At 71.7% G+C, this 55,269-nt stretch carries 54 protein-coding genes (2 of these 54 only partly in view); 22 read left to right on the top strand and 32 right to left on the bottom strand.

What is annotated here, in order from left to right; translation table 11 throughout:
* The 4 genes from ABEA10_RS28510 to ABEA10_RS28495 form a co-directional block, all read left to right on the top strand.
* On the top strand, positions 1-737 hold the 3' portion of the coding sequence (locus ABEA10_RS28510; protein ID WP_345469087.1) for an acetaldehyde dehydrogenase (acetylating). 214 nt of this gene lie to the left of the window's left edge; the window shows 737 of its 951 coding nt (coding positions 215-951); its start codon lies beyond the left edge, outside the window; its stop codon occupies positions 735-737.
* Positions 734-1,753: a 4-hydroxy-2-oxovalerate aldolase gene (gene dmpG / locus ABEA10_RS28505; protein WP_345469086.1), complete on the top strand. Its 1,020-nt coding sequence runs from the start codon at positions 734-736 to the stop codon at positions 1,751-1,753. Before ABEA10_RS28510 ends, dmpG begins: the two co-directional genes overlap by 4 nt.
* Positions 1,754-1,766: 13 nt before the next feature.
* Positions 1,767-3,359, top strand: a complete 1,593-nt coding sequence (locus ABEA10_RS28500) for a FadD3 family acyl-CoA ligase (protein WP_345469084.1) — start codon at positions 1,767-1,769, stop codon at positions 3,357-3,359.
* Positions 3,360-3,438: 79 nt separating this feature from the next.
* Positions 3,439-4,299: an enoyl-CoA hydratase gene (locus ABEA10_RS28495; RefSeq protein ID WP_345469083.1), complete on the top strand. Its 861-nt coding sequence runs from the start codon at positions 3,439-3,441 to the stop codon at positions 4,297-4,299.
* Positions 4,300-4,322: 23 nt separating this feature from the next.
* Here ABEA10_RS28495 and ABEA10_RS28490 read toward each other — a convergent pair whose 3' ends face one another.
* The 4 genes from ABEA10_RS28490 to ABEA10_RS28475 are packed head-to-tail and all read right to left on the bottom strand — an operon-like array spanning position 4,323 to position 8,476.
* Positions 4,323-5,765 (bottom strand): ABC transporter substrate-binding protein, encoded by a 1,443-nt coding sequence (locus ABEA10_RS28490; protein ID WP_345469082.1) that lies wholly within the window; start codon positions 5,763-5,765, stop codon positions 4,323-4,325.
* Positions 5,758-6,612: an ATP-binding cassette domain-containing protein gene (locus tag ABEA10_RS28485; protein WP_345469080.1), complete on the bottom strand. Its 855-nt coding sequence runs from the start codon at positions 6,610-6,612 to the stop codon at positions 5,758-5,760. Before ABEA10_RS28485 ends, ABEA10_RS28490 begins: the two co-directional genes overlap by 8 nt.
* Positions 6,609-7,625: an ABC transporter ATP-binding protein gene (locus ABEA10_RS28480; protein WP_345469079.1), complete on the bottom strand. Its 1,017-nt coding sequence runs from the start codon at positions 7,623-7,625 to the stop codon at positions 6,609-6,611. The genes ABEA10_RS28485 and ABEA10_RS28480 overlap by 4 nt, the downstream gene beginning before the upstream one ends.
* Positions 7,622-8,476, bottom strand: a complete 855-nt coding sequence (locus tag ABEA10_RS28475) for an ABC transporter permease (protein WP_345469078.1) — start codon at positions 8,474-8,476, stop codon at positions 7,622-7,624. Before ABEA10_RS28475 ends, ABEA10_RS28480 begins: the two co-directional genes overlap by 4 nt.
* 92 nt (positions 8,477-8,568) lie before the next feature.
* Between ABEA10_RS28475 and ABEA10_RS28470 the strand changes: the two genes are divergently transcribed.
* Positions 8,569-9,759: an RNA-guided endonuclease InsQ/TnpB family protein gene (locus tag ABEA10_RS28470; protein WP_345469077.1), complete on the top strand. Its 1,191-nt coding sequence runs from the start codon at positions 8,569-8,571 to the stop codon at positions 9,757-9,759.
* 42 nt (positions 9,760-9,801) lie between these two features.
* Here the strand turns inward: ABEA10_RS28470 and ABEA10_RS28465 are convergent, their stop codons facing one another.
* The 3 genes from ABEA10_RS28465 to hsaA (ABEA10_RS28455) form a co-directional block, all read right to left on the bottom strand.
* Complete coding sequence (locus ABEA10_RS28465; RefSeq protein WP_345469075.1) at positions 9,802-10,746, bottom strand: ABC transporter permease; 945 nt, start codon at positions 10,744-10,746, stop codon at positions 9,802-9,804.
* Positions 10,747-10,809: 63 nt separating this feature from the next.
* Positions 10,810-11,544 carry an SDR family NAD(P)-dependent oxidoreductase gene (locus tag ABEA10_RS28460; RefSeq protein ID WP_345469074.1) on the bottom strand — a complete coding sequence of 245 codons (735 nt, stop codon included), beginning with the start codon at positions 11,542-11,544 and terminating at the stop codon, positions 10,810-10,812.
* Positions 11,545-11,561: 17 nt separating this feature from the next.
* A complete protein-coding gene (hsaA, locus tag ABEA10_RS28455) occupies positions 11,562-12,752 on the bottom strand; it encodes a 3-hydroxy-9,10-secoandrosta-1,3,5(10)-triene-9,17-dione monooxygenase oxygenase subunit (protein WP_345469073.1) in 1,191 nt (396 codons plus the stop codon).
* Positions 12,753-12,878: 126 nt separating this feature from the next.
* On the opposite strand from hsaA (ABEA10_RS28455), the gene ABEA10_RS28450 reads away from it, so the two are divergent.
* On the top strand, positions 12,879-14,033 hold the full coding sequence (locus ABEA10_RS28450) for a 3-ketosteroid-9-alpha-monooxygenase, oxygenase component (RefSeq protein WP_345469072.1): 1,155 nt from the start codon (positions 12,879-12,881) through the stop codon (positions 14,031-14,033).
* The gene (locus tag ABEA10_RS28445; protein ID WP_345469071.1) at positions 14,030-14,296 is read left to right on the top strand and encodes a ferredoxin; all 267 of its coding nucleotides are present in this window, start codon (positions 14,030-14,032) and stop codon (positions 14,294-14,296) included. The genes ABEA10_RS28450 and ABEA10_RS28445 overlap by 4 nt, the downstream gene beginning before the upstream one ends.
* A gap of 3 nt (positions 14,297-14,299) precedes the next feature.
* Here the strand turns inward: ABEA10_RS28445 and ABEA10_RS28440 are convergent, their stop codons facing one another.
* Positions 14,300-15,784: an FAD-dependent oxidoreductase gene (locus ABEA10_RS28440; protein WP_345469070.1), complete on the bottom strand. Its 1,485-nt coding sequence runs from the start codon at positions 15,782-15,784 to the stop codon at positions 14,300-14,302.
* Positions 15,785-15,973: 189 nt separating this feature from the next.
* On the opposite strand from ABEA10_RS28440, the gene ABEA10_RS28435 reads away from it, so the two are divergent.
* Positions 15,974-16,537 (top strand): flavin reductase family protein, encoded by a 564-nt coding sequence (locus tag ABEA10_RS28435; protein ID WP_345469069.1) that lies wholly within the window; start codon positions 15,974-15,976, stop codon positions 16,535-16,537.
* Here ABEA10_RS28435 and ABEA10_RS28430 read toward each other — a convergent pair whose 3' ends face one another.
* Together ABEA10_RS28430 and ABEA10_RS28425 are read right to left on the bottom strand one after the other, a co-directional pair.
* Positions 16,538-17,425, bottom strand: a complete 888-nt coding sequence (locus ABEA10_RS28430; protein ID WP_345469068.1) for a TIGR03619 family F420-dependent LLM class oxidoreductase — start codon at positions 17,423-17,425, stop codon at positions 16,538-16,540.
* Complete coding sequence (locus ABEA10_RS28425; RefSeq protein ID WP_345469067.1) at positions 17,425-18,201, bottom strand: SDR family oxidoreductase; 777 nt, start codon at positions 18,199-18,201, stop codon at positions 17,425-17,427. The genes ABEA10_RS28430 and ABEA10_RS28425 overlap by 1 nt, the downstream gene beginning before the upstream one ends.
* Before the next feature lie 138 nt (positions 18,202-18,339).
* On the opposite strand from ABEA10_RS28425, the gene ABEA10_RS28420 reads away from it, so the two are divergent.
* The gene (locus ABEA10_RS28420; protein WP_345469066.1) at positions 18,340-19,407 is read left to right on the top strand and encodes a DUF1214 domain-containing protein; all 1,068 of its coding nucleotides are present in this window, start codon (positions 18,340-18,342) and stop codon (positions 19,405-19,407) included.
* A 6-nt stretch (positions 19,408-19,413) separates the two neighbouring features.
* On the opposite strand, the gene ABEA10_RS28415 is transcribed toward ABEA10_RS28420, so the two are convergent.
* Genes ABEA10_RS28415 through ABEA10_RS28400 form a run of 4 tightly spaced genes read right to left on the bottom strand, consistent with a single transcriptional unit; the run spans position 19,414 to position 24,286 of the window.
* Complete coding sequence (locus tag ABEA10_RS28415; RefSeq protein WP_345469064.1) at positions 19,414-20,325, bottom strand: VOC family protein; 912 nt, start codon at positions 20,323-20,325, stop codon at positions 19,414-19,416.
* 26 nt (positions 20,326-20,351) lie between these two features.
* On the bottom strand, positions 20,352-21,536 hold the full coding sequence (locus ABEA10_RS28410) for an acyl-CoA dehydrogenase family protein (protein ID WP_345469063.1): 1,185 nt from the start codon (positions 21,534-21,536) through the stop codon (positions 20,352-20,354).
* A gap of 9 nt (positions 21,537-21,545) precedes the next feature.
* A complete protein-coding gene (locus ABEA10_RS28405) occupies positions 21,546-22,583 on the bottom strand; it encodes a 2Fe-2S iron-sulfur cluster-binding protein (protein ID WP_345469062.1) in 1,038 nt (345 codons plus the stop codon).
* 14 nt (positions 22,584-22,597) lie between these two features.
* Entirely contained in the window at positions 22,598-24,286 is a 1,689-nt protein-coding gene (locus ABEA10_RS28400) for an FAD-binding protein (RefSeq protein WP_345469061.1), read from the bottom strand.
* Positions 24,287-24,440: 154 nt separating this feature from the next.
* On the opposite strand from ABEA10_RS28400, the gene hsaA (ABEA10_RS28395) reads away from it, so the two are divergent.
* From hsaA (ABEA10_RS28395) to ABEA10_RS28385, 3 genes are all read left to right on the top strand, one after another.
* Positions 24,441-25,613, top strand: coding sequence for a 3-hydroxy-9,10-secoandrosta-1,3,5(10)-triene-9,17-dione monooxygenase oxygenase subunit (gene hsaA, locus ABEA10_RS28395; RefSeq protein WP_345469060.1), 1,173 nt, complete (start codon positions 24,441-24,443; stop codon positions 25,611-25,613).
* Positions 25,614-25,663: 50 nt separating this feature from the next.
* Positions 25,664-26,515: an IclR family transcriptional regulator gene (locus ABEA10_RS28390; protein WP_345469059.1), complete on the top strand. Its 852-nt coding sequence runs from the start codon at positions 25,664-25,666 to the stop codon at positions 26,513-26,515.
* Positions 26,516-26,606: 91 nt separating this feature from the next.
* Positions 26,607-27,788, top strand: a complete 1,182-nt coding sequence (locus ABEA10_RS28385; protein ID WP_345469058.1) for an NADH:flavin oxidoreductase — start codon at positions 26,607-26,609, stop codon at positions 27,786-27,788.
* A gap of 6 nt (positions 27,789-27,794) precedes the next feature.
* Here ABEA10_RS28385 and ABEA10_RS28380 read toward each other — a convergent pair whose 3' ends face one another.
* From ABEA10_RS28380 to ABEA10_RS28365, 4 genes are read right to left on the bottom strand one after another with little or no spacing between them, the layout of a single operon-like run.
* Positions 27,795-28,544 (bottom strand): glucose 1-dehydrogenase, encoded by a 750-nt coding sequence (locus ABEA10_RS28380; protein ID WP_345469057.1) that lies wholly within the window; start codon positions 28,542-28,544, stop codon positions 27,795-27,797.
* A gap of 8 nt (positions 28,545-28,552) precedes the next feature.
* The gene (locus tag ABEA10_RS28375; protein ID WP_345469056.1) at positions 28,553-29,803 is read right to left on the bottom strand and encodes a sulfate adenylyltransferase subunit 1; all 1,251 of its coding nucleotides are present in this window, start codon (positions 29,801-29,803) and stop codon (positions 28,553-28,555) included.
* Positions 29,803-30,717, bottom strand: a complete 915-nt coding sequence (gene cysD, locus ABEA10_RS28370) for a sulfate adenylyltransferase subunit CysD (protein ID WP_345469055.1) — start codon at positions 30,715-30,717, stop codon at positions 29,803-29,805. The genes ABEA10_RS28375 and cysD overlap by 1 nt, the downstream gene beginning before the upstream one ends.
* Before the next feature lie 4 nt (positions 30,718-30,721).
* On the bottom strand, positions 30,722-31,978 hold the full coding sequence (locus tag ABEA10_RS28365; RefSeq protein ID WP_345469054.1) for a sulfotransferase family protein: 1,257 nt from the start codon (positions 31,976-31,978) through the stop codon (positions 30,722-30,724).
* Between the two features lie 314 nt (positions 31,979-32,292).
* On the opposite strand from ABEA10_RS28365, the gene ABEA10_RS28360 reads away from it, so the two are divergent.
* Positions 32,293-33,063 (top strand): SDR family NAD(P)-dependent oxidoreductase, encoded by a 771-nt coding sequence (locus tag ABEA10_RS28360; RefSeq protein WP_345469052.1) that lies wholly within the window; start codon positions 32,293-32,295, stop codon positions 33,061-33,063.
* Between the two features lie 4 nt (positions 33,064-33,067).
* Here ABEA10_RS28360 and ABEA10_RS28355 read toward each other — a convergent pair whose 3' ends face one another.
* Genes ABEA10_RS28355 through ABEA10_RS28325 form a run of 7 tightly spaced genes read right to left on the bottom strand, consistent with a single transcriptional unit; the run spans position 33,068 to position 41,835 of the window.
* Positions 33,068-34,240 carry a sulfotransferase family protein gene (locus ABEA10_RS28355; RefSeq protein ID WP_345469051.1) on the bottom strand — a complete coding sequence of 391 codons (1,173 nt, stop codon included), beginning with the start codon at positions 34,238-34,240 and terminating at the stop codon, positions 33,068-33,070.
* Between the two features lie 30 nt (positions 34,241-34,270).
* Entirely contained in the window at positions 34,271-35,068 is a 798-nt protein-coding gene (locus tag ABEA10_RS28350) for an SDR family oxidoreductase (protein ID WP_345469050.1), read from the bottom strand.
* The gene (locus ABEA10_RS28345; protein WP_345469049.1) at positions 35,065-36,639 is read right to left on the bottom strand and encodes an ABC transporter substrate-binding protein; all 1,575 of its coding nucleotides are present in this window, start codon (positions 36,637-36,639) and stop codon (positions 35,065-35,067) included. Before ABEA10_RS28345 ends, ABEA10_RS28350 begins: the two co-directional genes overlap by 4 nt.
* Complete coding sequence (locus ABEA10_RS28340) at positions 36,636-37,082, bottom strand: nuclear transport factor 2 family protein (protein ID WP_345469048.1); 447 nt, start codon at positions 37,080-37,082, stop codon at positions 36,636-36,638. The genes ABEA10_RS28345 and ABEA10_RS28340 overlap by 4 nt, the downstream gene beginning before the upstream one ends.
* 24 nt (positions 37,083-37,106) lie before the next feature.
* Positions 37,107-37,955, bottom strand: a complete 849-nt coding sequence (locus ABEA10_RS28335) for an SDR family NAD(P)-dependent oxidoreductase (RefSeq protein WP_345469046.1) — start codon at positions 37,953-37,955, stop codon at positions 37,107-37,109.
* Positions 37,952-39,484, bottom strand: a complete 1,533-nt coding sequence (locus ABEA10_RS28330; RefSeq protein WP_345469045.1) for an FAD-binding protein — start codon at positions 39,482-39,484, stop codon at positions 37,952-37,954. Before ABEA10_RS28330 ends, ABEA10_RS28335 begins: the two co-directional genes overlap by 4 nt.
* Positions 39,481-41,835 carry a sulfatase-like hydrolase/transferase gene (locus tag ABEA10_RS28325; RefSeq protein WP_345469044.1) on the bottom strand — a complete coding sequence of 785 codons (2,355 nt, stop codon included), beginning with the start codon at positions 41,833-41,835 and terminating at the stop codon, positions 39,481-39,483. Before ABEA10_RS28325 ends, ABEA10_RS28330 begins: the two co-directional genes overlap by 4 nt.
* Positions 41,836-41,957: 122 nt before the next feature.
* On the opposite strand from ABEA10_RS28325, the gene ABEA10_RS28320 reads away from it, so the two are divergent.
* Positions 41,958-42,377 carry a nuclear transport factor 2 family protein gene (locus ABEA10_RS28320; protein ID WP_345469042.1) on the top strand — a complete coding sequence of 140 codons (420 nt, stop codon included), beginning with the start codon at positions 41,958-41,960 and terminating at the stop codon, positions 42,375-42,377.
* Between the two features lie 4 nt (positions 42,378-42,381).
* Here ABEA10_RS28320 and ABEA10_RS28315 read toward each other — a convergent pair whose 3' ends face one another.
* Both ABEA10_RS28315 and ABEA10_RS28310 read right to left on the bottom strand, forming a co-directional pair.
* A complete protein-coding gene (locus tag ABEA10_RS28315) occupies positions 42,382-43,350 on the bottom strand; it encodes an alpha/beta fold hydrolase (protein ID WP_345469041.1) in 969 nt (322 codons plus the stop codon).
* Complete coding sequence (locus tag ABEA10_RS28310) at positions 43,347-44,222, bottom strand: alpha/beta fold hydrolase (RefSeq protein WP_345469040.1); 876 nt, start codon at positions 44,220-44,222, stop codon at positions 43,347-43,349. The genes ABEA10_RS28315 and ABEA10_RS28310 overlap by 4 nt, the downstream gene beginning before the upstream one ends.
* A 128-nt stretch (positions 44,223-44,350) precedes the next feature.
* Between ABEA10_RS28310 and ABEA10_RS28305 the strand changes: the two genes are divergently transcribed.
* A complete protein-coding gene (locus ABEA10_RS28305) occupies positions 44,351-45,097 on the top strand; it encodes an SDR family NAD(P)-dependent oxidoreductase (protein ID WP_345469039.1) in 747 nt (248 codons plus the stop codon).
* A 4-nt stretch (positions 45,098-45,101) separates the two neighbouring features.
* On the opposite strand, the gene ABEA10_RS28300 is transcribed toward ABEA10_RS28305, so the two are convergent.
* Positions 45,102-45,884, bottom strand: a complete 783-nt coding sequence (locus tag ABEA10_RS28300; RefSeq protein WP_345469038.1) for a 2-keto-4-pentenoate hydratase — start codon at positions 45,882-45,884, stop codon at positions 45,102-45,104.
* A gap of 60 nt (positions 45,885-45,944) precedes the next feature.
* Entirely contained in the window at positions 45,945-46,850 is a 906-nt protein-coding gene (locus ABEA10_RS28295; protein WP_345469037.1) for an SDR family oxidoreductase, read from the bottom strand.
* A gap of 47 nt (positions 46,851-46,897) precedes the next feature.
* Here ABEA10_RS28295 and ABEA10_RS28290 point away from each other — a divergent pair, with 47 nt between their 5' ends.
* The 4 genes from ABEA10_RS28290 to ABEA10_RS28275 are packed head-to-tail and all read left to right on the top strand — an operon-like array spanning position 46,898 to position 50,266.
* Positions 46,898-47,653: an enoyl-CoA hydratase family protein gene (locus tag ABEA10_RS28290; protein ID WP_345469035.1), complete on the top strand. Its 756-nt coding sequence runs from the start codon at positions 46,898-46,900 to the stop codon at positions 47,651-47,653.
* Positions 47,654-47,661: 8 nt separating this feature from the next.
* The gene (locus tag ABEA10_RS28285; RefSeq protein WP_345469101.1) at positions 47,662-48,489 is read left to right on the top strand and encodes a CoA transferase subunit A; all 828 of its coding nucleotides are present in this window, start codon (positions 47,662-47,664) and stop codon (positions 48,487-48,489) included.
* The gene (locus ABEA10_RS28280) at positions 48,486-49,211 is read left to right on the top strand and encodes a CoA-transferase subunit beta (RefSeq protein WP_345469034.1); all 726 of its coding nucleotides are present in this window, start codon (positions 48,486-48,488) and stop codon (positions 49,209-49,211) included. The genes ABEA10_RS28285 and ABEA10_RS28280 overlap by 4 nt, the downstream gene beginning before the upstream one ends.
* A complete protein-coding gene (locus tag ABEA10_RS28275) occupies positions 49,208-50,266 on the top strand; it encodes an NAD(P)H-dependent flavin oxidoreductase (RefSeq protein WP_345469033.1) in 1,059 nt (352 codons plus the stop codon). Before ABEA10_RS28280 ends, ABEA10_RS28275 begins: the two co-directional genes overlap by 4 nt.
* Here the strand turns inward: ABEA10_RS28275 and ABEA10_RS28270 are convergent.
* Genes ABEA10_RS28270 through ABEA10_RS28260 form a run of 3 tightly spaced genes read right to left on the bottom strand, consistent with a single transcriptional unit; the run spans position 50,250 to position 52,833 of the window.
* Positions 50,250-51,389, bottom strand: a complete 1,140-nt coding sequence (locus ABEA10_RS28270) for an acetyl-CoA C-acetyltransferase (protein WP_345469031.1) — start codon at positions 51,387-51,389, stop codon at positions 50,250-50,252. The genes ABEA10_RS28275 and ABEA10_RS28270 overlap by 17 nt on opposite strands.
* Positions 51,390-51,398: 9 nt before the next feature.
* Complete coding sequence (locus ABEA10_RS28265; protein ID WP_345469030.1) at positions 51,399-52,022, bottom strand: TetR/AcrR family transcriptional regulator; 624 nt, start codon at positions 52,020-52,022, stop codon at positions 51,399-51,401.
* 16 nt (positions 52,023-52,038) lie between these two features.
* Positions 52,039-52,833 (bottom strand): SDR family oxidoreductase, encoded by a 795-nt coding sequence (locus ABEA10_RS28260; RefSeq protein WP_345469029.1) that lies wholly within the window; start codon positions 52,831-52,833, stop codon positions 52,039-52,041.
* Between the two features lie 40 nt (positions 52,834-52,873).
* Here ABEA10_RS28260 and ABEA10_RS28255 point away from each other — a divergent pair, with 40 nt between their 5' ends.
* The 3 genes in view from ABEA10_RS28255 to ABEA10_RS28245 are tightly spaced (each overlapping or abutting the next) and all read left to right on the top strand, a layout consistent with a single transcriptional unit that may run on beyond the window.
* Entirely contained in the window at positions 52,874-54,004 is a 1,131-nt protein-coding gene (locus ABEA10_RS28255) for an acyl-CoA dehydrogenase family protein (RefSeq protein WP_345469028.1), read from the top strand.
* Positions 54,001-54,954, top strand: a complete 954-nt coding sequence (locus ABEA10_RS28250; protein ID WP_345469026.1) for an acyl-CoA dehydrogenase family protein — start codon at positions 54,001-54,003, stop codon at positions 54,952-54,954. The genes ABEA10_RS28255 and ABEA10_RS28250 overlap by 4 nt, the downstream gene beginning before the upstream one ends.
* A protein-coding gene (locus tag ABEA10_RS28245; RefSeq protein WP_345469025.1) for an SDR family oxidoreductase crosses the window boundary here: on the top strand, positions 54,954-55,269 show its beginning. The gene runs 422 nt beyond the window's last position; only the first 316 of its 738 coding nucleotides appear in the window; it begins with the start codon at positions 54,954-54,956; the stop codon falls past the right edge of the window. The genes ABEA10_RS28250 and ABEA10_RS28245 overlap by 1 nt, the downstream gene beginning before the upstream one ends.

The raw sequence follows: 55,269 nt of genomic DNA, 5'->3' as shown, positions 1-55,269 counted from the left end.
CGGACATCGAGATCATCTTCGACGCGACCTCCGCCAAGGCCCATGTCGCGAATGCGGCGCGCCTGGCACCGTACGGGAAGCGGCTCGTGGACCTCACCCCCGCCGCCGTCGGCCCGTATGTCGTGCCGCCGGTCAACCTCGACGAGCATCTCCGGCAGGACGTGGCCAACGTCAACATGGTGAGCTGCGGAGGCCAGGCCACCATCCCGATCGTGCATGCGGTGTCCCGCGTCACGTCCGTGCCGTACGCCGAGATCGTCGCCTCGATCGCCTCCAAGTCGGCCGGTCCGGGAACCCGGGCGAACATCGACGAGTTCACCGAGACCACCGCCGCGGGGATCGAGCGGGTCGGCGGTGCCGGCCGCGGCAAGGCGGTGATCGTCCTCAACCCGGCCGAACCGCCGATCATCATGCGCGACACCGTCTTCTGCCTCATCGGCGACGCCGATCATGAGGCGATCAGCACCTCGGTCAAGGAGATGGTCGAACGGGTCAGGGAGTACGTCCCGGGCTACCGGCTCAAGCAGGAGGTCCAGTTCGCCTCGGTCGACGGCGATCCGGTGCACACCCTCCTGCCGGACGGGGCCGGCCCGGCGACCACCAAGGTGACGGTGTTCCTCGAGGTCGAGGGCGCCGCGCACTACCTCCCGGCGTACGCCGGGAACCTCGACATCATGACCTCGGCCGCACTGCGCACCGCCGAGCACATCGCGAACCGCACGGAGGTGGCCCGGTGACCGCGCCGACGCTCTACGTCCAGGACGTCACCCTGCGGGATGGCATGCACGCGATCCGGCACCGGATCAGCCCGGAGAAGGTGGCGCGCATCGCGCGGGCCCTCGATCGGGCCGGTGTCGACGCGATCGAGGTCGCACACGGCGACGGGCTCGCCGGCGGCAGCCTCAACTACGGTCCGGGCAGCAACACCGACTGGGACTGGGTGGAGGCCGTGGCCGCCAACGTGGAACGAGCCGTGATCACGACGCTGCTCCTTCCGGGGATCGGCACCATCGCCGAGCTGCGGCGTGCCTACGCGCTGGGCGTCCGGTCGGTGCGGGTGGCCACGCACTGCACCGAGGCCGACGTCTCCGCGCAGCACATCGCGACAGCGCGCGAGCTGGGCATGGACGTCGCCGGCTTCCTGATGATGAGCCACATGGCCCCGGCCGGCGAGCTCGCCGAGCAGGCGCGGTTGATGGAGTCCTACGGCGCGCACTGCGTCTACGTCACCGACTCGGGTGGCCGGCTGACCATGGACGGCGTGCGCGAGCGGATCCGCGCCTACCGCGCCGTGCTCGACCCCGCGACCCAGATCGGCATCCACGCGCACCAGAACCTCTCCCTGGCCGTGGCCAACTCCGTCGTGGCGGTCGAGGAGGGGGTCACGCGCGTGGACGCGTCGCTCGCCGGCCACGGCGCCGGGGCCGGCAACTGCCCGATCGAGGCGTTCGTCGCCGTGGCCGACCTGCAGGGCTGGCGGCACGGCTGCGACATCTTCGCCCTGCAGGACGCCGCGGACGATCTCGTACGGCCTCTACAGGACCGGACGGTACGCGTCGACCGGGAGACGCTCACACTCGGTTACGCCGGCGTCTACTCCAGCTTCCTCCGGCACGCCGAGGCCGCCGCCGAGCACTACGGCATCGACGTGCGCACGATCCTCCTCGAGGTCGGCAGGCGCGGCCTCGTCGGCGGTCAGGAGGACATGATCGTCGACATCGCGCTCGATCTGGCCGCCGCCGGCACTTCGTGAGACGGGAAGACGAATGGACACGCCTCGCACCGTGCCCGCCGTGCTGCGTGCCGCGGCGACCGCCCATCACGCCCGGCAGGCGCTGGTCGACGACGAGGTGTCCCTGTCGTACGCGGACCTGCACGCCGAGGTACGGACGACCGCACGCGCGCTCGTCGCACTCGGGATCCGGCCCGGCGACCGGGTCGGCATCTGGGCGCCGAACTCCTGGCAGTGGGCGGCCTCGGCGCTCGCCGTCACCTACGCCGGCGCGGTGCTGGTCCCGTTGAACAGCCGGTACACCGGCCATGAGGTGGCCGACGTCCTCCGCCGCACACGGGCCCGGGCGCTGGTGGCCGCCGACGGGTTCCTCGGCCGGAACCAGGTCGACGAGCTGCGGACGGCGGCGGGCGACGGTGACGCGTCCCCGATACCCGGCCTTCCCGATCTGACCTCGCTGATCCGGCTCCCCTACCCGGGTGCCGGCTCCGAAGGCGTCACGTACGCCGACCTGGCCAGGCTCGCCGGCAGCGTCCCGGCCGAAGACGTCGAGGCGGTCGCCGACGCGGTCTCCGCCGACGACATCGCCGACATCCTGTTCACCTCCGGAACCACCGGACGGAGCAAGGGCGCCTGCTCCGCCCACCGGCAGACGGTGAGCGCCGCCCGCGAGTGGGCCCGGCACGGCAAGGTGGGCCCGGACGACCGATACCTGATCGTCAACCCGTTCTTCCACAGTTTCGGCTACAAGGCCGGCATCCTGGCGTGTCTGCTGCACGGGGCGGCGATGCTGCCGCAGCCCGTTTTCGACGTGGCACAGGCGCTACGGAGGATCCGTCACGAGAAGGTCACCGTGCTCGCCGGCGCCCCGACGATCTTCCAGGCGCTGCTCGACGCCCCGGAGCGCGGCGAGCAGGACACCGGCTCGCTCCGGCTCGCCGTGACCGGCGCGACCATCGTGCCGGTCAGCCTGGTCGAGCGGATGCAGGCCGAGCTCGGCTTCGACCTCGTGCTGACGGCGTACGGGCTGACCGAAGCGGTGGTCGCCACCATGTGCCGGCCCGGTGATCCCGCCTCGCTGGTCGCCCGCAGTTCCGGGCGGGCGGTGGACGGCTACGAACTGCGCATCGGCCGGCCCGGTGGCAACGAGCCCCAGCCGGCCGGCGTCGAAGGCGAGGTACTGCTGCGCGGCGAGAACGTGATGCTCGGCTACCTCGACGACCCCGAGGCGACCGCGGAGACGATCGACCAGGACGGCTGGCTGCACACCGGTGACGTCGGCCGAGTCGACGAGCAGGGCTACCTGACCATCACCGACCGCCTCAAGGACATGTTCATCACCGGCGGCTTCAACGTCTATCCCGCCGAGGTCGAGCAGGTGCTGGCGCGCCTCGACGGGGTGGTCGAGTCCGCCGCGATCGGCGTGCCGGACGAGCGGCTCGGCGAGGTGGGCAAGGTGTTCGTCGTACGGCGCGACCCCGACCTCGCCGAGGCGGACGTGCTCGCCCACTGCCGGGAGCGTCTCGCGGGCTTCAAGGTGCCGCGTCACGTGACGTTCGTCGACGCGCTGCCCCGCAACCCGTCCGGCAAGGTCCTCAAACGGGAACTCCGGCAGGCGACGAAATGAGAGGAGCACCCATGACCGAGCGGAGCGAGGGAATCGAAGACACGCCCCGGTGGTCACTCCCTCCGGCGAAGGAGGACTCATGACCGATGAGCAGGTCGTCGGCTACGAGCGCCGCGGTCCCGTCGCGGTGGTGACGATGAACCGGCCGGAGTACGGCAACGCGCAGAACTCGAAGATGACGTACGCCCTGGACGCGGCCTTCACTCGCGCCGTCGACGACGATGAGGTCAAGGTGGTCGTCCTCGCGGGCAGCGGCAGGCACTTCAGCGGCGGCCACGACATCGGCACTCCCGGCCGCGACATCGACCAGACCTTCGATCGCAAGGCGGTGATCCACTGGGATCATGTCGGCAAGCGGGGCGTCGACTCGCGGTTCGCGCGCGAGTCTGAGGTGTACCTCGGCATGTGCCGCCGCTGGCGGGAGATCCCGAAGCCGATGATCGCGATGGTCCAGGGCGCCTGCATCGCGGGCGGGCTCATGCTGGCCTGGTCGTGCGACTTCATCGTCGCCTCCGACGACGCGTTCTTCTCCGATCCGGTGGTGCGCATGGGCATCCCCGGTGTGGAGTACTTCGCGCACCCGTGGGTGATGAACCCCCGTGCCGCCAAGGAGTTCCTCTACACCGGCGACCGGGTCGACGCGCAGCGTGCCCGTGAGCTCGGCATGGTCAACCATGTCGTGCCGCGCCAGGACCTCGAGACCACGGTCATCGGCATCGCGGAGCGGATCAGCGCCATGCCGCGGCTCGGCCTGGCGCTGGCCAAGAAGGCGGTGAACCAGGCCGAGGATCTGATGGGGATGCGCAGCGGGATGGACTCGGTCTTCGGCCTGCACCACGCCGCCCACGCCCACAATGCCGAGGTCGGCCCGGACCCCCTGGCCGGTCTGGACGCCAGGGACATGGCGAAGCCCAACGCGAAGACGCCTGGTCAGGACTGAACCGGGACTGCCACGGAGCTCGGTCACCTGGTCAGGGAGACGTAGCGAAAGTCCTCCGCCCCGTACGGGGCCAGGAAGCCCTGGCCCTCGTCGAGGCCCCGCACCCTGGCGGTGATGATGTATCCGGGAACGCCCTGCCACACCGGGGCGTACAGCGCGTTGGCCGTCGCGTACCGATTCACCGCGGCGGCGCGGGACGCCCGTACCGGCCCGGAGACGCCGGGGTCGTCCGCCCCGGCGAACTTCGCGACCAGTGGCGTGGGCACGCCGCCCGGCATCGTCAGCGGGTTGTCGTACAACCAGGTGAAGTCGGCTCCGGACTCGATCGATGGGAACGTGATGTAGGTGAACATCCCCGGTGCGCCGCTCCTGCCGTAGTAGGTGACCAGCTGGCGCGGCGCCGGGTCGAAGCCGCCCAGCACCTTCGGGAAGGGCTGGACCCGGGGGGACGTCGTCGGCGCGAACGCCTTGACGATCGATGCGCGGTCGATCGCGTAGTTGACCGCCTGGCGGACCCGCTTGTCGTCGAACGGCCGCACGGTCTGGTTCATGAACATGCCGGCGATGGTCATCGTCGTCGGCAGCGCCCGTAGCCTCAGCCGGCGCGCGACGATCTCGCTCCGCAGCTCACTGTCGTCGCCGCTGGACAGGACGATGTCGGCCTGGCCACTCCGTACCGCCGCGTACGCCGCGTCGGTGGATCGACTCGTGATCTCGACCCGGGCGACCTTGCCCGTCCGGCCGTCCCAGATCCCGGCGGAGTCGGTCCGCCGCTTGTAGGTGACCTGCTGGCCGGGCCGGAACGTGTCGATCACCCAGGCTCCCGTACCGACGGGGCGGGTGGCCAGGTCCCGGTTGTTCAGGGCGGTTGGACTGATCATGGCGCCGGGCGCCGGTGCGGCGAGCGCGTTCAGCACCGCGCGTGTCGGCCGCCTCAGGTGCAGCTTGACGACGTAGTCGCTCACCACGTCGACGGTCGCGATCGAGGCGGAGCTCTCCGCGACGGCCGGCGCGGTCTTGTAGCGGTCGATGTTCGCCCTCACGGCATCCGCGTCGAACTTCGTTCCGTCGGAGAAGGTGACCCCTCGCCGCAGGTCGAGCGTCAGCGTCCTGCCGTCCGCGGAGAACCGCCATTTCTCCGCCAGCATCGGCTCGTAGCGGGCGTCCTCGCTCACCTGCAGCAGGCGGTCGTAGACGGGCCACGTGGAGGAGAGCATCGCCGCGGCCCCGGGCGTCAGCGCCGGGTCGAGCGTCTGGGTCACCGGGAAGCCGACCCGCAGGGCCGCGTCCGGATCCGCCGCACCACCCGTACCGGTCGAGGCGGCACCGCCTCCGCAGGCGGCCAGGAGCGCGGCCACCAGGCCGAGCGCACATCCCATCGCGGCCCTCGTGCCGAGCCGCCCGGCCACCCTTGTCCTCCGGCCACAGGCCATCTGCGCCTCCCGGTTCACGATGTCGTCAGCCAACGCCTGAGATCGGGTCGAGGCCCGGTGACCGCGGTGTCCCGCCGAACCTGCGGCTGCGCGGGCTCCGGCCGGGAATCGCCGCGAGCAGCTCACGCGTGTACTCGTGCTCGGGGTGGTCGAACACGCGCGCCGCCTCGCCCTTCTCCACCAGACTTCCGCGGCGCATCACCGCGACCTCGTCGGCGATCAGCCGCACGAGCCGAAGGTCGTGGGAGATGAAGAGGTACGAGATGCCGCGCTCCTCCCGCAGGTCGTTGAGCAGGTTGATCACCTGTGCCCGGGTGGAGACGTCCAGCGCGGCCACCGGCTCGTCGCAGACGATGAAGGACGGATCGGTGATCAGCGCGCGTGCGATCGCCACCCGTTGCAGCTGCCCACCCGACATCTCGTGCGGGAAGCGCTCCATGTGGGTCTCGCGGAGGCCGACGCGACGAAGCGTGTCCGACACCTTCTCGCGCCGCCGCGCCCGAGTGTGGCCGCCGCTCACCAGCAGCGGCTCCGCCACCGAATCCTTGATCAGCATGCGCGGGTCGAGTGAGATGTACGGGTCTTGGAAGATCATGGTCGCCGCCGCCCTCATACGGCGCAGTTCCCGGCGGGACAGCGCGGCGATGTCGGTGCCGAGAAGACTGATCGAACCGGCGTCCGGCTCGATCAGCCGCAGTATCAGCCGGCCGAGCGTGGACTTGCCGGCGCCGCTCTCCCCGACCAGGCCGAGGGTCCGGCCGGCCTCGATGTCGAGGTCGACGGCGTCCACCGCGGTGAGCGCGGGCCCGTGGCGCCTGAACGGGCCGCCCGCGCGGCCGTAGACCTTCGTCAGTCCGCGGACGGAGAGCGCGGCGGTCATCCGGGCACCCCCGGCAGGTCGAGACCGTCGGCGCGGGCACACCGGATGAGGTGGGCGGGCGAGATCTGCCGCAGCGGGATCGGCCGGCCGCACACGGATTCGACGGCGTACGCGCACCGGTCCTCGAACCGGCACGTCGACGGGAAGAGATGGGGCGGCGGCACCCGCCCCGGGATGAAGCCGAGGGGCTCGCCGCGTACCGGCTCGAGCATCGACCGCAGCAGCGCGCTGGTGTAGGGATTTCCCGGGTGGTGGAACAGCGTGTCGGCGTCCGCCTCCTCGACCACCTGGCCGGCGTACATCACCGCGACGCGGTCGCACATCTCGGCGACCACGCCGAGATCGTGGGTGATGAGCAGTACGCCGAACCCGCGTTCGACCTGGAGCCGGCGGATCAGTTCGAGGACCTGCCGTTGCACGGTCACGTCGAGTGCCGTCGTCGGCTCGTCGGCGATCAGCATCATCGGGTCGCACGCCAGCGCCATCGCGAGCATCACCCGCTGGCACATGCCTCCGCTGAACTCGTGCGGGTACTGCCTGACCCGCCGTACCGCCTCCGGGATCTCGACGAGCTCGAAGAGCTCGACCGTGCGCCGCATCGACCGTCTCCGTGACCAGCCTCGGTGCCGGCGCACCGACTCGGCCACCTGGTCGCCGACGGTGAAGGCCGGGTTGAGGCAGCGCCGGGGCTCCTGGAAGATCATCGCCACCCGGACACCGCGGACGTCGCCGAGCTCGCGCTCCCGCATGGCGGTGATGTCACGGCCCATCACCTCGACACTCCCCCGTCTCACCCGGGCGTTCGGCGGAAGCAGGCGGAGCAGGGAGAGCGCGGTGATGGTCTTGCCCGATCCGGACTCCCCGACGAGCCCGACGATCTCGTTCCGGCGGACGGTCAGGTCGACGCCGTCGACGACGGTCACCCAGCCGTGCTCCGTCTCGACCTGCACCGTCAGGTCCCGGGCCAGCATCACCGCCTCGCCGGAGAACGTGCGGCCCGTCGCCCCTGTCACGCGCGGTCCCTGGGCCGTCGCCCGAGCGCGTCGCGCAGGCCGTCGCCGAGCAGGGAGAGCGCGAGGATCGTGACGGCGACCATGACCGTCGGCGGATAGACGAGGTACCCGCTCGTCGTGATGTTGGATGAGGCGTCTTGCAACATGGACCCCCAGGTCGCCTGCGGTGCTCGCGCGCCGAGCCCGAGGAACGACAGGCTCGCCTCCGCCACGACGACCACCGATGCCGCGAACGATGCCTGCACCAGCAGCGGCGGCGCGACCGCCGGCAGAATGTGCCGCCAGAGGATCCGCCAGTTCGAGCAGCCCGCGGCGCGGGCGCTCTCGACGTACAGCTCACTGCCCGCGCTCTGCGTGGCCGCCCGGACCACCCGGTAGAGGCCCGGGACGATGAGGACGGCGATCGCGAGCATCGCGTTGCGCAGCCCCGGCCCCAGGATCGCGACGACCACCACGGCGAGGATGAGCGGCGGAAGCGTCATCAGCGCGTCGATCACCCGGCCGAGCAGCAGGTCGCTGACACCGCCGAAGTACCCGGCGGCGAGGCCCAGCGGGACCCCGATCGCCGCGGCGATCCCGACGGCCTCCAGCGAGGCCAGCAGGTCGACCCTGGTCGCCACGACGAGTCGGCTCAGCACGTCCCGGCCGAGTTCGTCGGTGCCGAGCCAGTGCTCCGCCGATGGTCCGGTGAGCCGCACGCGGAGGGTCACCCGGTTCGGGTCCTGAGGCGCGATCAGGCCGGCGAAGATCGCCACCAGGACGAGGATGAGCAGCACGGCCAGCGATGTCATGGCGGCTCGGTTCCGGCACAGCCGCCGAAGGACCCTGCTCCGCCGCAAGGAAAGTTTCATCGGCTGTGCGGCGTGGTGACCCCGGCCCTCAGGCCGGGGAGGAAACGCCGCTCCCTCCTCAGAATGTCGGTGGTGGTGGTTAGCGTGCGGGCATGCGATTTCGGCTTCAGCCCACGCCTGCTCAGGAGGCGGCGATGCTGGAGCACTGTGCACATGCCCGATATGTGTGGAATCTCGCGGTGGAACAGCACCTGCACTGGCGGCCGGGGTGGGCGAGTGCGCCGGGTTATGCCGAACAGTCCCGGCAGCTGACCGAGGCCAGAAGCGAGTTCGCATGGCTGGCAGCGGGGTCTCAGACGGTGCAGCAGCAGGCATTGCGAGATTTCGCCCAGGCCATGGCGCGTTTCTTCGCCGGCACGCATCGGCGTCCGACGTGGCGTAAGGCGGGGGTGCACGAGGGGTTCCGGATCGTCGGCCGCCGTGGCGGCCACTGGGACATACGCCGCCTGTCCCGCAAGGTGGGCCAGGTGAGGATCCCGAAGGTCGGGTGGGTGCGGTTCCGCTGGTCCCGCGACATCCCCACCGAGGCCAAGTCGTTCCGGGTCAACCGGGATCGGGCGGGCCGCTGGCATGTCTGCTTCGCGGTGATCCCGCCGGTGATCGAGGGGCCGGGTACGGGTGCGGTCGTCGGTGTGGACCGTGGTGTGGCCGTCTCGGCCGCCCTGTCCACCGGTGAACTGTTGACGGTGCCCGGCCCGCGCAAGGCCGAGGCCAAGCGCCTGCGACGTCTGCAACGCCGGCTGGCGCGCGCCGCACGTGGGTCGAACCGGCGCAAACGCATCAAGACGGCGATCGCCCGGTTGAAAGCCCGCCAGACCGACCGGCGCAAGGACTGGGCCGATAAGACCTCCACCGATCTGGCCCGCCGCTTCGACCTGATCCGCGTCGAAGATTTGAAGATCAAGAACATGGTCCGTTCCGCACGCGGCACCATCGCCACACCAGGGGTGAACGTGCGGGCCAAAGCGGGACTCAACCGTTCCATCCACGCGGCCGGATGGGGCAACCTGGCCAGCCGCCTGGAGCACAAAGCCGCCGGCCGGATAGAAAAGATCCGTCCCGCCTACACATCCCAGACCTGTCATGCCTGCGGGCATCGCGCAGCAGAGAACCGTGAGAGCCAAGCGGTCTTTCGCTGTCGCGCCTGCGGGCACACCGACCACGCGGATGTCAACGCGGCCAAGAACATCGCGGCAGGGCATGCCGTGACAGCGCGGGGAGCCCTCCAGCCATCGGGCGGGGCTATGAACCGCGAACCTCAACCTGTTCCCTCCTCTGTGTAGGGGACCGGGTTGGAATCCCCCGCCTTCAGGCGGGGGAGGACGTCAACTGGTCCTCAGTCTCGGGTTGAAGTAGCCGTAGGAGGCGTCGACGATGAGGTTCACCACCGTGACGACGACCGCCACAAGGAGCACGAGCCCCTGCAGCGTGACCAGATCGCCGTTGAGGACCGAGTCCACGCTCAACGAGCCGATCCCGGGAATGGCGAAGATCTTCTCCACGACGACCGCGCCACCGAACATCTGGATGACCACGAGGCCGAGGACGGTGACCACCGGCACCGCCGCGTTCTTGGCGGCGTGCTTGCCGACCACGACACGGCGTCGCAGTCCCTTGGCCCGGGCCGTCCGCACGTAGTCCTCTTCGAGCGCGTCGATCAGCGCGCCGCGCACCTGCCGGGTCAGCAGCGCGGCGGGGATGACGGCGAGGGACAGCGCCGGCAGGGTCATGAACCGCAGCCACGGCCCGACCCCGTCGGCGAGACCGGCGTACCCGGTGGCGGGGAAGATCGGATGGCTGACCGCCAGCAGGAGTACGAGCAGGACGGCGGCGACGAAGGGTGGGATCGCCATGAGGAGATCGGCGATCGCGTTGGTGATCCAGTCCACGACGCGCCCCCTGCTGAGAGCGGCGATCGTGCCCAGCCCGACTCCGATCACCACGGTGAACACCAGCGCGAGCAGGACCAGGGACGCCGTGACCGGTAGCCGGAACATCAGGTCGGAGGAGACCGCCTGATGGGTGATCGGTGAGACACCCAGGTCCCCGTGCAGGGCGTGCCGGGCCCACTCCAGGTAGCGTGCCGCGAAGGAACGATCCAGACCCAGCTCATGGTGCAGCTCCGCGAGCCGCTGCGGAGTCGGGTCGTCGCCGGCGAGCGCCGCCGCCGGGTCGGCCGGTGACAGCTCCACCAGCACGAAGACGAAAAGCGTCACCAGGACGACCGTCGGCACCGCCAGCAGGAGGCGCTTACCGATGAACCGGATCATAAGAGCTCACCATCGTCGCGGTCCGATGTGTTCCGTCGCTCGCCCACCGGGTCGGTCCGTGGCTCAGGCGGTCTGGCCGCCGTCGACCACGAAGTCCTGACCCGTGCAGTAGCTGCTCGCGTCGCTGGCCAGGAAGGCGACCATGGCCGAGACCTCGGAGGGCGCACCGACGCGGGGGATCGGCTGGCGGGCGACGGCGCCCCGGCCGGCCCGCGCCTCGTCGCTGATCATCTGGGTGTCGATCGCGCCCGGGCACACGCAGTTGACCCGGATCCCGTGGGCGCTCAGTTCCCGGGCCGCGGCCTTGCTCGCGCCGCGCAGCGCCCACTTGGAGGCGCAGTAGGCGATCGCGCCCGGGTAGCCACCGAGTGCGGCCGTCGAGGCGACGTTGATGATCGAGCCGCCCCGGTCGCGCATCAGCGGGACCACCCGCTGCATGCCCAGGACGGGACCGACCAGGTTGACCTCCAGCGCGCCGTCGATCTCCTCACGCCGTAGTCCGGCGAGCCCGCCGAGCCGGTACACCCCGGCGTTGTTGACCAGCACGTCGACCCGCCCGAACGCGGCCTTCGTCCTCGCGAGCGCGTCGTCCCACGCCGCCTCGCTGCGCACGTCCAGGGCGACGCCGAGCGTCTCTCCGCCGATCTCCTCGGCGACCTTTCCGACCGCGTCCTCATCGAGGTCGGTCAGCACCACCCGGGCGCCCAGCCGGGACAGGACCCGGGCGTGCTCGGCACCCTGTCCGCCCGCGGCCCCGGTGACGAACGCCACTCTGCCGTCCAGCTCGATCAACGGCACGGATCACTCCTTCCTCGCTAGAAGAGGTTGTCCTCGACCGGCAGGCCGAACTCGCCACGGCCGTACATGGCCAGGGCCCGCTCGACGTCGTTGGCGACGTGGACGCCTCCGGCGTGGGCGTCACGCCAGGCCCGCTCGATGGGGTTGCCACGCTTCAGGGAGTTGCCGCCCGCGGTGGTGAACAGGAGGTCGATGGCGTGAAGGGCCCGCTCGGTGCCGCGGACCTGGTCGCGACGGGTGCGCAACCGCAGCTCCAGCGGGATCTCGCGGGCCTCGACGGCGCACTCGTAGATCTCCGATACGTTCCGGTCCATCTGCAGGATCGCCGCGTCGATCTCCGACGCCGCTCGCGCGACGGCGACATGGGCGAACGGGTCGTCGGAGAAGCGGACGCCGCCGGGGCTCGTCCGGACCCGGTCACGCATCGCGGACAGATAGGCCCCGTAGCAGCCGGACGCCGCGCCGACCACGGGTGCCGTGACGGCCGAGGTGAAGATCGTGGCGAACGGCATCCGGTACAGCGGGCCGGTGTTGACCCGCTGGCCGGGGCCCCTCACACGCGCCTGCTCGTCGTTGCGGAGCGTGCGGTGCTCCGGGACGAACGCCCGGCCGACCACGATGTCGTCGCTGGCCGTGCCCCGCAGCCCGATGACGTCCCACACCTCCTCGATCGCGTAGTCCGTCGCGGGCACGAGCACCGTGAGGAAGTCCTCCGTACCGGCGACCAGGCCGCCCAGCAGGGCCCACGACGCGTGGCGGCATCCGGACGAGAAGCTCCAGTGACCGGTCAGCTCGTACCCTCCCTCGACCGGCGTCAGCCGGCCGGCCGGCGCGTAGGAGGACGACACCAGCGTGTCGGGGTCGTTCGCCCACACCTCCTTCTGCGCCCTCTCGTCGAAGAGCCCCAGCTGCCAGGGATGGACACCGAGCACCGACGCGACCCACCCGGTGGAGCCGCAGACCCCGGAGATCGCCCGGACGACCTCGTAGAAGCGCACGGGATGGCTCTCCGCTCCGCCGAAGCGTGCCGGCTGGAGCATGCGCAGGACGCCCGCCCCGGTGAGCTCCTCCACGGTCTCCGCGGAGACGGCGCCGTCGGTGTCCGCCGCGGTCGCCCGCGCGGCGATGCCGGGCAACAGCGCGCGCACTCGCTCCAGCACCTGGTTCGCCATGATCTCCGCTCCGTACCGCCGGGTGAGGTGTCGCACCCGATCCTGCGTCCGGACCGGATCGCGGGGCCGGTGTGGTCCCGGCCAGTGGGACCGGGACCGCCCGGCGGCCGTCCCGCCCGTAGCGTGCGAACGCCACGGGAACGCGCGCCGAAGGACGGGACCATGACGATGACCACCGGAAGCGAAGTCCGCGCGATCGAGGCGGCCGCCGCGCCGAAACGCTTCGCCCGCGGCTGGCACTGCCTGGGCCTGGCCGACCGGTTCCGCGACGGGAAACCGCATCCGGTCAGAGCGTTCGGCCAGAAGCTGGTGGTCTTCCAGAGCGGCGACGGGAGGCTGAACGTCCTCGACGCCTACTGCCGGCACATGGGCGGTGACCTGTCCCAGGGCACCGTCAAGGGCGACGAGATCGCCTGTCCCTTCCACGACTGGCGCTGGGGCGGCGACGGGCGGTGCAAACAGATCCCCTACGCCCGCCGGGTGCCGCTGCGGGCCCGCACCGCGGCCTGGCCCACGCTCGACCAGGACGGCATGCTGTTCGTCTGGAACGACCCCGAGGGCAACCCGCCGCGCGAACAGGAGACGCCGCCGAGGATCGAGGGCGCCCTCGACGACGGATGGACCGACTGGATCTGGTACGAGACCACCGTCGAGTCGAACGTGCGCGAGGTGATCGACAACGTCGCGGACATGGCGCACTTCTTCTATGTGCACTTCAACTTCCCGACGTACTTCAAGAACATCTTCGAGGGCCACGTCGCCGCCCAGCACATGAACGGGAAGGCACGGGAGGACACCCGTCCGCACGTCGAGGGCACGCCGCGGTATCTCGGCAACACGTCGGTGGCGGCCTACTACGGACCCTCGTTCATGACCGACGAGCTGACGTACAAGTACGAGGACATGGACATCCGGACGACGCTGATCAACTGCCACTATCCGATCGACGAGAGCTCGTTCGTCCTGCAATACGGCATCATCGTGCGCAAACAGGCCGGCCTGGACGAAGAGGCCGCCATGGAGGTGGCGACCACCCAGGCCGAATACGTCAAGCGCGGCTTCGAGCAGGACGTCGAGATCTGGAAGAACAAGGCCCGGATCGACAACCCGCTGCTGTGCGAGGAGGACGGCCCGGTCTACCAGCTGCGGCGGTGGTACGAGCAGTTCTACGTCGACGTCGCGGACATCCGGCCCGAGATGGTGGAGCGCTTCGAGTACGAGCTCGACACCACCAAGCCGAACGAGATCTGGCAGAAGCAGGTCGAGGAGAACCTCGCCGCCCAGGCGGCCGCCGCGGACCGGGCGCCCGTCGCATGATCCGCTCGGACAACCGGCTCGCCGACCTGCCGATGACCCCGGTGGAGTGCCTGCGCTGTCATGCCACGGTGCGGGTCCGCAAGTCCAGTTGGCAGCAGACCAGCATCCAGTGGGACGAGGCCGGGGCCCGGGCCTGCCTGGAACGGCGCACCGCCCTGGGCCGGGGTGAGCTCCGCGCGGCCGACTTCCCGACCTGCGCCGGACTGCGCGAGTCGATCGACCGGGCGGTCGTGTCGGGACGGATGCCGGTGGCCGAGGGCTGAGGCTCAGCCGTCGCGCCGCCCGGCCGCCGCGGCACGACCGGCGCGGCGGCCGAAGAACGTGCCGTCACCCAGTGAGGTGCCGCTGATGTAGCCCTCGCCGTGCATCCCCGAACTCGCCCGGCCGGCGGCGTACAGGCCGTCGATCACGTTTCCCGAGACGTCGAGGACGGCACCGTCCGTCGTGGTGCGCAGCCCGCCGAGGGTGAACCCGGAGACGCCGGTCGATGATCCGCCGCCCTCGCCTCCGGGCTCGAAGCCCCTGCGCGGGTCGATCGCGGCGAACGGCGGCCGAAGCGGACGCAGCCAGCGCGCGTTCTTGTGGAAGTAGGGGTCCTCGCCCCGCTCGGCGTGCTCGTTGTACGTCGCGACGGTGCTCTCGAGTGCGCCGGGCGGCAGGCCGAGATCCTTCTCCAGGCCGGAGAGCGTCTCGTCCACGAAGGCGGGCCGCACGTTCCACAGGTCACGCTGGGGAATGTCCTCGTACCCCTCCTCGTCGATGATCACCCAGTGCGGCGCCGGCTGATGCCGTACGGCGGCGACGCTCGCCAGGCCGGGGTAGACGTCCTCGTTGATGAAGCGCTGGCCACGGGAGTTCACCAGCATTCCCCGGCAGATCATCGCGGGCAGGATCGAGGCCGCGATCTGCGTGACGGACATCCCCCGCGTGGCCGCCCCGATCGCCATGCCCATCGCGATGCCGCTGCCGTCGTCCAGCCCGGCGCTCACCTTGCCGTGGCCCAGCAGCATCGGCGCGTGGTCGGCCAGCATCCCCTCGTCGTCGACGAACCCGCCCGTGGTGAGCACCACCGCACGCCGCGCCCGGTACGTGACCCGCTCGCCGTACTTGCGCGCGACCAGGCCGACCACCGCTCCGCCGTCCAGGACCAAGCCGGTGGCGCGGGTGTCCGCGTGCTGCCGCGTGCCCGCCTCCGTGGCCGCGGCGACCAGCTTCTCCATGAGCATCCAGCCGCCGTAGGACTCGGTGGCCGGGCGGTGCCCGCGCGGGACGGCGTCGGCGACCACGTCGTAGGGATAGGCGTTCTCACCGAGCCACATCAGGCCGTCCTGGGTCGGCGGCATCCAGCTCTGCCCCTCGTACAGGCTCGGGTTGAAGGTCAGCCCGCGCTCGCGGAACCACTCGAAGTGCTCCACGCTGCCGTCGCAGTACAGCCGGAGCTTCTCCTCGTCGGCGTGCGGGCCCAGCGCCACCCGGAGGAACGCGAACATGTTGTCCGCGCTGTCGTCGTACCCGCACGCCCGCTGGACCGCCGTACCGCCGCCGAGGTAGAGCTCGCCGCCGGACATCGCCGAGGAGCCGCCCGGCCCGCCGGCGCGCTCCAGGACCAGCACCTCCGCACCGGCCGTCGCGGCCTCGTACGCCGCGGCGGCGCCCGCGCAGCCGAAGCCGGCCACGAGCACGTCCGCCTCGTGGTCGAAGGCGCCGATGTCGCCGGCGTGTACCGGGGTGAAGGAGCGCGCGGTGTCCATGGCCGGACGGTAGCGCGCCCACTCCCCCGGTGCCGGGCGATCCCGCCCAGCGAGATCGCCCCGCGGGGCTCGGCGCCCGCCGGCGGCCCGCGCTCGCGCGCGGGTTTCGCTGGACGGGACGCGACCGGCCGTACGGGCCGGACGCGCCTAACGTCGGGGTACGGATACAGCCGACGACCGAGGTGCGGGATGGGTGTGACGACGTCACCGATGACGGAGACCGGCCGTACGGGGCCGTCGCTCCAGGAGATGCGTCGCGCCATGGGCAGCTTCGCCAGCGGCGTCACGGTGGTCACCGGCCTGGACGAAGGCGAGCCCGTCGGCTTCGCCTGTCAGGCGTTCGCGAGCGTGTCGCTGGAACCGCCGCTCGTCCTGTTCTGCGCCGACCACCGCGGCCGTACCTGGCCCCGGATCCGCGCGGCGGGCCGGTTCAACGTCAGCGTCCTGGCGGAGGACCAGGGCGACGTCTGTGCCCGGTTCGGATCGGCCGCGGGCCGCAAGTTCGACGGGCTCGCGTGGCGTGAGTCCCCCTGGGGCACACCGGTCCTCGACGGCGTGCTGTCGCACGTCCACTGCGCGGTGGAGACGGTGTACGTTGCGGGCGACCACGATGTCGTGATCGGCAGGGTCCTCGCCGTCGACCTGCCCGCCGACAGGCCGCGACCGATGATCTTCTTCCGCGGCGAGTTCGGCATCGGCGAGCCGACCGCCCCGGCACCCGGCCTGTGGGGCTGGGGCGACCACTGGGGCTGATCAGCAGCGGCCGATGACCTCCTCGCCGAAGCGGCGCACGGACGCCAGCCGCCCCTGCGCGGTGGGCTCCGCGTCGTACATCCGCCACGGCACCACGCGGCACGTGGTGGCGCCCGCCTTCTCCAGCTCGCGGTAGCCGTCGAGGTCGTGTACGTCGGTCGGCGAGATGTCGATCTCGAACGGCCGGTCGGACGTGCCGTACTCCGCGCGCAGGCCGCCGAGGCGAGCGATCGTGGCGACCAGTTGCTCCGTGGTCGTGTTGACCGAGATCCAGCCGTCGCCGACCCGTGCGGCGCGCCGCAGCCCCGCCGCGCTGTGCCCACCGACGTACACGGGCACCGGCCGATCCGGAGCAGGACTGATCATCAGGCGGTCGAAGTCGTAGTGCTCACCGTGGTACTCCACCCACTCGGGGCCCCGGCCGGCGCACACCGCCTTGATGATCTCGATGGCCTCGTCGGTGCGCCGGCCGCGGGTGCGCATCTCGGTCCGGGTGAAGGTGAACTCCTCGGGGATCCAGGACAGCCCCACGCCGAGACCGAACCGGTTGCCCGCCATCACCGCCAGCGTCGCGACCTGCTTGGCGGTCAGCAGCGGGTCCCGCAGCGGCAGCTTGACCACGTTGGTCGTGAACCGCAGACGTTCGGTGACCGCCGCCATCGCGGCGATCGCGATGAACGGGTCCGGCATCGGAACGTCGCCCGTCCACATCCTCCGGCCGTCCGGGGTGTAGGGGTAGTCCGCCGACACGTGTTCGGGATAGAACACCGAGTCGGGCATGCCGACGCTGTCGAAACCCGCCTCCTCGGCCGCCCGCGCGAGGTCCAGGAGTTCCCCGGCGTCGATCATCGCGCCGGACAGCGCCCACTTCATCCGGTCTCCGGGCATCAGAAGATCTCCTCTCCACGCAGGGTGGCGTCCGCGCCGCCGTCGACGAAGACCACCTGTCCGGTCAGGTGCGTGTTCTCCGGGCCGAGCAGCCAGATCAGCGCGTGCGCGATCGCCTCCGGAGGCGCGTGCCCGTGCAGTGGCATCGGGACGGCCCGGTCCATCAGCTCCCGGCCCTCGGCGGTGGCGAGAAGGGGTTCGATCATGGGGGTGACCACGACACCGGGGGCGACGGCGTTGAGCGGGATGCCCGCGCCGGCCCACTCGGGTGTGACACAGGTACGGCGGACCCACCGGGCCAGGGCCAGCTTCGAGGACGCGTAGAGCCACTGACCGTGCCCGTCGGCGACGGTCTTCCGGGCGAGCTCGAGGGCGCGTTCCTCGTCCCGGCCGGCACAGGCCGCGACCACGCCGGCGTCGTGCGGCTGCGTCGCCGAGATCGAGGAGACCACCGCGGCGCGTGGCGCGGCGGCGCGCGCCAGGCCCGGCCGCAGCGCGTCGAGGAATTCGACCACGCCGAAGTAGTTGACCCGGATGGAGGCCTCGGTCGGCGCGGCGGTCCCCGCGCAGGCCGCTACGGCGTCCACCACGCCTCCGGCGGCGCGCAGCGCGGCGGTGGCCGCCGCCTGCCGGCCCTCAGGCGTGGACAGGTCGGCCACCACCTCGGCGTCGTGCAGGTCGACGCCGATGACCTCGTCGCCTCGCCGGCGGAGCAGGCCGGCCGTCGCCGCGCCGATGCCCGATGCCGCTCCCGTCACGACCACCCGACGACCCATGCCGCCAACGCTAGGAATCCGCCGGCCCCGCGCGGGCGCCGATCCCGCTGAACGGGATGTCCTGGCCAGCGGGACCACGCCGTTCTCCGGCGCCCCGCCGCCCGTACGATCCGGGCGACGACGAGCGGGAGGCTTCGGATGGACGCGAACCGGGTGTGGGACGAGTTCTGCGACGACCTGCGGGAGGCCGGGCACGCCTTGATGGCGGAGTCGGCGCCGCGGACGCCGCTGGACCAGGCCGAAGGCGTCCGGTACCTCATCCGCCTGCTCCGCTACGCCTCGATCAACGCGATCGAGTACGCCGATCCGCGGTGGCCGCAGTTCACCAACGCCCTCGACCCGCACCTCAAGTGCAAGATCGGCGCGGACAACCCCGACAACATCTACATGCGGGCCAACATCTCCGGCCGGTACCGCTACCGGATCAGCGGAACCCGCGGCACGGTGCCGCTGCTGACCTTCGGCTCGAAGGCCAACCGCTACCACGTCGACGGCACGATGGTCTCCACCGGCGAGCTGCACGGCGACGACCTGACGGTCGACGCCGACGGCCGGTTCAGCTTCATCGCGAGCGTCGACCGGCCCGAGTCCGGAGACTGGCTGCCCCTCACCGAGGAGACCACGAACATCACCGGTCGGCAGTCCTTTCAGGACCGCGCGTCCGAGATCCCCGCCGAGGTCGGCATCGAGCTGATCGGCCCGGTGCCGGAGCCCGAGCCGCTCGACCCCGACCGGTTCCGCGACCAGCTGCGGACGACGACCCGGTTCGTCCGGGGCACCGCGACGACGTTCGCCGGCTGGACCCGGCGGTTCATGAGCCGGCCCAACGAGCTCCCGGACTGGGGGCAGGAGGGGTTCCAGGCGGCCGGCGGCGACCCAGCCATCTTCTACCTGCACGGCTACTGGAGGCTCGCCGAGGACGAGGCGTGGGTCATCGAGACCGAGGTGCCCGACTGCGAGTACTGGAACTTCGTGCTGCAGAACCGGTGGATGGAATCCCTGGACCACGACCGGATGAACACCTACGTCAACAACCACACCGGGCGGCTGAACGACGACGGCACGCTCACCATCGTGGTCTCGGCGACGGATCCCGGCTATGGAAACTGGATCTCCACCGGCTTCCACTCCGAGGGCACGGCCCTGCTGCGCTGGGTGGGCGCCAAGAGTCACCCGCTGCCCGCGACCAGGGTCGTCCGGCTCTGACGGCGATCACTCCGCGGGCGGGGTGAAGGCGGCGAGGGGCTCCGAGCCGGACCAGTCGTGGCCCCAGTAGGAGTCGGCGCTGATCTCCTCCGCCGTGTAGGAGGTCTCGTCCACCAGCATGCCGTCGGTGCCGTACTCGATGTCCCACCCACCGGGAGCACGCACGTAGAACGAGATCATCTTGTCGTTCGTGTGCCGCCCGAGCGTCGAGGAGAGGGCGAACCCGGCCTTGCCGATCCGGTCCAGGGCGCGGCCCACGGCGTCGAGTGAGTCCACCTCCACCATCATGTGGATCAGGCCGGGCGCACCGCCGTGCGGCGCCGGGCAGATCGCCAGGCTGTGGTGACGCCGGTTGATCCCCATGAACCGGATCCGTGCCGGTCCGGCGGGGCCCAGCCTCATGGCGCCGCGCGGACGGAAGCCCAGGACCTCGGTGTAGAAGGTCACCGTCTCCTCCATCGCCGTGGTCGGCAGCACGACGTGCCCCAGACCCTGCGCGCCGGTGACGAACCGCTGGCCCAGCGAGGTGACCAGCGGAGAGTGGTCGAGCAACGGGCCGAAGAAGACCTCGACGGGCACGCCCGCGGGGTCGGTGAAGGTGATCGCCTGCTCGACCCGCCGGTCCTCGCACTCGCCGGCGGACAGCGGTTTCACCGCCACACCGGCCGCCTCGACGGCGGCGCCGACGGCGGCGAGGGCGAACTGGTCGCGTACCTCCCAGCCCACCGACAGCACGTGGTCGGCCTCGCCGGGCAGCACGATCACCCGCGCGAACCGCTCGTCCATCCGCAGATACAGGCCACCGGGCACCGGTCCGGCGCCCTCGCCGAAGCCCAGCGCGTCGACGGCCAGCTCACGCCACCGCGCGACATCGCTCGTCTGCACCCTGAGGTAGCCGAGTCCACGAAGTTCTGTCATCGCGTCGTCCCTTCCGTGGGAAGTGTTCAGATCATCGAGCGCATCGGGCCCATCGGCGGCTCCACGCCGAGGTTCGTCAGCGCCGAGGCGTGGAAGACCGCCCCGGGGACGTGGATCGCGTGCACCAGGCCCATGTGCGCGTCCCGCCAGAACCGCTGGATCGGGCTGCTCATCCGCATCCCGTTCCCGCCGGAGCGGCCGACGATCTCATCGACCGCGCGCACCGCCCGCCACGCCGCCTGGACCTGGACCCGCCGGCCCGCCGCGCGCTCTTCGAACGTCGACCGCCGCCCGGCCTCCGCCTGGTCGTAGAACCGGCAGATGTTGTCGATCAGTGCCGTACGTGAGGCCGAGATCTCGGCGCTCGCCTCGCTGACGGCGTAGAGAACGTGCGGGTCGTCCTTGATCTTCGTGCCGGTGATCTGGGTCCGGTTCCTCTGGTACGCGAGGTGGTGCGCCAGCGCGCCCTCGGCGGTGCCGATCACGGCCGCGGTGATGCCGAGCGGGAACGCCTGGGAGAACGGCACGTGGTAGAGGGTGTTGGTCAGCCCGGCCTCGCGTGCCGCCGATCCGTCGGAGACCTTGGCGAACGGCAGCACCCGGTAGTCCGGGACGAACGCGTCCGTGACGACGATGTCCTTGCTGCCCGTCCCCTTGAGGCCGACCACGTCCCACGAGTCGTCGACGATCTCGTAGGAAGACCGGGGCAGGATCACGTGGAACTGCGTGGGCGGCATGATCGCCTTGCCCTCCGCGTCGCCGAGCATGCCGCCGAGGAAGATCCAGCGGCAGTGGTCCGTCCCGGAGGAGAACTGCCAGCGGCCGTTGAAGACGTACCCGCCGTCGACCGGACGCAGCACGCCCATGGGTGCGTACGGCGACGCGATCCACGTGTCCGGGTCCTCGCCCCACACCTCGTCCTGCACGCGCCCGTCGGCCATCGCCATCTCCCACGGGTGCACCCCGACGACCCCGGCCACCCAGCCGGTGGAACCGTCCAGGGCGGCGATCTTCATGACCGTCTCGGCGAACTCCCGCGGATGCGCCTCGAACCCGCCGTACGTCTTCGGCTGCAGCAGCCGGATGACCCCGGCCTCCCGCATGACCTTGACCGCACGGTCGTCCAGCCGGCCGAGCTCCTCGTTCGCCGGTCCCAGCGCCGCGATCCGCTCGGCCGACTCCATCACCGTGTCGAGTACGTGGTTGCTCATGTCCGTCCTCTACTGGTCATAGGTCACCCGGACCCGCTCGCTGCGAGGGACCGCCTGGCACGCCAGCACGATGCCGTCGGCGATGTCCTCCTTTTCCAGCACCTCGTTGTGCTCCAGCTCGACCTCCCCGTCGAGCAGGACGCAGGCGCAGGCGCTGCACCTGCCCTCGCGGCAGGAGTACGGCGCGTCGAGGCCGGCGGCGAGGAAGACGTCGAGCATCCTGTTCGCCGTCGGCCAGGCCAGAGTCGTGGTCTCGCCGTCCAGCTCCACCTCGACGGTGCCGGCCGCCTCCGCCTCGGTGTCGAGCACGACGGCCGGTTCCGTGAACGGGTCCTCGGCCAGCGACGAGAACCTCTCGTAGTGCGTCCGGCCGGCCGGCACCCCGACCGCGGCGACGCCCTCGCCGACCGCGTCCATGAACGGCGCCGGGCCGCAGACGAACACGTCCCGCGCGGCGTACGGACGGGCCAGTTCGGCGAGCGTCTCCACCCGCGGGATGCCCTGCACCGACTCCAGCAGGTGGACGACGTGCAGGCGGCCGGCGTACTGCTTCTCCAGGGCCACGAGCTCGTCGCGGAAGATCACCGACCGCTCGTCGCGGTTGGCGTACACGAGCGCCACCCTCCCCCGGCCCGCGTGCAGCGCGGACTTCAGGATCGACATCAGCGGGGTGATCCCGCTGCCGCCGGCGAACAGCAGGAAGTCGGCGTCCAGCGTGCGCGGCGTGAACGTGCCCGCCGGCCGCAGCGTCTCGATCTCGTCGCCTTCGCGCAGGTTGTCGCAGATCCAGTTGGAGCCGTAGCCGTCGGCGGTGCGCTTGACCGTGACCTTGAGCCGCTCGCCGAGCAGCGGGGAGCTCGACAGCGAGTAGCAGCGGGCCGCGCCGCCCTCCCGCTCCGTGGGGACGTTGAACGTGAGGTACTGGCCGGGACGGTGGTCGAAGCGGCCCGCGTCGGCCTCATCCGGTTCGAGCACGATCGAGTGGGCGTCCGCGGTCTCGCGGATCACCTCGACGACCCGGAGGCGGTAGGAGCGCTGTCGGTTCATGCCTCCCGCGCCGCCTACCCGATCCGCTCGGCGGAACCGGCGGGGGCCGCCGCCCTCTCGGCGGCGTGCCGGGCCGCGACGTAGCCGAACACGATGGACGGGCCGATCGTGCCGCCCGGACCCGGATAGTCGTGGCCCATGACCGAGGCCGAGGTGTTGCCGGTCGCGTACAGGCCCTCGATCACGGAGCCGTCGGCACGCAGGACACGGGACCGCTCGTCGCAGGCCAGCCCGCCCTTGGTGCCCAGATCTCCGGCCTCGACCCGGATCGCGTGGAACGGAGCCTTCTCGATCACGTCCAGGGTGGGGTTCGGCAGCGTCGGGTCGCCGTAGTACCGGTCGTAGGCGCTGTCGCCACGGCCGAAGTCGGCGTCCTTACCGGCGCGGGCGAACCCGTTGAAGCGCTCGACGGTCGCCGCCAGCGCGTCGGCGGGGACGCCGATCCGGCCGGCGAGCTCGGCGAGCGTGCCGGCGCGGTGCGCGGTGCCCGCGTCGTAGAAGGCCCGCGGGATCTCCGCGCCGGGCAGGACCTGGGCGAACGGGTAGCGCGCGCGTGCCTTGGCGTCCATCACGAACCAGAGCGGGACATGCCCGCCCGCGAGCTGGTCGTGCACGAAGTTCACGTACGGCGCCGACTCGTTGGTGAACCGCCGCCCGGTCCGCCCCGAAACGATCAGCGACGGCGGGATCGAACGCTCCGACACCAGCGGGATCACGGCGCCCGTGGGATGCCGCACCGACGGCATCCACCAGGCGTCGTCCATGAGGTCGACCGCCGCGCCGATCCGTCGGCCGGCCTCGATCCCGTCCCCGAGGTTCTCCGGCACGCCGCCGCTGTGGTCCGGCCGGCCGCCCTCGGGCAGGTACCGCCGGCGCATCCCGGCGTTGTGCTCGAAGCCGCCGGTCGCCAGGAGCACCCCGCGCCGCGCGCGGATCCGCACCGTGCGGCCCTCGTGCTCGGCCACGACACCGCCGACCGCACCGTTCTCCCCGGTGACCAGCTCGGTCATCGGCGTCTCCAGCCACAGTGGGACGCCGGCGTCCCGCAGCGCGAGACGCAGCCGGGCGACGAGCGCGCGCCCGGTCGTCGCCATGTGCCGGCGCCGGACGAGGTTCGAGGAGACCCGCCACGCCGCGACCAGCGAGGCGCGGCGTCCCCGCCAGGTCCGCTTGGCCATCGCGAGGTCGTGGTAATCCTTGGCCGTCACCCACAGGCCCAGCGGGCCCTTCATGCCGTTCGGCCGCAGGAACGCCTCGTCCTCACCCAGCCTGCGGGTGTCGAACGGCCGGGCCTCGATCGAACGGCCCAAGGCGCGCCCTCCCTCGACCTCGGGGTGGTAGTCGGCGTAGCCCTTCACCCAGAAGAACCGCATCCAGCGGCTCTTCTCCAGGAACTCCATCGCCGCCGGGCCGTGGTCGACGAAGGCGTCGATCCGCGCGTCCGGGACCCGGCCCGCGGTGATCAGGCGCAGGTAGGTACGGGCCGCGTCCCGGTCGCCGCCCTGTCCGCTGCGCCTCAGGGTCGGGTTGTCGGGCACCCAGATGCCGCCGCCGGAGATCCCCGTCGTCCCGCCGAAGTGCCGGCTCTTCTCGATGACCAGAGTGTCGAGGCCCGCGTCCGCCGCCACCAGGGCGGCGGTCATGCCGCCACCGCCGCTGCCCACGACGAGGAAGTCGACCTCACGGTCCCAGTGCGCGCTCATGATGGCTGGAACGTAACCATCTCCCGTCCCGCGAGAAGGCGGACATCCCGATGAGCGAGACCTCGGCGCATCGACGTGTCCGCAGGCCCGGATTACGCTGAAGATCCCTCTCCACGGACAGGGACGGAGTTCACCTCCCCGGAGGGAGCGCAGAGTGGCCAAGGACGTTCTCGAGTCCGTTCGTGAGCTGCTGCCGACCATCCGGGAGCGCGCGTCTCGCACCGAGTCCGAACGCCGGGTGCCGGAGGAGACGGTCGCCGCGCTCATCGAGGCCGGCCTGTTCGGCATGTTGCGCCCCACGCGGTACGGCGGAGGCGAGAGCGACCCGGTCGACTACTTCACGGCCATACGGTGGCTCGCCTCCGCGTGCCCGTCGACGGGCTGGGTCGCGTCGCTTCTCGGTATCACGCCCTGGCACGTGGCGCTGCTCGAACCGCGGACGGGCGAGGACGTCTGGGGAGCCGACCGGGACGTGCTGGTGTCCTCCTCCTACGCACCGACGGGTCGTCTGGTCCCGGTCGAGGGCGGCTACCGGCTGAACGGCGCGTGGCGCTCCGCGCCGGGCGCGGAGCACTGCGAGTGGATCGTGCTCGGGACCCTCATGATCGGGCCGAGCGGCGACCCCGTCGACTACACGGCGGTCGTGGTGCCGCGTTCGGACTACGTGCTCAAGGACGGCTGGAACGTCGTCGGCCTCCGCGGCACCGGCAGCCGGGACGTGCTGGTCAGGGACGCCTTCGTGCCGCCGCACCGGATCTACGGGGCCGAGGGCAGGCGGCGGATCGCCAAGGAGCAGCGCGCTCCCGGCGCCCCGGTGCTCTACCGCGTCCCGTTCGCCTCCATCCACAGCACGGCCATCACCGCGCCGCTGCTGGGCGCGGCCGAGGGCGCCTACGCGTACCACCTGGCCCGGATGCGCCGGCGGAGCAAACTCAGTCACGGCGGGCGGAAGTGGGCCGGTGAGGAGTTCGGGCCGGTGGCGGTGGCACGGGGAGCCAGTGAGATCGACGCGTCCATCCTCCAACTGGAGCGTGACCTGCGTGAGCAGATGGAACACGCCGTCCGTAACGAGCCGATCCCCATCGAGCTCCGGCTGCGCGCGCGCCGTGACCAGGTCCGGAGCGCCGAACGGGCGGTCGACGCCGTCGACCTGCTGTTCAAGGCCGCCGGTGGGCACGGCGCACAGGCCGGGAACCCGATCGAACGCGCCTGGCGGGACGTGCACACCGGCGCGGCGCACGTCGTCAACGACGCCGAGCAGGGGATGTCGCTGTACGGCCGGTGGGCTTACGGTCTCGGCGTGGACGACAGCTTGATCCTGGTCTGAGAGCGATCACACTCCCCGTCAGGTCCGGCCGACTGGAGGTGCACCCGAAAATGACCAGCGACACTTCGGGAAGGGCCACGGCCCCGCCGTCGATGATCGAGCGGATGACGCTGATCATGGAGGCGTTCGACGACCGTTCCGTCAGTCTGCGCCTGGACGAGATCGCCGCGCACACCGGGCTGCCGCGGTCGACCTCGCACCGGATCCTGGAGCAGCTCGTGCGGCTGGGCTGGCTGAGACACACGGAGGGCGGCTACGCGCTGGGGCGGCGCGCGTTGCAGCTCGGCGGCCTGGTCAGCGACCACGCGGAGATCCGGGCCGTCGCGGTGCCTCTCTTGGAGCAGTTGCACGCCCGTACCGGGAAGGTCGCCCAGCTGGGCATCCTGGACTTCGCGGACGTGGTCTACCTCGACAAGATCGGCGGGATCGGCGCGGCGGCGCTGCCCTCCCGCGTGGGCGGACGTTCCCCCGCGCACGCCGTCGGCCTCGGCAAGGCGATGCTCGCCTGGCTGCCGCCAGAGGAGGCCGACACTCTCCTCGAAGGAGGCATGAAGGCGCGCACGCACAACACCATCACCGACCTGCTGGTGATGCACCAGGAGCTGCGCCGCATCCGGAGCCGGCACGGACTGGCCTTCGAGCGCGACGAGTACGTCGCGGGCATATCGAGCGTCGCCGCGGCGGTCCGTGGGCCCGAGGGCGTGGTCGCGGGGATCTCGCTGTCCGGCGAGACCGGCGGCGATCCGCTGGAGCGCTACGCCCCGTTGGTGCTCGACGTCGCCAAGCGCATCTCCCGGCGGCTGTTCCCGGAGACGTCGCCTGACGACATGCCCTCGACGGTGTGGTCGGACGGGATGATGGAGCGGATCCTCGGCCTGCTCGACGACGACACCCTCATGTGAGGGGTGTCCTGCTGATCGGGACGTCTTCCGCGCCGGCGGTGCCGCGCGCCTAGGGTCGTTCCGGTCCGCGACCCGTCGATGGGAGACGACCGTGCCGCAGTCGGGCAGTCCAGGAATCCTCTCCCCGGCCGCGCTGGGGCCGGTGTCCCTGCGCAACCGGATCATCAAGTCGGCGACCTTCGAAGGGCGGGCGCCGCGCGGCCTGGTCACCGACGACCTCATCGGCTTCCACCGCCGGTTCGCCGCCGGCGGGGTCGGGATGACCACGCTGGCGTTCTGCGCGGTCACGGCGGACGGCCGGCAGTTCGCGCCCATGATCCAGATGGGGCGCGAGGCCGTGCCCGGGCTCCGGCGGCTGACGGAGGCCGTGCACGCCGAGGGCGCGGCCGCCTCCGTGCAGATCGGCCACGCCGGCGTGGTCGCCAACGCGAAGTCGACCGGGCTACCGGCGCTCGGGCCGGTCAAGCGGTTCGACCCGCAGAACCTGCGCTCCTGCAGGATGGCGACGAAGGCCGACCTGAGGCGCGTCGTGGCGGCCTTCGGTGACGCGACCGACGTCGCCGTCGACTCCGGCTTCGACGCGGTCGAGGTCCATCTCGGTCACGACTATCTACCCAGCTCGTTCCTCAGTCCGCACCTCAACCGGCGTGACGATGAGTACGGCGGCTCGCTGGAGAACCGCGCGCGCTTCGCCCGCGAGATCACGCGTACGGTGCGCGAGCGCGCGAAGGACCGGATCGCCGTCATCGCCAAGCTCACCATGGACGACGGCGTGCGCGGTGGCTTCTGGATCGACGAGGCGGTCCAGGTCGCCCGGTGGCTGGAGGCCGACGGTCACCTCGACGCCCTCGAACTGACCATGGGCAGCTCGCCGGGCAACACCATGTACATGTTCCGGGGCGAGCCTCCGATCAGGGAGTTCGCCGCCGCGATGCCCCAGCCGCGCAGGCTGATGGTGCGGCTCGGCGGCCGGCTGAAGCTCAGGTCGTACGAGTACCGGCCGCTGTACATGCTGGACGCCGCGCGTCAGATCCGGGCGGCGGTCGGCCTGCCGCTGATCCTCCTCGGCGGCATCACCGAGAAGGCGCACATGGACACGGCGATGGATGAGGGGTTCCAGTTCGTGGCCATGGGCCGCGCCCTGCTGCGCGAGCCCGACCTGGTGAACAGGATCCAGACGGACCCGTCCCACCGGTCCCTGTGCATCCACTGCAACAAGTGCGTGCCGACCATCTTCGCGGGCGGCACGCACTGCGTACTCGCGACGGACTGAAGACGCTCAGAACCCGGCCCCGGCCGTCATCCCGCCGTCCACCACGAACTCCGCGCCGGTGCAGTAGCTCGATTCGTCACTCGCCAGGAACAGCACCATGTTGCTGATCTCCTGCGGACTGGCGTACCGCGGGATGGGCAGACCGGACATCACCCCGCCGGCCCGGTCCTCCAGGTCGTCGGCGTTCCGGCCGACCATGGGCGTCGCGACTCCTCCGGGGTGCACGGAGTTCACGCGGATCCTCCTGGGCGCCAGTTCGAGGGCGGCGGACCTGGTGAGGCCGCGTACGCCGGCCTTGCTGGCGCTGTAACCGGTCAGCCCGGCGGCGCCGACCAGGCCGTTGACCGAGGAGATGTTGACGATCGAGCCGCCCTCGCTCATCACCGGTCCGGCGTGTTTGATCCCGAGCCACTGGGAGACGAGGTTGACCTCCAGGAACTTGCGGAAGTCGGCCACGGTCATGTCGGCGACCGGTCCGAACCCGAGGACGCCCGCGTTGTTGACCAGGATGTCGAGCCCGCCGAACGTGGCCGTCGCGCGCTCGACGATCGAGGACCAGCCCTCCTCCGCGGTGACGTCGTGGGCGACGAACCGGCAGTCGTCGCCGAGCTCCTTCTCCAGCGACCGGCCCTCGTCCCGCCGAACGTCGCCGAAGACCACCTTCGCGCCCTCGCCCAGGAACGTGCGCACGTGCGAGGCGCCCATGCCCCGCGCCCCACCGGTGACCAGGGCGACCTTCCCGTCGAGCCTGCCCATGGCGCCTCCTACTCCGCGTCGTTGATCATGCCGGCGCCGACGGTGACCCCCGTGACCTCGTCGATGAGGATGAAGGAGCCGGTGGCGCGGTTCCTTGAGTACGGATCGCACAGCAGCGGGACGGTGACGCGCAGCCGGACGCGGCCGATCTCGTTGAGGCCGAGCTCGGAGGTGTCCTGGTCACGGTGCAGAGTGTTGACGTCGAGGCGGTACCGGATGTCCTTGACCAGCGCCCGCCCGGTCCGGGTCGTGTGCTTGATCACGAGCCGCCGGTCAAGGCGCAGCGGCTCGGCGGTCATCCAGCAGACCATCGCGTCGATGTCCTGGCTCGGCCGGGGCGCGTTGCCGACGCGGGCGATCATGTCGCCCCGCGAGACGTCCACGTCGTCCTCGAGGCGCACGGTGACCGACATCGGGGGGAACGCCTCCGGGATCTCGTGGTCGAACAGGTCGATGGAGGCGATCCTCGACGTCATGCCGCTGGGCAGCACCACCACCTCGTCGCCCGGCCGCAGTACGCCTCCGGCGACCTGGCCGGCGTACCCGCGGTAGTCGTGGAAGTCGTCGGACTTGGGGCGGATGACGTACTGCACCGGGAGCCTCGCCGCGACCAGGTCACGGTCGGAGGCGACGTGGACGTGTTCGAGGTGATGCATCAGCGAGGGGCCCTCGTACCAGGGCATGTGCTCGCTCCGGGACACGACGTTGTCGCCGTGCAGCGCGGAGATCGGGATGACCTGCAGGTCCGGGATGTTCAGCCTGGTGGCGAACGCGGTGAACGCGTCGTTGATCCGCTCGAACACGTCCGGGTCATGGCCGACCAGATCCATCTTGTTCACCGCGAGCACCAGGTGCGGCACCCGGAGCAGGGAGACCAGCACCGCGTGACGCCGCGACTGCTCGGTCAGCCCCTGACGTGCGTCGACCAGGATCAGCCCCAGGTCGGCGGTCGATGCGCCGGTGACCATGTTCCGGGTGTACTGCACGTGCCCGGGAGTGTCCGCGATGATGAACTTGCGCTTGGGGGTCGCGAAGTACCGATAGGCCACGTCGATGGTGATCCCCTGCTCCCGCTCCGAGCGGAGCCCGTCGGTGAGCAGGGCCAGGTCGGTGTAGTCGTAGCCCTTCGAGGCGCTCGTCGTCTCGATCGCCTCGTACTGGTCCTCGAAGATCGCCTTCGAGTCCAGGAGCAGCCGCCCGATCAGCGTCGACTTCCCGTCGTCGACGGACCCGGCGGTCGCCAGGCGCAGCAGATCCATCAGAAGTAGCCCTCTTTCTTCCGGTCCTCCATGGCGGCCTCGCTGAACCGGTCGTCCGCTCGGGTCGCGCCACGCTCGGTCACCCGGACCACGGAGAGCTCCTCGATGATCTTTTGCACCGTGTCCGCGTCCGACTCCACGCACCCGGTCAGGGTCATGTCCCCCACCGTGCGGAACCGCACCCGGCGGGTCCGCGGCTCCTCCCCCGGACGGGGCCGGACCGCGCCGGACACCGACAGCAGCATCCCGTCCCGCTCGATCACCTCACGGCGATGGGCGTAGTAGATCGACGGGACCTCGATCCGCTCCTGCCGGATGTAGTGCCAGATGTCCAGCTCGGTCCAGTTGCTCAGCGGGAAGATCCGCATGTGCTCGCCCCCGCGGATCCGGCCGTTGTACAGGTTCCACAGCTCCGGGCGCTGCATCTTCGGGTCCCACTGGCCGAACTCGTCTCGGTGGGAGTAGATCCGCTCCTTGGCGCGGGCCCGGTCCTCGTCACGCCGGCCGCCGCCGAACGCCGCGGTGAAGCCGTTCTCCTCGATCGCGGCCAGCAGCGTGCCGATCTGCAGCCGGTTGCGGGTCGTCCGGCCGTCGTCGACGACGACGCCGTTCCTGATCGCCTCCTCCACACTGGCCACCACCAGCCGGACCCCCAGACGGCTGACCCAGTTGTCGCGCGCCTCCAGCACCTCGGGAAAGTCCAGGCCGGTGTCCACCTGCAGGACCGGGAACGGCAGCTTCGCCGGGAAGAACGCCTTCTCGGCCAGGCGCAGCATGACGATCGAGTCCTTGCCCCCGGAGAACATCAGGACCGGCCGCTCGAACTCCGCCGCGACCTCGCGGAAGATGTGGATCGACTCCGCCTCCAGATGGTCGAGCTGGCTCAGGCGGTACTCGGCCTGGACGGTTCCCATCGCGTCACATCACCTCGGGCTTGACGGGATACACGTCGAGGTAGAACTGGAACTTCTCGCGCACCTGCTCGGGAGTCACGCCGAAGTCCGCACGGATGTCGTACGCGATGCTGCCGTGCTTGTCGCGCGGGTGGGCGTCCACGTAGGCCTGGATCTGGGCGCGCGCCTCGTCGGTGAACTCGATCCCGGCGCGTTCGTAGACCCCGGCGACCGTGCCCATCGGGTCGGCCATGTACGCGTCGAAGAAGACGTCGACCCGCCGGTCGGCCGGTACCAGGTGCGCGTCGCGGATCCCGGCACGCCAGAAGCGCTGTGCCAGCTCGCTCCAGTACTCGAAGACGGCGTCCACGTCCGGCTCGCGGAACCCCATCCGTCCCATGAAGGCCAGCATCGTGGCGAACGACTGAACGACGCCCACGGGGTCACGGTGGGTGACCACCACGGTGGCGTCGGGGAACACCGACATCAGCGGCCCGAGGTTCTCCAGGTGCTGCGGGCACTTGAGCACCCACTGCCGCGGGCCGCGGTACCAGGTGAGCACCTTCAGCGCGGTCCTGAGCCACTCGTAGTGCGGGGTCTGGTCGTGCGCCAGGTAGTAGTCGCGCCACTTCGGCGCCATCTGCATGAGGGACTCGAGGTAGTAGCTGGAGAAGTCCAGCTGCATCAACGCCATGTCCTCGTCGATGTGGTCCGGGTTCATCGGGTGCCAGGCGGCGAGGAAGGGGTTGGTGGCCCGGTGGATCTCCCAGGCCTGCTCACAGCGTTTGAAGCGCGGATCGACCCCGTCGATGCCGGGACCTTCGCCGGGGACCGGGACCGGCTCGTCGGTCTCCCACAGCGGCATGGAGCGGAACCGCGTGTCCGACGCGAGCATGTTCACCAGGTTGGTCGTGCCGGTCCGCGGAAGGCCGGTGACGACGACCGGGCGCCGGATCTCGATGTCGTGGATCTCCGGATGCCTCGTCAGCACGTCCCACATCCGCAGCCGGCCACTGGCGTACTTCACGCACAGGGTGAACAGCAGCATCCGGCTGTACTCGGTGCGGTTCGGGTCGCCGTCGATCTCCTCGATCCAGACCGCCAGGCGCTCCTTGAAGTCCTCCGGGCCGAAGTCGTCCAGCCCGGTCGCGTCGGCCGCGGCGGCGAGCACGGCCTCGACGGTGAGCTTCACCGGATTCTGCTCCGCGAACGTCAGGAAACCCTGCTGTGCCTCGGTCAGCACCGGGTCGCGGAGGTCCTTGATTCGTAGCGTCTCTCCCATGGCAGTGCCTCTCCGGCCAGCGCACCTCGATGGGGGCGGGATGGCGCTCGAGTAGCCCGGGTTTCCCGTTCCGGGTACCGGCCACGCCGCCCTCCGCGCGTCGGTTCGAAGGCGTCTGACCTGATCGCCGCACGATAATTCGGCCCGGACGGATCGCGGCCCCGCGATCTCAGTGGCCGGGATGGCGCCCGGGACCCGGATACGACACCAGGCGCGTCGTGGTCCCGCTGATCGGGACGGACCGCCCGGTCACCGTACGCGCCCCGTAGCGTCGGCTCTCCACACAGCGGGGGCCCGCACGGACGGAGTGCGTCATGAACCGGTTCGAGGGCAAGAACGTTCTGATCACCGGCGCGTCCGCGGGCATCGGTCAGGCGACCGCCGTGCGGTTCGTCGCCGAGGGGGCCACCGTGTTCGGCCTGGCGCGTAACGTGGAGGGCCTGAAGGAGACCTCGACCCTGGTCGAGGACCCCGGACGGTTCGCCTTCCACCTCGTCGACCTGGCCGACGACGACGCGATCATCGAGGGGGTGCACGCCGCGGCCGAGCGCCTGGACGGGCGGATCGACGTCGTGTGCAACATCGCCGGTGTCACCCTGAAGACCCCGATCGACGACCTCGACATGGATCGGGTGCGCGCCATCACCCAGATCAACTTCTTCGGCCCGATGCGCCTCATCTCCGCGGCCCTGCCGCACGTGCCCACCGGCGGCGGCAGCTCGGTGATCAACGTCTCCTCGGTCTCCGCCACCCAGGCGGTGCCGTCCATGGGCGCGTACGCGGGCTCCAAGGCGGCGCTCGTCTCGCTCTCCCTCACCCTCGCCATCGAGCTCGCGCCCCGGCGGATCCGGGTCGTCGCGATCTCGCCGTCCGGGGTGAAGACGCAGATGATGTGGCAGATCTGGGAGCAGGTGAAGGACTACCCGGGCGACTGGTACTCCCGTCTCCTCCATCCGTGGGGCCAGGAGCACTCCGGTGACGCCGCGGACATGGCCGGGTTCATCGCCTTCGCCGCCTCCGACGAGGCCTCGTACTGGAACGGCTCGGAGATCCGCCTCGACGGCGGCGCCCGCGCGTCCTTCTAGGGCCCTAGCGGGCGGTCATGCGGCTCAGGTCGTCGAGGTACGCCGCGAAGTGCGCGGTGATCTGCTGGTCGGTGAGGCCGAAGTCGGACATGCGGTAGCGGTGCGCGGGCCGGCGTTCGCCGGCCCGGCTCGCGGCGTGGGCCGCTTCGACGGCCGTCCGCGCCCGGCCGGTCAGCTCCAGTCCGAACCGGTCGTAGATCGACTCGACGGTGGCCACGGGGTCGCGGACGAAGTCGTCGTAGCGGACGTCGGCGAACCGCCGCGGATCGTGGCGTCTCCTTGCGGCCATGAAGGTCTCCGCGCCGCGCGCCCACAGGGCCAGGCAGTCCTCGCCCACCACCCGGCCGTGGAAGACCGTCGAGTGTCCGGCGCTCGCCTGCTGGTTCAGGCTGCTGACCGACGCGAGGATCGCGTGCGGCTCCCGATGGGTCTGGACGATGAGTGCGTCGGGATAGGCCGTCATCAGCGCGTCGAGGGCGAACAGGTGCCCGGGGTTCTTGAGCACCCAGCGACGTTCGCGATCGGGCAGGCCGATGAGCTGCAGGATGCGGCGATGGCGTTCGTACACCGGGGTCATGTCCTGTCCGGCCAGCCACCGCGAGTATGTCGGCAGGTGCGCCGTGTTCTCGAAGGTGACCGACCGCATCGACTGCCGCTCGATCCGCCAGCACTCCTCCACCATGTCCGGGGCCATGAAGTGCGCGCCCCTGAGCCCCGGGTTGCCCGCGTAGCGGGCGTCGATCCATGCTCGTATCCGCTGGTAGCCCGGGTTCGACGGCCAGCGGTCGCGGGGTGGCCGTGGCTGCGGAGTCTCGGTGAGCCAGTGTTCGAGTCCCTGGTGGGCCGGGTCCGCGCACAGCAGCCGGTGCAGCGCGGTCGTTCCCGTACGCGGCAGGCCGGTCACGAAGATCGGCCGCTCCGGCCGTACGTGCCGGTGCTCGGGGTGTTCCCGCCAGGACGCCTCCGTGTACAGGCGGGCCTGGAGCACGGTGAGGAACATGGCGCGGATCCACTCCCGGCCCTGCTCCGTCAGCGCCGCCTCGGTCGCGTAGCCGTCGAGCAGGACGGCCATGCCGTCCAGGTAGTCGTCCGCCCCGAAGTCGGACAGGCCCGTGACCGCGCTCGCCACCTCGTGGAGTTCCTCGATCGTCCCGACGGAGGTGCGTGTCCCGGTCATCCCCTCTCCTTCCGGTCGTCGGCTCGGCTCTCAGTGATGCGTCTCGCCGCAGTTGACGTCCAGGCACTGACCGGTGATGGCGCTTGCCATGTCGGAGGCCAGGAACACCGCGGCGTCGGCGATCTCGTCGGGTTCGGGCAGCCGGCGCAGGTCGACGGCGGCGACCGCCTCCTCGTACACCTGCCGCGCGCTCACCCCGCGGCTCTCCGCGATCCGCCGGAAGTAGGCCTGCACCCGGTCCGCCCAGATGTAGCCCGGTGCGATCGAGTTCACCCGTACGCCCTTCGGCCCGAGTTCCACCGAGAGGCTGCGGGCGGCGGCGAGCAGGCTCGCCTTGGTCATCCGGTACGCGCCGAACCGCGGGAGACGGTTGCGGATCACCATCGAGTTGACCATGACCACCGCTCCGCGTGACGCGATGAGCGCCGGTGCCAGCCGCTGCACGAGCCGCACCCCCGCGAGGACGTTGACGTCGTACCACCTGGGCATCGCGTCCAGGTCCGCGTCGAGCAGCTCCTCCTGCGGCGGGTGCACGAACGCGCTGCTGAGCAGCACGTCCACGTGTCCGTACGCGTCGAGCGCGCGGTCGGCCAGAGCGGCCGACGACGCCACGTCGGTGATGTCGGCGGGAACCGCCAGCGCCCTGCGGCCCAGTTTCTCCACCTCGTCGGCGACGGCGCGGAGCGTCGACTCGGTCCGCGCGGCCAGCACCACGTCCGCGCCCGCGAGGGCGGAACGCACCGCCAGCGAGCGGCCGAGGCCCGGGCCCACGCCCGAGACGAGCACGACCCGGCCGTCGAGCAGGTGGGTCCCGCCCGGCGCCGTCACCTGGTCATCCCGACGTTCCGGAAGTCCGCGATGCCGCCGTTGACCGAGGCCAGCGCGTCCAGACCCTTCACCTTGGCGTCGGCGAGGTAACCGCCGACGCCCTGCCACAGCGGCGCGTAGAGCGCGTCCGCGGTGGCGTGGTCGACGGCCGCGCCGATCCGGGCGGACCGCTGCGCGTCGGTCAGGCCCGGGTCGTCGGTGCCGCGGATCAGCCTGGCCATCTGCGGGTCGGGTCCCGCCGGGACCCACGTCGGGTTGACGAACAACCGCCGCAGCCAGGAATAGGCGTCGATCGAGGGCATGCTCATGTACATGAGCTCGCCCGGGTCCTTCGACCGCGCCCACTGGGTGACCAGGCTGAGCACGTCGACCGTACGCAACTTGATCCTGATCCCCACCCGGGCGAGGTCCGCCTGCACCGCCTCGGCGGCCTGCGGGATCGCCTCCGCCTGCGCGACCAGGAACTCGCCGCCGTCGAAGCCGTTCGGGAAGCCCGCCTCGGCCAGCAGCGTCTTCGCCTTGGCCGGGTCGTACGGATAGTCGGCCTCACGTGCCCGGTCGAACCCGGGCAGGCCGACGGGCCACGGCTGGACGCGCGGCGCCGACGAGGGCATGAACGCCTTGACGATCGCGTTCCGGTCGATCGCGTAGTTGATCGCCTGGCGCACCTTGATGTCGTCGTACGGCTTGACCGTGCGGTTCAGGTTCAGGCCCACCATGTTCAGCGCGGTGTCCAGCGCCCGTGCCTGGAGTCGCCCGGAGTCCAGGAGGGACTGGATCGGCTTCTTGTCACCGGGCCAGGTGACGATGTCGGCCTGCCCGCTCTTGACGGCGTTGTTCGCCGCGTCGCGGCTGGGATAGGTGGTGATCTCGATCGTGGCCGGGCCGCCGGTCCGCGTGTCCCAGATGCCGCCCTTGTCGGTACGCCGTTCGTAGACGACCCGCTGTCCGGGCCGGAACGAGTCGATCACGTAGGCGCCGGTGCCGACCGGGTGTGTCGCCAGGTCCTTCGCGGTCAACGCCTTCGGCGAGATCATCACCCCGCCCAGCGTGCTCGACAGCGCCGAGAGCACCGTGGTGCTCGGGGCCTTCAGGCGCAGGTTCACCACGTCGTTCCCGCTCACGTCGACGCGGGCGACGTCGGCGAGGTTCTGCTGCACGACCGTCTTGGCGGCCGCCATGGAGGCGTCCAGGTTCGCCTTGACCGCGGCCGCGTCGAACCGCGTACCGTCGCTGAACGTCACCCCGTGGCGCAGCGTGAGCGTCAGCGTCCTCCCGCCGGCGGAGAACGCCCACTTGGTGGCGAGCATCGGCTCGTACCGCGCCTGCGGGCCGACCTGGATCAGCCGGTCGTAGACCGGCCAGGTCCCGATCAGCAGCTGGGACGGCTCCGGCGCCTGCCGCGGGTCGAGCGACTGCGGCACCGGCATCCCGATCCGCAGGTCCGCGTTCCGGTCGACCGCGCCGTTCCCGGTGCCGCCGGTCGCGCCGCCACAGCCGGCCAGCACCAGCCCGGCCAGTACGGCGCACAGCGGCCGGGCCGCTCCCGTCCACCCCGTGTCCGGTCTCATCGCACGGTGAACGTCGGCAGGTCGTCGAGCGAGACCTCCGACTCATAAAGCCGCCGGTAGGTGGTCCGCGCGATCCGCCAGACGCCGTCGCCGTCACGCCGGTACCGGTCGCGGTAGATCGACGCGCCCTCGATCATCACCCGGTCCTTCGTGCGGATGACGCGGTCCATGAGCGCCCAGACGCCGGTCGCGGTGTCGCCGTCGATCTCGATCTCGGGCTGGTGCAGGTGATGGACCGTGATCATGTTCTCGTCCATCATCCGGCTCAGCACGCGGACCAGGTCGGCCGCGCTGGAGAACGACAGCCGCTCGCCGTACACGGCGGTGACGTCGGGTTCGAGTGTGGCGGCGAGCAGGTCCCAGTCCTTGGTGTCCACCGCGCGCATGTAGCGGTACTTCAGCTCCTCGATCGCCCGGCACTCGATCAGATCCGTGACGTCCATCGGGTTCCCTTCTCCGTGTCCGAGTCAGTCGACGATCGCGTCGTTGTAGGTCATCGGGCCGCCGAGGAGCGGCCGGTGCGACGCCGGGGCCCGGCCGTCGACGTCGGTGACGCCGAGCGCCTTCCCCAGTTCGGCGCCGACCACGGTCTGGCCGCTCCAGCTCATCCGGTCCGGATGGCGGGCCAGCGCGGCGATGACCCGCCCGGTGAACTCGGGCGACTCGGTGGACAGCGCCCCGTAACGCTCGGGCGCCGCCGCGAGCGCCCGTTCGGTCCGCTCGGTGCGGAGCAGGCCCATCCAGACCGAGACGACCGCCACGCCGAACGGCCGCAGGTCGACGGCCATGTCGTGCGCCATCTTGTCCACACCCGCCTTCACCGCCCCGTACGCCGGGCCGTGCATGTAGCAGCCGCCGCCGAAGGAGGAGGTGAACGCGATGAGCCCGCCGGCGTCCGGGTCGCGGGTCAGCAGCGGCGCGGCGTGGTGACTCGCGGCGTACGACGAGCGCAGGCCGACGTCGAACATGGCCTGAAGGCCGAGCGGCCTCTCCCAGAACGGCCCCTTGGCCGCCAGCCGGTCCGGGATCGTGCAGGCGTTGTTGACCAGCACGTCCAGCCGCCCGTGCGTCGCGCCGACCCGGTCGAACAGCGCGGCGACCTGGGCGTCGTCGGCGTGGTCGCAGACCACGGGGACGCCGGTGCCGCCCCGCCGGTCGATCTCCTCGGCGGTGGCGAACACCGTGCCGGGAAGCGGCGCGTCCCCCTCACGCCGGGTGCGCCCGGTCACGTACACGGTGGCGCCCGTCTCGCCGAGGGCGAGCGCGATCCCCTTACCCGCGCCGCGACTCGCGCCGGTCACCACCGCGATTCTCATCGGCCCGCCATGTCCAGCGCCGCGAGGTGGGCGAAGACCATGCACGCCCCGATCGGGTTGCCGCCGCCCGGGTACGCGGTGCCGCTGACCGCCGCCATGGAGTTGCCCGCGGCGTACAGGCCCTTGATCACCCGGCCGGAGGTGTCCAGTACCCGCGCGGTCGCGTCGGTGCGCAGGCCGCCCTTGGTGCCGAGGTCGGACAGGCCGAACGCCGCCGCGTGGAACGGGCCGGTCTCGATCGGCACGAGCGGTCCGCCGTCTCCGGCGAACGCCCGGTCGTACGGCTCGTCGCCGCGCCGGAAGTCCTCGTCCTCGCCGGCCTCGGCGAACGCGTTGAACCTCTTCACCGTCTCGGCCAGCGCGCCGGCCGGGACGCCGATCCTGCCCGCGAGCTCCTCCAGCGTGTTCGCGCTGAGCCACAGTCCCGCGTCCTCGTACGCCCGGGTATCGCCCAGCGGGACGCTGGTCGAGCGGACCGGCGGGCGCGGCCCGTCGCGGTCGTCGTAGATCATCCAGTACGGCAGGGTCAGCCGACCCGCCGCCATCCGCTCGATGATCACCCGGCCGATCCGGTCATAGGGCCAGGACTCGTTGACGAACCGCTCGCCATCGTCGTCGACGAAGATCCCGCCGGTGAACCACAGGGAGAAGGTCGAGGTGCCGTCCGGGTGCGTGATGCCCGGCGACCACCAGGCCTCCGTCATCAGGTCGGTGGCGGCACCCGCATCGATCCCGGCCTGGATCGCCCGGCCGAGGTTGCCCTCCGGGCCCATCGCGTCCCTGGCATCGCCGGGGACGCCGTACCTCGCCCGCATCTCCGCGTTGCGCTCGAAGCCGCCGGAGGCGACGAGGACGCCCCGGCGCGCACGGATCCGGTACCGCCCGTCCGGCCCGGTGACGACCGCTCCCGTCACCGTGTCGCCGTCGCGGACGAACTCGTCGCAGACCGTCTCCCGCCGCAGGTCGGCGGAGCGCTCGGTCAGGGCGAGCAGCAGCCGGCCGATGAGCGCCTGCCCGCCGCGTACGACGTCGGGGAGCGGATGCCCGGCGCGGTCGGTGCCCAGCGGTGGCCGGAGCGCGTCGCGCAGAGCACCGAGCCGCGCGGGTTCGAGCGGCTCGGGCATGATGTGCCGCCCGGTCGGACTCGCCTTCGGCGCGGAGCCGAAGTAGTCGGGCCAGGGGTAGACCATGAAGGCGAAGGCGTCGTCGCTCTCGAGGTAGTCGACCAGCGGGGCCCCGGTGTCCACGAACGCGTCCTGCAGCTCACGCGGCGTCCGGTCGCCCACGACGGCGTGGAAGTAGGTCTTCGCGTCCTCGATCGTGTCGGTCGCGCCGGCCCGCCGCAGCACGGCGTTGCACGGGAACCACAGCCCTCCGCCGGAGTAGGCGGTCGTGCCGCCGAACCGGTCGGTCGCCTCGACCACGATCACGTGCAGGCCCTCGCGGGCCGCGGTGTACGCGCCGGTCAGCGCGCCTCCCCCGGAGCCGACCACGAGGACGTCGCACTCCTCGTCCCAGACGCCTGTCATTCGAACGCCATACCGATCTCCCGCAGTTTCGCCAGTGTCTCCGGCCCGGTCCCCGGCGCGGGGTCGCCCGGGGTCCAGGTCACCGAGTGGAGCGTGCCGGTGTAAGGAAAGGTGCCCTCGGCGTCGAAGCGGGCCCACGAGACCGGTGACCCGCGGTCGACGCCGACGTCGATGCCCTGGAACATGGCCATGCCCATCGGCATCGGCAGCGCGTCCGCCTTGCCGCGCACCTGACCCCTGACCAGCACGCGCACGTCGACGTGGGTCCCGCCCTCGAGGGCGGTGACGTCCAGCACGATCCGCTGGCGGCCGGCCGTGACGGCACCGAGCGCGAGCTCGGTCATCTCGGCCGAGTGGTTGTGGACGTAGGTCAGCTCGTCGCCGTCGACGGACATCGAGTAGCCGCCGCTCTTGCCGCCGTGCGCGAACAGAACACCTCGGTCGCCGGGCGCGAAGTCGAGGTCGACCGTGACGCGGAACGAGCGCCGGTAGACCAGCATGAGCGACCGGTAGCGCTCCAGCGTGGGCGTTCCCGGCACGAGCCGTACCGGCCGGGCGAAGGCCTTCTCCCGCTCCGGGCGCCGCGCCCGCTGGAGCCCGGAGCCCTCGTTCAGCGGGAAGACCTGGTTCTCCCACGCGGCCCGCTCCCACCGGGCGGCGAGACCGGCGACGAGCTCCGGATACCGCGCGGCCAGGTCGCGGGTCTCCGTTGGGTCGGCGCGCAGGTCGTACAGCTCCCACTCGTGGTCGCCGAACGGCGTGAGCGGAACGTGCCGGGTGACGATCTCCCAGCCGTCCCGGTAGTAGCCGCGGTGGCCCTGCATCTCGTAGTACTGCTCGCGGTGCGTCTCCGGGGCGTCGGGGTCCTCCAGCGAGCGCGCGAAGCCGTGCCCGGCCAGGGGCTTGAGGCCGACGCCGTGCCGGTGTCCGGCCGCGGTCGCGCCGGTCAGCTCCAGGATCGTCGGGAAGACGTCGGTGACGTGGACGTACTGACGGCGGATGCCCCCGGCGACCCCCGAGAGCCGCCGCGGCCACGAGACGATCGCGGGCACGGTGTGGCCGCCCGCATGGGTGTTGATCTTGTACAGCCGGAACGGCGTGTTGGAGGCCGTGGCCCATCCACGCGGGTAGTGCGGCAGCGAGCGGGGGCCGCCGATCAGGTCGATGGCCTGCCGGTCCCGCTCGAACGCGCCGTCGAGGTCGCCCGCGCCGTGGTAGTGGCGCAGCACGTCGAAGTACTGGGTGCTGCCCTGTGCCTCGCCCTCGCGGGAGGCGCCGTTGTCGGAGGTGAACAGCAGCACGGTGTCGTCCCACTCGCCGAGCTCCTCCAGCGCGGATCGCAGCCGGCCGAGTGAGGCGTCCACGGTCTGCACCACCGCGGCGTAGACCTCCATGTAGCGGGCGAAGACCTGTTTCTGGTCCTCGCTCAGCTCCTCCCACGGGCGGACGTCGTCCCCGGTCTCACTGTTGCGGGGGGCGAGCCGGGTCCCGTCCGCGACGACGCCGAGTTCGCGCTGGCGCCGGAACCGCTCCGCGCGGATCCGGTCCCAGCCGGCTTCGTACGCGCCGCGGTGCCGTTCGATCTCCTCCGCCCGCGCGTTGAGCGGCGCGTGCACGGCGCCGTGGGCGAAGTAGAGGAAGACGGGCCGGGACGGGTCCGACGCCTTGGCCGAGCGCAGCATCGCGATCGCCTCGTCGGTGATGTCGTCGGTGAAGTAGTAGTCCTCGGGGTACTCCTCCGGCGTGACGCGGGTGTTGTCACGGTAGAGCGCGTGCGGGTGGAACATGTCCGTCAGCCCGTCGAGGATCCCGTAGAACCGGTCGAAGCCGCGCTGCAGCGGCCAGGACCTCCGCGAGCCCGTGTCTGTGGCGTCGGCGTCCTTGCACAGGTGCCACTTGCCGACCATCAGGGTGGCGTAGCCGTTGTCCCTGAGCACCTCGGCGATCGTGCTGACGTCGTCGGCGAGCTCCATCGCGTGCCCCGGGAAGCCGGGATCGGCGTGGGCGACGTAGCCGACACCGGCCGCGTGCGAGTTGCGCCCGGTGAGCAGCGCGGCCCGCGTCGGCGAGCACATCGGAGTGACGTGGAAGTCGGTGTAGCGCACCCCTTCGTCGGCGAGCCGGTCGATGTGCGGGGTGGCGATCTCCGAACCGAAGCAGCCGACGTCGGAGTACCCCAGGTCGTCGACCAGGACCACGACCACGTTGGGCGCGTTCTCCCCGGCCTGCGGCCGGGGCGGCCACCAGGGCTCCGACCCCGCCATGGTGCGCCCGATCCGCCCCTGAAAGCCCGCGTACGCCCGCGCCGCCTCGGGCAGATCGTCGGGAAGACCGTGAGCATCGACCGCCATGGCCACATGCTCACCGCGCCCCGCGTGAGCGTGTGCCGGGGTCCCACTCATCAGGACCGCGACGACCGCGCGGTGGTCCCGCGCTCCATCCTTGGGTCTCCGCACCACGCGAGGAGGCCCCCGTGCCGGACCTACGACGGCTGTCGGACCGGATGGAGATCGCCGACCTGATCACCTCCTACACTCGGGCGGTCGACACCGGCGAGTGGGATCGGCTCGACGCGGTCTTCACCGCGGACGCGTGGATCGACTACACGGCCTCGGGCGGGATACGGGGCGGGTTCCCCGAGGTCAAGGCGTGGCTCGCCGAGGTGCTCCCGAGGTTCGTCCGCCGGCAGCACCTGATCGGGCAACTCGAGGTCGTGCTCGACGGCGACGCCGCGACGGTGACCGCGTACTTCGCCAACCCGATGGTCAGTGTGGGCGAGGACGGCGCCGAGCGGCCGTTCGCGTGCGGCGGCCTCTACCACCACCGGCTCGTACGGACCGGCGCGGGCTGGCGGTCCCGGCGGCTCGTCCAGGAGATCGTGTGGACCCGGTGACCGTTCAGGTCAGCGTGGCCAGGTACTCCAGCAGCACCGCGTTGACCTCCCGCGGGCGTTCCATCTGCATCAGGTGGCCCGCGCCCTCCAGGATGCGGACGCCGCGTACGTCCTCGTAGTGCTCGTGGAACCGCTTCAGCGGCTCGTCGCCGTGCCACACGGCCAGGTCGATGTCGTTCTCGCTGCCGATGAAGAAGTACGGGACCGCGATCCGCCGCCGGACGTACGCCTTGCGCTGCTCCCATCGCAGGTCGCCCACGCGGTACCAGTTGAGACCGCCCGTGAAGCCGCCGGCGCTGTAGTTCTCCACGTACAGCTCCAGCTCCGCCTCGCTGAGCCACGGCCACGGAAGGGGCGGCGGCTCGGGCAGCGCGTCGATGTACGTCGTCCCCGGCGGATGCCGCCAGGAGACGAGGTAGTCCGCGTCGCCGGACAGCGCGTGGAAGACCTTCCGCAGGAAGTCGCGGGGCGCCGCGTCGAGGTCGCGGTCGGCCACGCCCGGCTCGCTGAAGTAGTGGATGTGGTTGAAGTGTTCCCGCCCGGACTCGGCCGCGAGAGTGAGCGGAGGCTTGTCGGTCCGGTTGATGAACGGGTTCTGCAGACCGATCAGCGCCGCGACCCGTTCGGGATGCAGGTGGGCGAGGTCGTAGGCCGAGAACATTCCGAAGTCCAGGCCGCTGAAGATCGCCCGCTCCGCGCCGAGGTGGTCGAGCAGCCCGAGGAGGTCCCCGGTGATCGCATCCACGTCGTACTCCCGGTGGTCTCGCGGCGCGGATGTGCGTCCCATCCCGCGCATGTCCGGAGCGACCACCCGGAACCCTGCCTCGGCGATGGGCCCGATCTGGTGCCGCCAGCTGAACCACAGGTGCGGGAACCCGTGCAGCAGCACGACCAACGGCCCGCTGCCCTGCTCGACGTAGTGCACGTCGAGCCCGTTGATCGACGCGAACCGGTGGGTCCAGCCCGCCGTCACCTCTCCCCCAGTCCCGCGCCGTCCTTGCGGGTGAGGAAGGCGAGGACGACGCTCTCCCAGGCGTCCTTCTGCTCGATCATCGCCCAGTGCCCGCAGTCGGGGAAGACGTGCAGTTCGGCGCCGGGGATGGTGCGCATCGGCACGATCGCCATGTCGAGCGGGCTGACCCGGTCGTCCCGGCCCCAGGTGAGCAGGGTCCTCGCCCTGATCTTGTGCAGCATCGCCCAGTACGGCGCGGTGTCGGCCGCCGCGGCGGCGCGGGCCGCGAGCGCTCCGCGGCCGTACATCCGGCGTGCGCTCGCGAGCGTCGCGGGGTCGGTCGCCTGCGCCCAGCGCTCCTCGACCAGCGCCTCGGTGATCAACGCGGGGTCGTGGACCATGGAGTACAGCCACCGCACGAGGTTGTCGCGGGTGGGGTCCTCGGTGAACTCGGCCAGCAGCCGGATGCCCTCGCTCGGGCCGGGCGCGAACAGGTTCCGCCCCAGGCCGCCGATGGTCACCAGCCGGCGAATCCGGTCGGGCCGCGCGATGGCGACCTGGGCGGCGACGATGCCGCCCATGGAGTTGCCGATGACGTCGACCTGGTCGAGACCGAGCCCGTCGAGGAAACGCCCGACGGCCTCCGGCGCGGCGGCCATCGGGTGCTCGTCGGTCGGGTCGCTGACCCCGAAGCCGGGGAACTCCAGGACCAGGCAGCGGAACCACTCGGCGAACACCGGCAGGTTCCCGCGGAAGTTGCGCCAGCCCGTCACCCCCGGGCCCGAGCCGTGCAGCATCAGCAGCGGCGTTCCCTCGCCGGCCTCGTGGTAGCGCAGCACGCCGCGGTCGGTCCGCAGCTCGCGCAACGTGGAGTCGTACGTCAGTTCCGCCATCGTCGACCTCAGCTCATCACGGGCGTGTCGCCGGCAAGCCAACCAGCGCGGACGGCGACCCGCCGTGCCCGTCCCGATCAGCGGGACCCCGGCCACCGCGTGCCCGGCCGGACGCTTGGATCGGGTGGGTGGATCGTCCCGACTTCGCCGGGCGGCGCGGCGCCGCCGTCGTCCTCGGCGCGAACGGCGCGCTGGGCGCGGCGATCGCCCGGACGCTGGGCGACCGGGGCAGCGCCGTCGCCCTGACCTTCCGCCGCCGCCCGCCCGCGCCCGGTGAGAGGCAACGCGCGTACCGGTTGGACCTGACGGACGCGGAGGAGTGCGCGAAGGTCGTCGACGCGGTCGCCGCCGACTTCGGCGGGCTGCACACGCTCGTGTACGCCGCCGGCCCGCACGTGCCGATGGTCCACCTCAGTCGGGTGACCCCCGAGCGGTTCCGCGGGCAGATCCTCGACGACGCCGTCGCGTTCTTCAACGCGGTGCGTCCCGCGCTCCCCCACCTGCGCGCCGGCGGGGGCTCCGTGGTGGCGGTGACCACCTCGGCGACGAGCCGGTTCCCCGTACGGGACGGCCTCTCGGCGGCGCCGAAGGCCGCGGTCGAGGCGCTCGTGCGCGGCCTCGCCGCCGAGGAGGGACGGTTCGGTGTACGGGCCAACTGCGTCGGCCCGGGCATGCTGACCGACGGGATGGCCGAACGGCTCATCGCGTCCGGCGACCTGGACGACCGCGCCCTCGACGCCGCCCGCGCGCGCATCCCGCTGGCGCGGTTCGGGTCGGCGGAAGACGTCGCCGAGGCGGTCTGCTTCCTCGCCTCGGACCGCGCCGGATTCATCACCGGCCAGAAACTCGACGTCGACGGCGGCTACGGCGTCTGAGGCGTCACTTGAAGCTCAGCGAGACCGAGCCCAGCGCGGTGAACTCGGCGGTGAAGCTCTGACCGCGCGTCACATCGACGGCCCGGGTGCACGAGCCGGGCAGAATCACGTGTCCGGCGTGCAGGCGGACGCCGAACGAGGCGACCTTGCGGGCCAGCCACGCGACGGCGATGAGCGGGTCGCCGAGCACCGCGTCGGACCGGCCGCTGACGACGGCCTCGCCATCGCGGTACAGCGTCGCGTCGATCGCGGTCAGGTCCAGGCCGGCCGGCGGGACGCCCGCCCCGATCACGAACCCGGCCGAGGACGCGTTGTCGGCGATCGTGTCGGCCAGCCCGATGCGCCAGTCGGCGATCCGGCTGTCGATCAGCTCGATCGCTGGGACGACGCGCTCGGTCGCGGCGAGCACGTCGGCCTCGGTGCAGTCCTCGCCGGGCAGGTCGGCGCCGAGCACGAACCCGGTCTCGACCTCCACCCGCGGGCGGCAGTAGCGGTCCGCCGCCACCGGCACGTCCGGGCGCAGCTCCATGTCGGCGAGCAGATGGCCGTAGTCGGGCTCGTCCACGCCCATCATCTGCTGCATGACCTTGGACGACAGCCCGACCTTGTGGCCGCGCACGGTGCCACCGGCCGCCAGCCGGCGGCGGATGTTGATCAGCTGGATCTCGTACGCGTCCACGACGTCGATGTCCGCGCCGCCCTCGGTGAGCGGAGGGATCGGCGCCCGCTCCCGCTCCGCGGCTCGCAGCCGGTCGGCGATCTCCGTGCGCTGTTCGTCGGTCAGCATGCCCGGACGCTATCGGCGCGGGCCGGACATGGCCCGGCCGCATCCCACTGGCCGGGAACGTCAGGTGCCGTAGACCGGCTCGGGCGCCGCCGCCTTCGCCAGGAGGCCGGTCACCACAGGGCCCAGCTCGGCCGGATCCCAGCGGGCGCCCTTGTCGGCGGACGGGCCGTGCCGGAAGCCCTCCATCACACCGATCCGGCCGCCCGCGACGTCGAACACGCGGCCCGTGACGTCACGGGACTCGGCCGAACCCAGCCAGGTCACCAGCGGTGAGACGTTCTCCGGCGCCATGGCGTCGAACGCGCCCGCCTCAGGTGCGGCCATGGCCGCGGCGAAGAGCTCCTCGGTCATCCGCGTCCGCGCCGCCGGCGCGATCGCGTTGACGGTCACGCCGTAGCGGGCGAGCTCCGCGGCGGCGACCAGCGTGAGGCCGACGATGCCCGCCTTGGCCGCCGAGTAGTTGGCCTGTCCGACATTGCCCATCAGGCCCGCGGCGGAGGAGGTGTTGATGACCCGGGCGTCCACCGGCCGCCCGGCCTTGGACTCCGCCCGCCAGTGCGCCGCGGCGTTCCTCAGCGGCAGGAAGTGGCCCTTGAGATGGACCCGCATGACCGCGTCCCACTCGTCCTCGCCGAGGTTGACGAGCATCCGGTCGCGCAGGAACCCGGCGTTGTTGACCAGGACGTCGAGCCGGCCGAACGCCTCGATCGCCGTGGCGACCAGCGCGACGGCGCCGTCGGCGGTGGCGACGTCGTGGCCGCTGGCCACCGCCCGCCCGCCGAGCGCCTGGATCTCGGCCACCACGTCGTGCGCCGGGCCCTCGTCCCCGGCACCACCGCCGTCCCGCGCGATCCCCAGGTCGTTGACGATGAGGGACGCTCCCTGCCGGGCGAACTCCAGGGCGTGCGCCCGCCCGAGCCCGCGTCCGGCACCGGTCACGATGACGACTCGTCCCGCGCAGATCATCGGCGACCCTCCTTGTTCTAACAAACGTTTGATGGAAAGGTAGCACCATGGGAGTCGCCACCACAGTCCGTCCCGACGGAGTCGCCGAGGTCGTCATCGACGCGCCGCCGGTGAACGCCCTCACCGTCCAGGGCTGGTACGACCTGGCCGACGCGATCACCACCGCGGGCCGGGACCGGCAGGTGCGCGCCGTGGTGCTGCGCGCCGCGGGCCGGGGCTTCAACGCCGGCGTGGACATCAAGGAGTTGCAGCGGACCGAGGGCTTCGACGCGCTGCTGGGGGCCAACCGGGGCTGCTTCGCCGCGTTCGCCGCCGTCTACGAGTGCGAGGTGCCGGTCGTCGCCGCGGTCCACGGCTTCTGCCTGGGCGGCGGCATCGGCCTCGCGGGCAACGCCGACATCATCGTGGCCAGTGAAGATGCCACCTTCGGGCTGCCCGAGGTGGACCAGGGAGCGCTGGGCGCCGCGACGCACCTCGCCCGTCTCGTCCCGCAGCACCTGATGCGCGCCATGGTCTACACGTGCCGGACCGCGACGGCCGCACAGCTCCACGCGTACGGCTCGGTGCTGGAGGTCGTGCCGCGCGAGGAGCTACGGGACGCCGCGCTGCGCGTCGCCGGGCGGATCGCCGGCAAGGATCCGCTGGTCATCCGGCGGGCCAAGGAGTCCCTCAACGGCATCGACCCGGTGGACGTCAAGCGCAGCTACCGGTTCGAGCAGGGTTTCACGTTCGAGCTCAGCCTCGCGGGCGCCGGCGACCGGCACCGCGACGCGTTCGTCTCCGGACGGGAGGGTCACGCGTGAGCAAGCTCATGACGGTCGAGGAGATGGCCACCTCGCTGGAGAGCGGGATGACGGTCGGCATCGGCGGCTGGGGGTCGCGGCGCAAGCCGATGGCGCTGGTGCGGGCGATCTGCCGGTCTCCGCTGACCGACCTGACGGTCGTCGCGTGCGGCGGGCCGGACGTCGGCCTGCTCTGCGCGTACGGCAAGGTCCGCCGGGTGATCGCACCGTTCGTGACGCTGGACTCGATCGCGCTCGAACCGCACTTCCGCGCCGCCCGCCAGAACGGGACCGTCGCGTTCACCGAGTACGACGAGGGCATGTTCATGTTCGGGCTGTACGCCGCGGCCCACCGGCTGCCGTTCCTGCCCACCCGCGCCGGGCTCGGCTCCGACCTGCTGCGGGTCGACCCGGAGCTGAGGACGATCCGTGACCCGTACGGCGACGAGGAACTGGTGGCCATGCCGGCGCTGACCATGGACGTCGCGCTCGTCCATATGAACCGCGCCGACCGGCGCGGCAACGCCCGCTACCTCGGCACCGATCCGTACCTGGACGACCTGTTCGTCAAGGCGGCGACCACGGCGTCGTACGTCACCTGCGAGCGCCTCGTGGACACCGCCGAGCTGCTCGGTGACGGCGGCGTTCCGTCGCTGCTGATCAGCCGCATGCACGTGACCGGAGTGGCCGAGACGCCGGGCGGCGCGCACTTCACCGCCTGTGAGCCCGACCACGACCGGGACGAGGCGTTCCAGAAGAAGTACGCCAAGGCCGCGGCGGACCCGGAGGCGTGGGAGGAGTTCCGGCGGCGCTACCTCGACGGCGACGAGGCCGCATACCAGGAGGCCGTCCGATGAAAGTCACCCGTGCGGAGGTCTGCGTCGTGGCCTGCGCCGAGGCGTGGCGGGGCGACGGGGAGATCCTGGCCGCCGCGATGGGCACCTGCTCGGTCCTGGGAGCGCGGCTGGCCCGGATGACGTTCGAGCCCGGCCTGCTCACCACGGACGGAGGCGCGCTGCTGACCGCCGAGGCGATCCCGCTCGGCACGGATCCCGGCCCGGTCGAGGGCGGCCTGCCGTTCCGCGACCACCTGTGGCTGGTCGCCACCGGGCGGCGGCACGTGATGATGGGCGCGAGCCAGATCGACCGGTACGGCAACACGAACATCTCGGCCATCGGCGACTGGGCGCGGCCGAAGGCGCAGCTGCTCGGCTCGCGCGGCGCGCCCGGCAACACCCGGTGCAACCCGACGAGCTACTGGATCCCCCGGCACTCGCCGCGCGTGTTCGTGGAGAAGGTGGACTTCGTCAGCGGCGTCGGCACCGACCGCGGGGCCTTCGACCTGCGCCGGGTGGTCACCGACCTGGCCGTCCTCGACTTCGGCGGGCCGGGCGGCACCATGCGGCTGGTCTCGGCGCACCCCGGCGTGACCGTGGACGCCGTGGTCGCGGCGACCGGCTTCGAGCTCGCCGTCCCCGCCGAAGTGCCCTCGACCCGTACGCCGGATCAGGAGGAGCTGCGGCTCCTGCGCGAGTTCCTGGACCCGAAGGCGCTGCGCGACCGCGAGGTGCCCGGATGACTCTCCGTACCGCGCTCACCGAGCTCACCGGCGTGCGGCATCCGGTCGTGCAGACCGGCATGGGCTGGGTGGCCGGGCCACGGCTCGTGTCGGCGGTGGCCGAGGCCGGTGGGCTCGGCGTGCTGGGGTCGGCGACGATGACCGTCCCGGAGCTGGCGTCGGCGATCGGCGAGGTCAAGGACCGTACGGGCGCGCCCTTCGGGGTGAACCTCCGGGCCGACGCCGGAGACGCTCCGGAGCGGGTCGAGCTGCTGGTCAGGGAGGGCGTACGGGTCGCTTCGTTCGCGCTCGCGCCCAAGCGGGAGCTGATCGGGAGACTGAAGGACGCCGGGGTCGTGGTCATCCCCTCCGTGGGCGCCCGGCGGCACGCCGAGAAGGTGGCCGGCTGGGGCGCGGACGCCGTGCTGGTGCAGGGCGGCGAGGGCGGCGGGCACACCGGCCCGGTGGCCACGACCGTGCTGCTCCCCCAGGTGGTGGACGCGGTGGACATTCCGGTGATCGCGGCCGGCGGCTTCTTCGACGGGCGCGGGCTGGCCGCCGCGCTGGCGTACGGCGCGGCCGGGGTGGCGATGGGCACCCGGTTCCTGCTCACCTCCGACAGCGCGGTGCCGGACGCGGTCAAGCGGGTCTACCTGGACATGGCGGAGACCGTGGTGACGCGGCAGGTGGACGGCATGCCGCACCGCGTGCTGCGGACAGGGCTGGTCGACGGCCTGGAGACCCATGGGCGGGTACGGCGGCTCGCCGGGGCGATGAGGAGCGCCGCCCGGTTCCGCGCGCTGTCCGGGACGGGCTGGCGGGCGATGGTGCGGGACGGGCTGGCCATGCGGCGCGGCGCGGACCTGTCGTGGTCACAGGTGCTGATGGCGGCCAACACGCCGATGCTGCTCAAGGCCGCCATGGTGGACGGGCGTCCCGACCTCGGCGTGATGGCGTCCGGGCAGGTCGTCGGGGTGATCGACGATCTGCCGTCGTGCGCCGAGCTGATCACCCGGATCGTGGGCGAGGCCGCGTGGACGATCGACGGCCTCGTCGGTGTCAGAGGCGCTCGATGACGGTCACGTTGGCCTGGCCGCCGCCCTCGCACATCGTCTGCAGGCCGTAGCGCCCGCCGGTGCGCTCCAGGTGGTGCACGAGCGTCGTCATCAGGCGCGCGCCGGTGGCGCCCAGCGGGTGGCCGAGGGCGATTGCGCCGCCGAGCGGGTTGGTGCGCTCGGGGTCGGCACCGGTCTCCTTCAGCCAGGCCAGCACGACGCTCGCGAACGCCTCGTTGATCTCCACCGCGTCGATGTCGCCGATCGTCATCCCCGCCTTCTTCAGCGCGTACGCGGTGGCCGGGATGGGCGCCGACAGCATCCGGATCGGGTCCTCGCCCCGCGCGGAGAGGTGGTGGACGCGGGCGCGCGGCGTGAGCCCGTGGTCGCGTACGGCGCACTGCGAGGCGATCAGCAGGGCGGCGGCGCCGTCGGAGATCTGTGAGGACACCGCGGCGGTGAGCCGTCCGCCGTCGACCAGGGTCTTCAGCCCGGCCATCTTCGCCGGCGAGGTGTCGCGGCGCGGTCCCTCGTCGGCCGTGACGCCCTCGTAGGGGACGATCTCCGCGTCGAACAGGCCCTCGTCGGCGGCCCGCAGCGCCCGCCGGTGGGACTCGTAGGCGAACCGCTCCATGTCCTCCCGGCCGATGTCCCAGTCGCGGGCGATCATCTCGGCGCCGGCGAACTGGGAGACCTCCTGGCGGCCGTAGCGGGCGACCCAGCCCGCGGAGCCGTGGAACGGCCCCTCGGCGACCGTACGGCTCGCCGCCCCGATGGGCACCTGCGACATGTTCTGCACGCCGCCCGCGACCACCAGGTCCGCGGTGCCCGACAGGACGGCCTGGGCGGCGAAGTGCACCGCCTGCTGGGACGATCCGCACTGCCGGTCGACGGTGACGCCGGGCACCTCTTCGGGCATCCCGGCGGCCAGCCAGCACGTACGGGCGATGTCCCCGGCCTGCGGCCCGATCGTGTCCACGCAACCGAACACCACGTCCTCGACGGCGGCCGGGTCGGCGCCGGTCCGTTCCATCAGCGCGCGCAGCACGTGGGCGCCCAGGTCGGCGGGGTGCGCGCCGGACAGGCCGCCGCCGCGCCGGCCAACGGGGGTACGGACCGCGTCGACGATGTACGCCTCGGCCATGGCTTCTCCTCAGGTCGTGGCCTGGATCCCCTCCAGGACGATGGAGAGGTACTGGGTGCCGACCTCCTCGGCCGGCAGCTTCTCCCCCGGCTGGTACCAACTCGCCGCGACCCAGACGGCGTCGCGGATGAAGCGGTAGATCAGGGCCGGGTCCAGGTCGGCCCGGAACTCGCCCTCGGCGATGCCGCGTTCGATCAGACCGAGCCACATCTCCTGGTGCCGCCGCCAGGACTCGGCGAGGTAGCCGAAGCGCTCCCAGGTGGCCGCCAGGTAGCGCGATTCCTTCTGGTAGATGACGACGGCGGGCCGGTAGACGTCGATGCACCGGAACGACTCGGCGACCAGTGCCTCCAGGGTCTCCCGGGCGCCCAGGCCGGCCGCCAGGATGCGGTCGAAGCCGGCCCACATGTCGTCCAGGAAGGTCGAGAGGATCTCCTCCACCATCGACTCCTTGGAGTCGAAGTGGTAGTAGAGGCTGCCGCCGAGGATGCCGGCGGCGTCGGCCACCTCACGGACGGTGGTGGCGGTGTACCCGCGCTCGGCGAAGACCTGGGCCGCCGCGGCGAGCAGTTCGGCGCGCCGTTCCGCGCGGGCGCTGGTCGTCCCTTCGGCGTCACGGCGTCGTGGGCTCATCGGGAAGGTTCTCCTCCTACGGATGCTGGCTGGACACGGAGACGACCTCCCCGGTCAGGTACGAGGAGTAGCCGCTCGCCAGGAACACTATGACGTTGGCCACCTCCCAGGGTTCGGCCGACCGGCCGAACGCCTCACGGGCGGTCAGCTCCTCCAGCAGCTCCGGCGAGGTCACCTTCGCCAGGTGCGGATGCATCGCCAGCGACGGCGACACCGCGTTGACGCGTATCCCCTGCTCGGCCGCCTCCAGCGCCGCGCACCTGGTCAGGGCCATCACGCCCGCCTTCGCGGCGGCGTAGTGGGACTGGCCGCGCTGGGCCCGCCAGCCGATCACGGAGGCGTTGTTGACGATCGCGCCGCCGCCGCGCCCGCGCATCGCCCGCAGGGCGGCGCGGGTGCAGCGCATCGTGCCGCCCAGCGTGACGTCCACGACGCGGTCCCATTGCTCGTCGGTCATGTCCACGAGCTCGGCCGTGCCGCCCAGGCCCGCGTTGTTCACCGCTACGTCGACGCGGCCGAACCACTCCAGCGCGGCGGCGTACAGGGCGCGTACCTGCTCGTCGGAGGTCACGTCGCAGGGCAGGGCCGCGACCTGATCCGCGCCGAACTCTCCGGCCAGCGCCTCCCGTGACGCGGCCAGGCGCCGCTCGTGCGCGTCGCTGAGGAGGACCCGCGCGCCTTCCTCCAGGCAGCGGCGCGCGGTGGCGCCGCCGATGCCCGCCCCGGCCGCGGCGGTGATGACCACGACGCGATCCCGCAGCAGCCCGTGGGCCGATACGTAGGCCGGCGGCCCCTTCTGCTGTCCGGTCACGTCGGTTACTCTACCAAACAGTTGTTAGAAAGAAGGACCCATGGACCTGGATTTCGGCCCGGCCGAGGAGGAGTTCCGCACCGAGATACGCGCCTGGCTGCGCACACACGTGCCGGCCGAGCCGCTGCCGTCGCTGGAGACCGCCGACGGGTTCGCGGCGCACCGGCGGTGGGAACGCACGCTGGGCGCGGACCGGCTCGTGGCGGTCGCGTGGCCGCGGAAGTACGGCGGGCGCGGCGTGTCCCCCCTGCAGTGGCTGGTCTTCGAGGAGGAGTACTACGCGGCCGGCGGGCCGGGGCGGGTCAACCAGAACGGCACCGACCTGCTGGCGACGACCCTGTTCCGGCACGGCACCGAGGAGCAGCTCGCCCGGATCCTGCCGCCGATCGCGGCCGGAGAGGTGATCTGGGCGCAGGCATGGTCGGAGCCGGGTGCGGGCAGCGACCTGGCCGGGCTGCGCTCGACCGCCACCCGCACCGACGGCGGCTGGCTGCTGAACGGGCAGAAGACCTGGAGCTCGCGGGCTCCGTTCGCCGATCGGGCGTTCGGCCTGTTCCGGTCCGACCCCGACGCCGGCCGGCACCGGGGCCTGACGTACGTGATGTTCCCCCTGGACGCCGACGGCCTGACCGTGCGCCCGATCGGGCGACTCGACGGCAAGCCGGCGTTCGCCGAGCTGTTCTTCGACGACGTGTTCGTTCCGGACCACGACGTCATCGGGACGGCGGGCGAGGGCTGGACGGCCGCGATGAGCACCGCGGGCAACGAGCGCGGGCTGACCCTGCGCCCGCCGGGACGGTTCATGGCGGCGGTCGGCCGGCTGACGGAGCTGTGGCGGGAGCGGGCCGACCCGTCGGACACGGCCCTGCGCGACCGGGTGGCGGACGCCTGGATCCGGACCCAGGCGTACCGGCTCAAGGCCTTCGAGACGATCTCCCGCACCGAGGACGTCGGCATGGAGGCCAGCCTGACCAAGGTGTTCTGGTCGGAGCTGGACGTCGCGCTGCACGAGACGGCCCTCGACCTGCTCGGCCCGGACGGCGAGCTGACGTCACCGTGGCTGGAGGGCTACGTCTTCTCCCTGGCCGGGACGATCTACGCGGGCACCAACGAGATCCAGCGCAACGTGATCGCCGAGCGGCTGCTCGGCCTGCCGAGGGGGGCACGGTGAGGTTCGTCCTGAACGCCGAGCAGCGGCTGTTCGCCGAGACCCTGCACGCGCTGCTGGCCGAGGCCGGCGCCGCGAAGGCGATCCGCGCCTGGTCGGCCGGGGACACCGGACCCGGCCGGGCGCTGTGGGCCGCGCTCGCCGAGGCCGGGGTGTTCGCGCTGGCCGTTCCGGAGTCCTCCGGCGGGGCCGGGCCGTTGCCGGTCGAGCTCGTCCTCGCGGCCGAGCAGCTCGGACGGCACGCGGTTCCCGGGCCGTACGTGGAGACGCTCGCCGCCGCCGAGCTGCTCGGGCGCCTCGGCGACACCGCGGACCGGCTGCCGCGGATCGCCGCCGGGAAGACGCTCGTCTCGCTCACCCTGCCGCCCGTGGTCCCGTACGCCCTGGACGCGGACGTCGCCGACCTTGTGCTGAGCGCCGAGGACGGAGTGGTGCGAGAGGCGGCGGCGGACGGTACGCCCATGGCCTCGCTGGACCCGGCACGCCGCCTGTTCCCGGTCGCTCCCGGAGACCCGCTGGCCTCAGGTACGGCGGGGCACGACTTCGGCGCGCTGCTGTGCGCGGCGCAGCAGCTCGGGCTGGGCCGCGCGCTGCTGGACGTCACCGTGGAATACGCCAAAGCCCGACGGCAGTTCGGGCGCCCGATCGGCGAGTTCCAGGCGGTGAAGCACCGGCTCGCGGACGTCCTGGTCGAGCTGGAGTTCGCCCGGCCGCTCCTGTTCGGCGCGGCGCTCGCGTACCGGACCCCGGAGTTCGCCCGTGACGTGTCCGCCGCCAAGGTCGCGGCGTCGGCCGCCTCGTACGCCGCCGCCCGCGCCGCTCTGCAGGTGCACGGTGCGATCGGCTACACCGACGAGTACGACCCGTCGCTGTGGATCCGCAAGGCGCGGGCGCTGTACTCGGCCTGGGGTTCCCCCGCCGCTCACCGGGCGCGGGTCGCCGAGGCGCTCTGATGCCGGACTTCGGCGGCCGCGCGGCCCTGGTGACCGGGGGCACGCGGGGCATCGGCGCCGCGATCGCGCGGTCGTTCCTGGACGCGGGCGCGCAGGTGGTGGTGTGCGGGCGCGGCGAGCCCGCGTCGCCGCCGTCCGCAGGCGACCGTACGGCCCGGTTCGTGGCCGCCGACGTGCGCTCGGCGGAGGAGGCGGCGACGCTGGTGGAGCGGGCGGCCTCGCTCATGGGCCGGCTGGATGTGCTGGTGAACAACGCGGGCGGCTCACCGGACGCGGATGCGGCGACGGTGTCCCCTCGCTTCGTCGAGCGCGTCG

Source organism: Actinoallomurus oryzae, from assembly GCF_039541955.1.
GTDB classification, from domain to species: Bacteria; Actinomycetota; Actinomycetes; order Streptosporangiales; family Streptosporangiaceae; genus Actinoallomurus; species Actinoallomurus oryzae.
This window is presented reverse-complemented; position numbering and strand designations above follow the sequence as displayed.

Bases quoted from the DNA above. Each gene is read 5' to 3' on its own strand.
- ABEA10_RS28435 (WP_345469069.1), top strand. From the start codon at position 15,974: ATGGGTGTGACGACGTCACCGATGACGGAGACCGGCCGTACGGGGCCG.
- ABEA10_RS28400 (WP_345469061.1), bottom strand. From the start codon at position 24,286: ATGAGCGCGCACTGGGACCGTGAGGTCGACTTCCTCGTCGTGGGCAGC.
- ABEA10_RS28325 (WP_345469044.1), bottom strand. From the start codon at position 41,835: ATGGCGGTCGATGCTCACGGTCTTCCCGACGATCTGCCCGAGGCGGCG.
- ABEA10_RS28280 (WP_345469034.1), top strand. From the start codon at position 48,486: ATGAAAGTCACCCGTGCGGAGGTCTGCGTCGTGGCCTGCGCCGAGGCG.
- ABEA10_RS28355 (WP_345469051.1), bottom strand. From the start codon at position 34,240: ATGACCGGGACACGCACCTCCGTCGGGACGATCGAGGAACTCCACGAG.
- ABEA10_RS28340 (WP_345469048.1), bottom strand. From the start codon at position 37,082: ATGGACGTCACGGATCTGATCGAGTGCCGGGCGATCGAGGAGCTGAAG.
- ABEA10_RS28345 (WP_345469049.1), bottom strand. From the start codon at position 36,639: ATGAGACCGGACACGGGGTGGACGGGAGCGGCCCGGCCGCTGTGCGCC.
- ABEA10_RS28500 (WP_345469084.1), top strand. From the start codon at position 1,767: ATGGACACGCCTCGCACCGTGCCCGCCGTGCTGCGTGCCGCGGCGACC.
- ABEA10_RS28430 (WP_345469068.1), bottom strand. From the start codon at position 17,425: ATGCCCGGAGACCGGATGAAGTGGGCGCTGTCCGGCGCGATGATCGAC.
- ABEA10_RS28265 (WP_345469030.1), bottom strand. From the start codon at position 52,022: ATGAGCCCACGACGCCGTGACGCCGAAGGGACGACCAGCGCCCGCGCG.
- ABEA10_RS28425 (WP_345469067.1), bottom strand. From the start codon at position 18,201: ATGGGTCGTCGGGTGGTCGTGACGGGAGCGGCATCGGGCATCGGCGCG.
- ABEA10_RS28465 (WP_345469075.1), bottom strand. From the start codon at position 10,746: ATGATCCGGTTCATCGGTAAGCGCCTCCTGCTGGCGGTGCCGACGGTC.
- ABEA10_RS28405 (WP_345469062.1), bottom strand. From the start codon at position 22,583: ATGAACCGACAGCGCTCCTACCGCCTCCGGGTCGTCGAGGTGATCCGC.
- ABEA10_RS28445 (WP_345469071.1), top strand. From the start codon at position 14,030: ATGATCCGCTCGGACAACCGGCTCGCCGACCTGCCGATGACCCCGGTG.
- ABEA10_RS28335 (WP_345469046.1), bottom strand. From the start codon at position 37,955: ATGAGAATCGCGGTGGTGACCGGCGCGAGTCGCGGCGCGGGTAAGGGG.
- ABEA10_RS28470 (WP_345469077.1), top strand. From the start codon at position 8,569: ATGCGATTTCGGCTTCAGCCCACGCCTGCTCAGGAGGCGGCGATGCTG.
- ABEA10_RS28300 (WP_345469038.1), bottom strand. From the start codon at position 45,884: ATGCTGACCGACGAACAGCGCACGGAGATCGCCGACCGGCTGCGAGCC.
- ABEA10_RS28270 (WP_345469031.1), bottom strand. From the start codon at position 51,389: ATGGCCGAGGCGTACATCGTCGACGCGGTCCGTACCCCCGTTGGCCGG.
- ABEA10_RS28485 (WP_345469080.1), bottom strand. From the start codon at position 6,612: ATGACCGCCGCGCTCTCCGTCCGCGGACTGACGAAGGTCTACGGCCGC.
- ABEA10_RS28495 (WP_345469083.1), top strand. From the start codon at position 3,439: ATGACCGATGAGCAGGTCGTCGGCTACGAGCGCCGCGGTCCCGTCGCG.
- ABEA10_RS28440 (WP_345469070.1), bottom strand. From the start codon at position 15,784: ATGGACACCGCGCGCTCCTTCACCCCGGTACACGCCGGCGACATCGGC.
- ABEA10_RS28360 (WP_345469052.1), top strand. From the start codon at position 32,293: ATGAACCGGTTCGAGGGCAAGAACGTTCTGATCACCGGCGCGTCCGCG.
- ABEA10_RS28415 (WP_345469064.1), bottom strand. From the start codon at position 20,325: ATGACAGAACTTCGTGGACTCGGCTACCTCAGGGTGCAGACGAGCGAT.
- ABEA10_RS28255 (WP_345469028.1), top strand. From the start codon at position 52,874: ATGGACCTGGATTTCGGCCCGGCCGAGGAGGAGTTCCGCACCGAGATA.
- ABEA10_RS28290 (WP_345469035.1), top strand. From the start codon at position 46,898: ATGGGAGTCGCCACCACAGTCCGTCCCGACGGAGTCGCCGAGGTCGTC.
- ABEA10_RS28390 (WP_345469059.1), top strand. From the start codon at position 25,664: ATGACCAGCGACACTTCGGGAAGGGCCACGGCCCCGCCGTCGATGATC.
- ABEA10_RS28295 (WP_345469037.1), bottom strand. From the start codon at position 46,850: ATGATCTGCGCGGGACGAGTCGTCATCGTGACCGGTGCCGGACGCGGG.
- ABEA10_RS28310 (WP_345469040.1), bottom strand. From the start codon at position 44,222: ATGGCGGAACTGACGTACGACTCCACGTTGCGCGAGCTGCGGACCGAC.
- ABEA10_RS28450 (WP_345469072.1), top strand. From the start codon at position 12,879: ATGACGATGACCACCGGAAGCGAAGTCCGCGCGATCGAGGCGGCCGCC.
- ABEA10_RS28375 (WP_345469056.1), bottom strand. From the start codon at position 29,803: ATGGATCTGCTGCGCCTGGCGACCGCCGGGTCCGTCGACGACGGGAAG.
- ABEA10_RS28380 (WP_345469057.1), bottom strand. From the start codon at position 28,544: ATGGGCAGGCTCGACGGGAAGGTCGCCCTGGTCACCGGTGGGGCGCGG.
- cysD (WP_345469055.1), bottom strand. From the start codon at position 30,717: ATGGGAACCGTCCAGGCCGAGTACCGCCTGAGCCAGCTCGACCATCTG.
- ABEA10_RS28285 (WP_345469101.1), top strand. From the start codon at position 47,662: ATGACGGTCGAGGAGATGGCCACCTCGCTGGAGAGCGGGATGACGGTC.
- ABEA10_RS28420 (WP_345469066.1), top strand. From the start codon at position 18,340: ATGGACGCGAACCGGGTGTGGGACGAGTTCTGCGACGACCTGCGGGAG.
- ABEA10_RS28330 (WP_345469045.1), bottom strand. From the start codon at position 39,484: ATGACAGGCGTCTGGGACGAGGAGTGCGACGTCCTCGTGGTCGGCTCC.
- ABEA10_RS28275 (WP_345469033.1), top strand. From the start codon at position 49,208: ATGACTCTCCGTACCGCGCTCACCGAGCTCACCGGCGTGCGGCATCCG.
- ABEA10_RS28475 (WP_345469078.1), bottom strand. From the start codon at position 8,476: ATGAAACTTTCCTTGCGGCGGAGCAGGGTCCTTCGGCGGCTGTGCCGG.
- ABEA10_RS28365 (WP_345469054.1), bottom strand. From the start codon at position 31,978: ATGGGAGAGACGCTACGAATCAAGGACCTCCGCGACCCGGTGCTGACC.
- ABEA10_RS28410 (WP_345469063.1), bottom strand. From the start codon at position 21,536: ATGAGCAACCACGTACTCGACACGGTGATGGAGTCGGCCGAGCGGATC.